Raw genomic sequence first — 47,634 nt, 5'->3', positions numbered from 1 at the left:
GAGCGACCGCACCTGTCCTTAAAATACAAAACGCCCGACGCGGTGCATCGGGCGTTGGGGTGAAAAAGGTGTAAACCTATTTCAGGACTAGACACTTTCTTATCGGAAGACTTCGAAAGCGTCGAGGCCGCCGCTGATTTTTTGGCAGGTGATGACTTTTTGTCCTTCAGTTCCTTACTGGCTTTCGAAGCTTCACCTTTGCTTTTCTTCTCGTCTTTAGCCACGTTGATCACCTCTCGGAGAATGCCGGTATTGGCACATTGCCTGTGTGATTATTCACAAGCTAATCATTAGGCGAGCGCGTCCAAGAGCCGTTCCAATTATTTATGCATCGAATAGGCTTTGAGAGGTGCCGCCCTTCATACCATGACACTCAACCCCCACCCCGCCACTCCCGTTCCGACAACAACCAGCCACGCTGGCAACTTCCACACCATCAGCGCAATCAGGGCAACCAGCGCCAGTCCGAAGTCTTGCGGCTTGAGGATCGCACTCGTCCACACGGGTTGATAAAGCGCGGCCAGCAACAGGCCGACGACAGCCGCGTTCACGCCGGCCAACGCGGCTTGTGCACGCACGCTACGCCGTAACTGCTCCCAGAAAGGCAAGGCGCCGACAACCAACAAAAACGCTGGAGCAAAGATCGCCAGCAAGCAGATCATCCCACCTGCCCAACCTGACGGCGGCACGTTCATCGAGGCGCCGAGAAACGCGGCGAACGAAAACAACGGACCCGGCATAGCCTGCGCAGCACCGTACCCCGCCAGGAACGTTTCATTGTTGACCCAACCGGAGGGCACGACCTCGGCTTGCAGCAGCGGCAGAACGACATGGCCGCCGCCAAACACCAGGGAACCGGATCGGTAGAAGGCGTCGACCATGGCCAGGCTTTGATCGGACACCCGCTCGGCCAGCAGCGGCAGCCCCACCAACAACACAAGGAACAGGGCCAGCCACATCGCTCCGACCCGGGGGCTGATTGGTATCGACAGCGCATCGTGCTCGAAACGTTGTACGGGCTTGAACAGCATCAGGCCTGCCAGTCCGGCGACGACTATCACGCTGACCTGCCCCCATGCCGACGGTGCGAGCAACGCAACGCAGGCGGCAATTGCCATGAGGGTAATTCGCGGCATGTCTGTGCACAGGTTTCGTGCCATTCCCCACACCGCTTGAGCAACCACTGCGACAGCCACGACTTTGAGGCCATGCAGAGCGCCGGGCGCAAGAGCCGCGCCATAACGCGACAGGCCCAGCGCAAACAAAATCATCAGCATCGCTGACGGCAGCGTGAACCCGGCCCAGGCAGCCAGCGCGCCGCGATAGCCTGCACGGGACAGGCCCAAGGCGATGCCGACCTGACTGCTAGCCGGTCCTGGCAGAAACTGACAGAGCGCGACCAGATCCGCGTAGCTGCGCTCGGTCAACCACTGCCGTCGCGTAACGAATTCATTGTGGAAGTATCCCAAGTGCGCAATGGGACCACCGAATGAAGTCAATCCGAGCCGCAGAAAGATCAGAAACACCGACCAGGCACTGTTTCGCTCAGCGGTAAAAGAGTCGGCCATGTACCCGCGTTCCTTCTTCAATAGTCGAGCAACGATAGCGTATTTCGGTTTCTTGAGAAGTTACGGGAGTTGGAAGATGGCATCCGGACCCGAAGAGTAAAAAGCGATGCCTTTATATATGGCGGCTGAGGACTGGTAGTTATTGGCCGTTCAGCCGTCTGCGAACATGAGCAGAGGTTAACTATCAGGGTAATTCTGCGTTTGTTCCCATGGAGGGCATGGCGACCATGCGTCTACCAGCTTATCGATGAAAAGACGGATCTTGGGAGAAAGATGTCGCTTGCTGGGATAGATGATCCGGATGGGTTCTGCTACCTCCGCGTGTTCTGAGAGCAGTTGAACGAGCTTGCCGCTGCGTAATTCCTGGCTCAACACGTACGACGGTAGTGTCGCAATGCCCAAGCCCGCCATCGCGCAATGATGCAGCGCCTCAGCGCTGTCCATCTGTAGCCGTCCACCTTGAGTGAAGGCGACCGGCTGACCGTTTACCCGAAAATTCCACGGAAGTAATCTTCCGCCGCTGACGAAATGCAGGCACTCGTGAGCAGACAGCTCTTCTGGCGTTTGAGGCGCTGGATGTTCAACCAAATATTGGGGTGAAGCGCAGGTGATCATTTGCTGGTACGCCACAGTGCGCGTCAGCAATCGAGAATCTTCTTTAGGCGGGCCAATGCGCATGGCCAGGTCAAATCCCTCATCAATGAGGTCTACCAGTCGGTCGGAAAACGTAACGTCGACGCTTAGAGAAGGCCAATCCTTCAGACAACATTCGATGTGATGCAGAACGTGAAGCCTACCCAGCGCAACTGGCAGACTCATGCGCAATCGCCCACTAGGTGTCGAGCGACGAAACGCCAGCGCACTCTCGACATCGTCGAGATCCTGAAGGATGCCAACACAGCGCTCGTAGAGAACCTGACCGTCGTCCGTCATGCTTAGGCTGCGGGTTGTGCGGTTAAGTAAACGCACCTGCAATCGAGCTTCCAGCCTGACAATAGATTTGCCTACCGCCGACCGAGTGAGTCCAAGTTGCTTGGCCGCAGCGGTAAAGCTTCCAGCATTCACCGAGCTCACGAAAGCCGCAATATCGTTCAGGTTATGAATTTCCATACGGTCTCAGTCGCTCAACGTCCGGGCGTTATTGAACCCTTTATAGGGAACCCTATTCCCCAATTACACGAATATTATCTCAATTAGCTAACTCATCAATCACCTTCAATTGAGATCACAAAAATGAACCCGACAGTAAAAGCAGCCGTTCAAATCTGGGCCGACAGCCTGACCGATTTGGTACCCGTCCTGAAGGGTATTGATACCACCACGAAAATGAGCGATATCCGCGACGCCTACGCAAATATGCTCGCGCAGAATCCAGCGCCCACCGGCGTTGAATTCAAAGCTGTCGACATGGGGGGCGTTCCAGGCACTCTGGTGACACCTGATGAGGTCAAGACCGACGCAGTTGTCATGTACATCCATGGGGGGGCGTACATTGTTGGCCGTCCAGATGGCTACCACGGCATTGGCGGCAACTACGCAAAAATGCTTGGTGCTCGTGTGTATATGCCTGACTACCGCCTTGCACCGGAGCACAAGTTTCCTGCATCCATCGACGACACACTGCGCGCCTACGAGTGGTTGCTTGAGCAGAAAATCCCGGCTAACAAGATCGCATTCTCAGGCGAGTCGGCTGGTGGCGCGATGGTTGTGAGCGTGATGGTAGCAGCCAAAGCCAAAGGGCTTCCGCTGCCTGCGGTGGGTTCCTCGATCTCGCCCTGGGCAAACCTTGAACACACCGGCGCATCGATGAGCAACCGTGAAGGCTTGGACCCGCTGAACTCCAAGCCTGTTCTGGATATCCTTGCCAGAGCATTTCTGGGCGACACACTTGCTAACCATCCTTTGGCTTCGCCTGTTTTTGCGGACGTCACCGGCCTCCCCCCAATTCTGATACAGATTGGTGAAAACGAGCTGATGCTGAGTGATGCGATGCGCCTTGCAAACCACTTGGCGGACAACCGTGTCCGAGTCAATCTTGAAGTGTGGCCTGCGATGTTCCACGCTTGGCACTTCTACTCCTCCATGTTGCCGGAAGGCCAGCAAGCGATGGAGAGCTCAGTGCGCTTCATCGAGACCGCTCTGGCCGAGGCCAACCTCTGAGTAGAATCAAGACTGCGGGAGCTTCCCTGCTCCCGCAACTCTGACGCTGATTGATCAGGTTGGCAGAATGAGTTCACCAGTGTGTGGATTTTTGCAATCACGTTAACGAGGCTCACGCCAAATCAAGGACGAGAAATGAACCAAGTCGAGATCCATCAAATCGTGCACCTACCGCCACAGATTCTGACCCTGGAAAAAGAGGCGACTGGAGAAGGTTTCAGGTTTCTCACCCGCCTGATTGCCGAATGGCATTCCAGAACAAATCGCTTCGATGCACCTGGCGAGTGTCTTATGGCAGCTTATTTGAACCGGCAACTGATAGGCATCGGAGGCCTTTCAGTCGATCCATATACTCAGACAAATACAGCCAGGCTGCGACGGGTGTACATCGCAGCTTCTTCAAGAGGGCAGCATGTCGGGCGGACGCTAGTAAAAGCGCTTGTTGCACATGCCGCTCTTCGCTTTCAGAGCGTGCGACTTTCCACCGATACGATAGAAGGAGATGCGTTTTATTTGCACTGTGGCTTCATGCGAACAGAGGATGCCCATGCCACTCATACCATGCTGTTAAGCGCCCCTGATTCGGGCTGATCTCGGCCAAAAGAAGCCCTTCGTGCTGGCGGGTAGACCCTCCGCTCACTGCGATCAATCATTCACATGGAAGGAATTGTTTTAATGGATTGCCTGATTCGAATCGCGATGACAACGGACGCCCTGGCTATTAGTCGAATCATCATAGGCACCCTGCGCGAGTCAAATGCTCAGGACTATTCATCCGAAATCATTAATCAAGTGGAACAAAGCTTTTCACCAGAGGCGATCCTTCACTTGTTTACGCAGCGTCAGATGTTCGTTGCAACAGTCGAAAGTCATATCGTAGCGACAGCCAGTCTTGATCAGGACGTTGTCCGAAGTGTTTTTGTCGATCCGGCGCATCAGCGAAAGGGCATCGGTAGGCAACTGATGAATAGAATTCAATCAATCGCCATAACCGAAGGACGCGATCTGCTGCGCGTCCCCTCTTCAATAACCGCTGAAGGCTTTTACGCTTCGCTTGGCTTTAAAAAAATCCGAGACGAGTTCCACGCTTCGGAGCGAACGATCATCATGGCAAAAAAATTGGAACTGTAACGCTACTGCGGCCCAGGAGGCGCCAGGATCGATAATGGATCTCATCTTTGACATCTTGATCAATCGCCTGGCTTATCGAATTGGCGTTTACGTATCGTTGCCAAGGACTACTGTCGGCGAATAGCGGGCGCATAGACGGAACTCAAGATATCCGTACCTTGCGCCCTTCCCTTCACGCCTGATCCAGCGCCTCGACCAACCCCTTGTCCTCACCCAGAAATCCGCCGCTTTGATGCTGCCAAAGCCGCGCATACACGCCGTTCTTTTCCAGCAATTCGCTGTGGGTGCCCTGTTCGATAATGCGTCCGTCATCCATGACGATCAGCCGGTCCATGGCCGCAATCGTCGACAGCCGATGGGCAATCGCGATCACGGTTTTGCCCTGCATCATGTCATCGAGGCTTTCCTGAATGGCCACTTCAACTTCCGAGTCCAGCGCGCTGGTGGCTTCATCAAGCAGCAGGATCGGCGCGTTCTTGAGCATCACCCGGGCGATCGCGACGCGTTGCCGTTGGCCGCCCGACAGCTTGATGCCCCGCTCACCCACCAGCGTGTCGTAGCCGCTATGACCTTGCCGGTCGCTGAGTTGGCTGATGAACTCATGGGCCTGGGCGCTGGCGGCGGCGCTGCGAATTTGCGCGTCGGTTGCATCGGGACGGCCGTAGGCGATGTTGTCGCGGATCGAACGGTGTAGCAACGAGGTGTCCTGGGTAACCATGCCGATGGCGCTGCGCAGACTGTCTTGGGTCACGTGCGCAATGTTTTGGCCATCGATGCGAATCTCACCGCTGTTGACGTCGTAGAAGCGCAGCAGCAAGTTGATCAGCGTGGATTTGCCGGCGCCGGAGCGGCCGACCAGGCCGATTTTTTCGCCCGGCCGGATGCTCAGATTGAGGCCATCGAGCACTTGGCGTTCGCCGTTGTAATTGAAGCTCACGTTATCGAAAGTCACCGCGCCGCCGGTGGTGACGAGCTCGCCAGCACCCGGCGCGTCCTGCACTTTAGTGCCTTGAGTCAGGGTCGCCATGCCGTCCTGCACGGTGCCAATGCTCTCGAACAGCGAGGTCAATTGCCACATGATCCAGTTCGACATGCCATTGATCCGCAACGCCATGGCGGTGATTGCCGCCACCGCACCTGCGCCGACTTCACCCTGATGCCAAAGCCACAGGGCATAGCCACCGGCCGACATGATCAACCCCACCACCAGGGCCTGGTTAACGATCTCGAACTGGCTGACCAGACGCATCTGACGAAAACCGGTTTGCTTGAAATCCTCCATCGCTGCACGCGCGAAGTGCGCTTCACGATTGGAGTGAGAGAACAGTTTCACCGTGGTTATGTTGGTGTAGGCGTCCGAGATACGCCCGGTCATCATCGACCGCGCATTGGCCTGTTCTTGCCCGACTTTGCCCAAGCGCGGCACGAAATACCACATGGCCAGCGCGAACAACACCATCCAGCCAAGGAAAGGCAGCATCAACTTCAAAGCGAAGCCGCCAGCCAGCGCGATGATCGCAATGAAATACACGCCGATCCCTGGGATGATCTCGATCAGGGTAAACAGCACGTCACGCACCGCAAGTGCGGTTTGCATCACCTTGGTCGTGACCCGACCGGAAAACTCGTCGGAAAAAAACGAAAGGCTTTGCCGCAACATCAGCCGATGGAAGTCCCAACGTAGGCGCAACGGAAAATTAATCGCCAATATCTGGTGTTGCACCATCGTGCGCAACGCTACCAGCCCGACACTGGTCACCATGACGATGCCCATGCCCCACAACACGCGACTTTCCTGCGCGGCCGCTTCGCCGCCTGCCTGCCAGGTCGAGAGCAAATCCACGACCTGCCCAAGGAAGGAAAACAGCCAGGCTTCGTAAATCGAAACAGCGGCACTCACCAGTGCAAGCAGCAGGATGTAACCGCGAGCGCCCCGCGTACAAGCCCACAGAAAACGCGCCAGGCCGGCGGGTGGCGGCGGTACCTCGTCAGGGGGAAAAGGGTCGAGTCTTCGTTCAAACGCACGAAGCATGGTGATCTCCAAAACAGTCAGTTGGGGAGATTCTGCCATTGAATGGTTGCCAGGAGGTCTTTGTGAAAAAGTGTGCGTTTATCAAGGCCGCTTTAAGCCAGAAGCAACCCTCTCGACAGGCGCTTATGAACATCAAGTCGCAGCTTGCGTTGATATAGAGGTACTTTGATCATTAGCCACGACATGACCTTGCGCTTTGAGCTTGGCAGTCAGGAAACGTAATGCTCGACGGAAGACAGGGTGACAGTCGGCATACGGCAAATCATCAAGCGGGGCCCAAAAAAAGCTGAAGATATGACCATGGTCATCGAGCGTTTGATGAGTCCATTGCTCACGCAAAAGCGCCTGCGTGTGACACAGCTGAAATGACCATATCTGGTCGAGATGCCCTGCGTCCCAGCAGCCCAAATCGCTGACGACCACTGCGGCTTCTATGCCTGATTCTTCGCCCAATTCACGCAGAGCGGTCTGAGCTGGAGTTTCACCCTTTTCGACTGTCCCTTTGACCAGTTGGACGCCTGCTATTGGGTGGCGGAACAACAGGATCTGGGTGCGAGGAGTACTGGAGAGGATGACGGGGCAAGCCTTGTTCGGTGACACGGCGATTTCCTTATCGGCAATGTCGATGATTATTACTGGATGCCCTTCGGTGAGCACACCGGCTGCCAGGCCACCAACAAAAGTAAACGCTGCCTGGTTCACACCATTAAGTGATCTCCACTGCATAGTCCCTCCTGCGCCGTGACCGCGAACAGAATAGTGATGTGACCAGAAACAGTTCAATTGGGGGAGCGCCCTGCCACGGGATTGCCAGAAAGCAAGTGACTTGATTCGCCTGTAAATATCTGCATTTGGGTTTTGATTCGCCGTAAAACTTCATCCGCTGCAATCGACAATGGGCGCCCTCGCTTTACCAAGAGCCGAGCGTTGACGTTCTGACACAGTGGATGATCAATCTCCAATGCCACCAACTCACCGGATTCGACTTCGTTAAGCGCCGAAAAAATAGCGGTCAAGGTGGCGCCCTTACCGCGAAGGACAAACCGTCGAAGTGCGGCCAATGAGTTCGTTACTAAGGTGGGTTTTACTTCAATATTCTCAGAATGCACCAACAGCTCAAAAATATGACCCAATCCGAATTCGGGGGGCATTACCGCCAGTGGGTAGCTAAGCATTTCCCTGACACTGACCGGATGTTTTAGATGCGCAAGAGGATGCTGGGCACTGACGAGCAGCTTTACGGGTTGATGCGAAGAGGCCCTGTACTCAATATCAGCGTGTGCCGAGGGATTATAGGCGAGCCCGATATGAGCCCTGCTCTCTGCAACTTCTGTCAGCACATAGTTGTTAGGTAAAACGTCCATGAACACATTCAGCCCAGGGTAATCGCTACAAAAACCGGCCAGGACATCATCCATCACACGGTCGATGAACCCCTCGCTGCAGACGATCCTAACCTCTCCTCTTTGCAGCCCCTGCAGCGCTCGCAGTCGGTCCTCCAGTTGTTCTTGCTGGGATTGGCAACCTCTCCAGAACTCAAGCAGGTATTTCGCCGACTCAGTGGGCTCTACGCCACGAGATTGTCGATTGAATAACTGCACTCCGACCTCGTCTTCGAGCAGCTTTATTTGCCGGGTGATGACAGAGGGCGCAGTGTTAAGGCTTTCTGCTGCTCCTCTGATTGATCCGTGTGACAACACCGCGAAGAAATAGCGCAATCTCCTCTGATTTATCTCCCTCATAGTCGATCATTCTCCGTGGTCATTACGTTGCTCAAAAAGCAACACTAGTGACTAAAAGTTGCTATTGCAACAAAAGCTTTTGTTATCCACGATGAAGCGTCCCTCCTGATTCATGCAGTCAATACGTTCTCGGAGGTCGGAATTAATCTGATTGAATATGAATAAAAACAATGTCGAGTTAAAAGCAGCGCTATATAACAAAATAAGCTGGCGCATCCTGCCATTTCTGTTGATCTGCTACATTTTTGCCTACCTTGATCGCATCAACATTGGCTTCGCCAAACTGCAAATGCAAAGCGACTTGGGCTTCTCAGACGCGGTCTATGGTCTGGGTGCGGGTATTTTCTTCATCGGTTATGCGCTGTTTGAAATACCCAGCAACTTACTGCTCCCTAAGATCGGGGCCAGGAAGACGTTTAGCCGAATACTGATTCTTTGGGGTTTAACCTCCGCTTGCATGTTTCTCGTCAAAAGCGAAACGTCGTTTTATATCTTGCGCTTTTTGCTGGGCGTGTTTGAGGCCGGCTTCGCGCCGGGCATGATCTTTTATCTCACCTATTGGTACGGACAGGATCGCATGGCACGTGTCATGGCTATTGTCATGCTCGCAGCCCCACTTGCCGGCATTTTCGGCGGACCTCTTTCCGCATGGATCATGAGTTCATTTCACGCCACAGCGTCGATGGCCGGTTGGCAATGGATGTTCCTGATCGAAGGCGTGCCTTGTGTGCTGCTGGGGATCATGGCGCTGTGGTTCCTTCCTGATCGTCCGTCAGATGCCAAATGGCTGACGCTCGAAGAAAAACAGCTGGTCACTGAAAATCTAGCTCCGGCGGGTGCTCAGCACCATTCGTTCAAGCAAGTCGCAAAAGACCCACGGGTTTACCTGATGGCGGCGGCTTATTTCTGCCTGATTTGCGGCATCTACACCTTGGGGTTCTGGCTCCCCACGATCATTCGCGAAGCCGGCGTCACCGACCTGCTGCAGATAGGCCTTTATTCAGCGATACCCTACATTCTCGCTGCCATCGCCATGCAGGTCTTCAGTCGTCGGTCTGACCGACTCAATGAACGTCGCTGGCACACCGCTGTTCCCGCACTGCTCGCCGCGCTGTTTTTGGCCGCATCTACGATTTTCAGCACACATCTGGTTATTTCCATGATTTGTCTGACCATCGCAACAGCAACGGTCTGGGTTGCTTACACGATCTTCTGGACCCTCCCATCCCAGTACCTCAAGGGCGACTCGGCAGCAGGTGGCATTGCACTGATCAACACCATTGGATTGATGGGTGGCTTCTTCAGCCCAACGATCATGGGATACGCCAAAACCTTAACCAGCAGCACACAAGCAGGACTACTCGTCATGGCTGCGCTGTTGTTGCTCGGCTCGATATTACTGGCCGCCAACCGCCTGCCTGTCCGCAAGCTAAACACCATCCCGGCGCACTGAATTAAAACGGCAGGAAAGGACTAGGTCTTATGAAAGTTCGAATCTTGATCGCTGGTTTCCAGCACGAAACCAACACGTTCGCTCCCTCCAAAGCTCACTACAGTAACTTCGAGCGCGGCGAAGGGTTCCCACAAATGGCACGAGGGGTGGAGGTTCTTGCTATGCGGGACATTAACCTCCCCATTGGCGGTTTTATCCTCGAAGCAGAAAAACTCGCTTACGAACTCGTACCCATTATTTGGGCAGGCGCAAGTCCGTCGGCACATGTTACCGAGGATGCATTCGAGCGCATCAGTGAAGAAATCCTGATAGCGGCACGTCGCGAGCAGATCGATGCGGTATATCTGGATCTGCACGGTGCCATGGTTGCAGAACATGTCGACGACGGTGAGGGTACGCTCTTGAAACGGCTGAGAGACATCGTCGGCAACGACGTCCCAATCGTTGCTTCCCTTGACCTGCATGCGAACGTTACTGAGCTCATGTTTGCCAACAGCAATGCATTGGTCGCCTTCCGAACCTACCCCCATGTCGATATGGCTGCCACCGGCGCCAAAGCGGCCGATCTCCTCTCCTGGCTACTCGAAGATAAGCGTGAGTTGAAGCGGGTTTCGAAACGGTTACCCTTCCTGATCCCGATCAATTCGATGTGCACCCTGCTTGAACCTGCCATTGGTTTGTATGAGCAACTGAAGTCACTGGAAAGCAGTCAGGTCCAATCCTTGTCGTTCGCACCAGGTTTTCCTGCAGCCGACTTCCCGGAGTGTGGTCCCGTGGTGTGGGGATATGGGGCTGACGAAGCAGCGGTTGAGCACGCAGTTCAGCAGCTATATCAAAAAATGGTCAATGAAGAGTCGAATTGGAAAGTTCAGTTTCTTTCACCTGATGATGCGGTGATCGAGGCGATGCGTTTATCGGCGTCTGCCGATTGCCCCGTGGTGATTGCCGACACCCAGGACAATCCCGGCGCAGGGGGAGACTCCAACACCATGGGCATGCTTCGGGCGCTGTTGAAGCATGGTGCCACGCAAGCAGCGATAGGGCTGATTTTCGATCCGGCGGCTGTGGCCAAGGCCCATCGTGCAGGTGTAGGCGCCTTTGTAGAGATGGAATTGGGAGGGCAATCGATGACTCCAGGCGACGCACCATTGGCCGGTCGCTTTGAGGTCGTATCCATGTCCGCCGGATGTTGCCAATTCGACGGCCCAATGATGAACGGCATGCGGGTGGATGTAGGGCCTGCGGCGTGCCTGAAAATTGAGGGTATCCTGGTAGGTGTGAGTTCCGGAAAAACCCAGATGCTGGATAGAAACCTGTACCGGATGGTGGGTATAGAACCGGAAAAAATGAAAATTCTGGTCAACAAAAGTTCAGTCCATTTCCGCGCCGACTTTCAACCGATGGCGCACGCGGTGCTCGTCGCGAAAGCACCTGGACCGATGATTGCCGACCCAGCGGATTTACCTTGGAAAAACCTTGCCATAGGCCTTCGTACCAGCCCCATGGGCAAACCGTTCGATAACCAAACCTGAGCACTTACCCAATCGTTTTTTTTCAAAGAGCAATAAGATGGGCAGCCACTGCGTCCGAGCGTGGGTTTACACATCAAAGCCTCACTGAAAGTTCACTACCTCGATGAAAACCTCATAAGTACCACGGCACAGCCTACCTAGCCGTACGGACGCGGGTGATCAATGACACACTGATGTGACAAACTTGCGAAGCAATAACGCAATTGTGCGGCTTTATTTTCTTCATGACTGAACGTTCTCCGTAGTGGTTCCGTTGCTCAAAAAGCAACACTATTGGCTACAAGTTACTGTTGCAACAAATCCTTTTGCCATCCACCATAAAGCAGCCTTATCAACCTAGGCAGTCAATGCTTTCTCTTGGATCGAAATTAGACATTACCTGGATCTGAATCGGAAAAATGAACACCTACATAAATGACTTTTGCATGAGTCTTTATGTGCGGCGTTATTTCTGAATATTGCAAAGTAAAATAGTAATAAGTCTTTTAGGCTTATATGCCGTTGCACGTACAGGGCCAGAAAAACTGTATGAATCGCCTAACACGAAACCCCAGATTTACGATAGTTTTAGCTGTTTTTTGTGCCCTCGTCATGGTACTTGTGGCGAGAATTACGTATCTTACGGTTTTTTCTCATGAGTTCTTGAATAACGAAGGCCGTAAACGCTCAACGCGACTAATTGAAACAATTCCCGTCCGCGGCACCATATTTGACCGATTTAATGAGCCCTTGGCGGTATCCACACCTGTGAGCACCTTGTGGGTGAACCCTAAACAGTTCGCCCCAACTCAACAGCAGGTAGCAATATTGAGTGAAAATCTTGATGTTGATGCTTCACTGATCAGCCATTTGGCATTAAACACCCAAGGCAAATCGTTCGCTTACTTAGCCAGAAAGGTGGGTCCAGAGGTCGCAAGCGGAGTAATGGAATTATCTATTCCCGGTTTGTATGAGCGCCAGGAATACAAGCGATTCTATCCGCAATCTTCGATGATGGCTCAGACATTAGGCTTCACCAACATTGATCAGGCAGGCATTGAAGGCATCGAGTTAATGTATGACCATCAACTTTCCGGAACGTCTGGGCTTGAAGAACTTACCTTGAATTTGCGCAAGCGTGTCACCAACGAAATACTGGTACATAAACCTGTAACCCCAGGAGATGATCTGTACCTGACAATTGACTCCACCCTTCAATACTACGTCGAAAAAGCATTGTGGAAAGCACTTAAAGACAACGCAGCCAAATCGGTAAGCGCCATTCTTATAGAAGCCAAAACAGGGGAAATACTAGCATTATCAACGGTGCCTTCCTTCAACCCCAACGCACGTAAAAGCTTTAACGCAAGCGTCATTCGAAATCGTGTATTTACTGACGTGTATGAGCCGGGATCAGTCATTAAACCATTCAGCATGGCCGCCGTTTTAACGGCAGGTATCGTGGATAAAAACGCTATTATTCAGATAGCGCCAGGTTTCGTTAAGATTAATGGTTATACCATTCGTGATGTGGGAAGGGATAACCAATTAGATTTAGCAGGTATCATTCGTCGCTCTTCAAATGTTGGTATGAGCAAGGTTGCAATACCGACGGGTGGCGCAGTCATTTCGCGATTGCTCCTGGATCTGGGATTCGGAAATAACACCTCGGTCTACTTTCCTGGCGAAAGTGTTGGGTCTATTCCAACCAGGGGAGTATGGTCAGATATCGCCACAGCGAGCCTTTCATACGGGTACAGTTTGTCTGTCAATTTGGCACAATTGGCTCAGGCCTATACCGTGTTTGCTAATGATGGAAACCTGATTCTATTATCGATAATTAAAGGCAAGACTCATCCATCGCGTAAAGTCATTAGCTCGGACGTCGCCAACAGTATTCTGGATATGCTAGTGCTCGCAGTAGATGGACCTGGAGCAGGCGGAAAGCGCGCGGCAATCAAAGGTTATGCAATAGCGGGCAAAAGCGGGACTTCACGCAAGGCCTCCAGTGGTGGGTATCACAGCAATACATACAGAGCCATGTTCGTGGGTATCGCACCCGCCAATGCCCCTGAGTTCATCATGGCAGTTCTAGTGGATGAGCCCACAGCCAAAGGTTACTTTGGGGGAGCGATTGCAGCACCGATTTTCAAGGAAGTACTCGAAGACGTCCTTCGCATCAGAAATGTACCGAGTGATCAAAGTCAAGTTCTGCCAGCAATACAGGGCTGAGCCGGCATTCTAAGCAAGCCCTGGATGCTGCCATAAAGATCTAAGACCTTGAGAGCTGCAAAGTCGGCCTGGCATTAAAGTTGTTTCTTCCTCTCGAAAATGCACTTCAAAGGATAGCTAAAAATGAAAAAACTGATTTCTGTGGTCGCTGTGGCGACTTCATTTGCCATGGGTACGGCATTCGCTCAAGCACCCGCGAAAGCTGACGTGAATCCCATCACAAGTGGCGCGCTCAATACGGCAGTTACGCCGACTACCACCGCAGCAAGAATGGCAGTGACCAGCGATGCTCATGCGGGTGCATTGGACGAATGCTACAACACCATTGGCGATCAGCCCCGGGCAGCGTTGCAGCCTTGCCTTGAAGGTAAGACTCGCGAAGCCACATCACAAATGAATAGCGCCTACAAAAAACTCGAAGCTCAGACAAAGGAAGTCGATTCGAGTGCGACGGCCAAAGCCCTTTCCTCGCTGCTCGCCTCTCAGAAAGCATTCGAGAAGTTCAAGGATGCGCAGTGTCAGTGGGAAGTTGACGCCGCGATGGGGGGCTCTGGCTCTGGAGATATTTTAAGTTCCTGCAAAGTCGATTTGATCCGCTGGAGAACGAAGCAACTTTCCGATTGAAATTATCGACATAGGCTGCTGGCTATCTCACCGGGGAGAGCCAGTTGGCCATTGAAACCGTCATGGAGCCATAGCGCTGAATCGAAGTCTGTGGCTCCGCCGAATTCGCCGACAACGTCAAAGGCCCGCCGCTAATCAGCAAACCTGAAATTTGCGCAGGAACGCGATTTTAGTTCTGGTGCTGATCAACAATTTCAAACCAAGTGTTCAATTTAATTTCTTAAATACTTATCCAGACATCCGAGAATTAAGGGGTATTGTGAAGTCGATACTTACGCTTTTTTGTTATATTACTTTTGTTGTATCTCCCTGGGCTTCAGCCACCCTCAGTGCGCCTCGCATGCCCTCTATCGAAGCAAGAAGTTATATTCTAATAGACGTCGACTCCGGACAAATTCTCGCCGCCCGCGATCCGAATGTCCGCGTCGAGCCCGCTTCAACCACCAAGTTGATGACCGCCTACCTGGTGTTCCAGGCTCTCAAAGAGAACAGGATTGCTCTGGACCAGCGAATCACGGTTAGCGATACGTCCTGGAGGAAGCCAGGCTCGAGTATGTACATCGACACCCGAATGCATGTGCCGGTGGACGACCTCATCAAGGGCATGCTTGTGCAATCCGGCAATGACGCTACCAATCTTCTAGCGGAAACGTTAGGTGGCACTACAGGTGGATTTGTATCCACGATGAACGCCCAAGCGCGCTTACTGGGGATGAGCAGCACGACGTTCAAAAATCCGGAAGGGTTGCCGACACCTGGACACCTGACCACGGCACACGACCTGGCCATACTGGGCATCAGAATCCTTGAGGATTTTCCTGAGTATTCTCACTACTTCTCTATCAAACACTATTACTACCCCGGCACTCCACCTTCCAACGGCACCAATCGTAACCAACTGCTGTTCCGTGATTCCTCCGTTGAGGGTTTGAAGACCGGCCACACGGACGCCGCTGGTTATTGCCTCGTGGCATCGGCCGCGAGGAGCTTTGGTCATTACGGCAAGCGGCGAATCGTTGCCGTGGTACTTGGCGCGAAGAGTGAAAGGAAAAGAGCTGATGAGACCCAGAAGTTAATAAACTGGGGCTTTCGTACTTACACTGCTGTCAAGCTCGATATAAAGGGCACCACGTATGAAACTATAAAAATATGGAAAGGTGAAAAGACCTTCATCAAACTTGGCATTGCTCCGTCTGCTATTGCTGTACCTGCAAAATCAGTGGCAGATATCGACACGCAGTTTGATATCCCTCAACCGCTATCCGCCCCAATCGTCGAGGGTCAACAGGTGGGACTCATGAAGGTGAGCCTGAATGGTCAACTATTGCGAGAGATTCCGGTTACAGCGCTCGAGGAAATTAAAGAAGCGAATTTCTTCGTGCGGCTTTGGGACAGCCTGGTTCTTCTTTTCAAAAGCCTGTTTTGAATACCTGATGTAGGCAAACGACTACTCGCTCCTCTCACACCATGGATAACGCAGATGGCCGATAACCTCGCGCATCTGGACGCTTTGAGCGCCATAACCCTTGGATTTCCACACGACGTGGTTGCGGCTTCAGGACCCTCGCTTGCCGGGGGCAAGGCGGACCTCATTGACGCAACGAACCGGGTTGTTCGATGAGTCAACGCGACGAACGTTATGGCGCGGCCCAGCCAATGCGCACCGATTGGCTGGGCGATGGGGGCGTCGGCAACGTGTAGAACACAAAGATGCTCTCGCGTTGTTGGCCTCGCCCCGCTCTCGAATGTTTCAGACGTATCTACAGCGGCAACTCAACCCGCGCAACCAACCCGCCACCGCTGCGATTGCTCAACGTCAGTTCCCCGCCCTGCTCACGCACGATCGCCCGTGCCGCCGAGAGTCCGAGGCCGACGCCACCGGTGTGGCGATTGCGCGAGGCTTCGAGGCGGAAGAATGGATCGAACACCCGCTGTAGCGATTCTTCGGGAATGCCCGGCCCTTCGTCGCTGACGTCGATGCAAATCGTGTAGCAATCACCACTCAACGCGATGCGCGGGTGTTGCGCGTATTTCTCGGCGTTTTCCAGCAGGTTGACGATGACCCGTTTGATGCCAAGCGGTCGGCCTTCATAAACACAATGTGCCGGGCCGCTGTAGTCGACAGCGATATCCTGGTCACGGTAGTCATCGATGATGGTTTGCAGCAATTCAGCGATGTCGAACGCCGTGGTGGACTCACGATGAGTGTCTTCACTGAAGAACCCCAACGCCGCATTGATCATCGACTGCATCTCCTCGATGTCGCGAATCAGTTTGCCCTGGTGGTCGAGGTCTTCCATGAATTCGCTGCGCAGGCGCATGCGGGTCAGCGGTGCGCGCAAGTCGTGGGAGATGGACGCGAGCATGTGCGTGCGTTCGCCGATGAAATGCTGAATCTGTGCCTGCATGGTGTTGAAGGCGATGATGACCTGGCGTATTTCGCCAGGGCCTTCGATCTTGATCGGGGGTGCGCGCAGATCGCCGCCGAAACGTCTGGCAGCGTTGGCGAAGCGTTGCAGCGGGTTGGCCAGTTGGCGGGTGGCAATCCAGGCCACCAGCAACGTTGCGATCAGACCCAGCCCGATGATCACGGCAATGCGCGTGTTTGCCTCCAACCCCCAGCTTCTTTCTGGCGGGGTGAATGACAACCAACTGCCATCGAGCAGTTGCACGAGTGCGACGTAGTGCGCTTGCGGACTTTGGGTTGGCCAGTCGCTGGGGTTGAACGCTTCTATGGTGCGTTCATCGCCCAATAACTGTTGCAGCACTGGCGCCCTGCCTGCTTCGACAGGCACGCCGCCCGCCGGCAATCCGAAGTCGGCTCGCTGCGCCTTCCACACAACCTTCAACATGGGGCTGCTTGCGGCGTCGGCCAATTGCGCGCGCAACGGTGCCGGCGCTGCCTCGATCACGCGCACGGTCGCGGCAATCTGTTCCAGCAGGCCGGTCCGCTCGATGGGCGGACGCGCCCAAATGCCGGCGACCTGAACGAACAGTGCATTGAGCACCAGTGACGTCAGCATCGCCGCGACGATGGTCAGGGCAATCCGCCGACTGAGGGTGTCGCGGCGCAGGATTCGGCGGATCATCAGCGGCTTACCTTTGCGGTGAACATATAGCCGCCGTTGCGTACCGTGCGGATCAGGTCCGGGCGTTTGCAGTCGGGCTCGATCTTGCGCCGAAGCCGGCTGACCTGCACATCGATGCTGCGGTCGAACGCGTCGTGGCCCTGGCCGTGGGTCAGGTCGATCAATTGCTCGCGAGTAAGAATGCGTTGCGGATGCTCAAGAAACACCACCAGCAAATCAAACTCGCCACCGGACAGCGGAATCATCACGTTTTGCGGTGAGCGCAGTTCGCGGCAGGTGATATCCAGATGCCAACCGGCGAAGGCAATCACCGGCCGCGACGGTTCGCTCGGCGGACTGACTGGCTCGCCTGCGCGGCGTTGCACGGCACGCAAGCGAGCCAGCAGTTCGCGCGGCGCAAACGGCTTGGTGACGTAGTCGTCCGCGCCCAACTCCAGGCCGACAATGCGGTCGCTCAACTCACCCATGGCGGTGAGCATGATGATCGGAATGGCCATCTGCGCCCGCACCTTCTGGCACAGACTCAAGCCACCTTCACCGGGCAGCATCAGGTCGAGAATGATCGTGTCCGGTCGCTGCTGCGCAATCGCCGCCCACATCGCCTCGCCGTCCGCCGCTACATCGACCTCATAGGCGTGCTGGACGAAGAACTTCTTCAGCAGCGACAGAATTTCCACGTCGTCGTCGACGATCAGCAGTCTGCTCACGGGCGCAGGATCCTCAGGCCAAAAAAGAGTGCATCTAAAACCATTCTGGCGTCCGGGTCATTTATTTCAATCGAGCAACATTCCTTCGCCAGCGACATCAACCGGACATCGTCCGGCAAAAACCCTCGTGCACCCTGCACACCTTTCCAAACCAGGGGGTTGTTCATGAAGGCCTTGCACAGCAGGTATACCGCCGAGGGGCATAACGCCAAATATCCGTTGATCCTCAGCCAGCGCACCACGGCACCGACAGACGATACGCCGATCCTGTTCCAGGAGTTTTGCCTGGGGCTGGCCAGCGATCAGAGCCGGATTGTCCTGCGCCGTTACTTCGAACAGTTCAGCCCGGCCAACGCCCAGTGGGTGGAGTCCACCCATTCGATCCCCACCCCGGACCTCATCCACTGGATCAGGAACCACGTCCAGTTGCACATCGAGTGCTCGGAAAACGCCCCGAAAAACAACAAGGATTCACATTAATGAGAAGCCATTGCCTGATGTCGCTGCTATGTACAGCGTCCCTGAGCCTGTCGGCCTGCACCAGTACCAACGTCGAACACACCGGTTTTCTACATGATTACAGTGTTTTGCAGGAACACACATCGCCGTCGGGTCAGGACGTTTTGGGTTGGGTCAGCCCGGCCCTGGCCAGGGGTCGTTACACCCAGGCCTATCTGGCGCCGAGTCAGTTTTTCCCGAGCACCGAGCCCACCGTAAGGATTCCCCTCAGCACACTGGCAGGCGTCACCGATTATTACGACGCGGCCCTCAGGCATGAGCTGGGCAAAGTCATGCAACTGGTGTCGACACCCGGTCCGAATACGCTGATCGTCAGGCCCGCGATTACCCGAGTCGCCGCCAGCACTCAGGGTTTGCGCTTTTATGAATGGTTGCCGGTCACGCTGCTCGCAGCCGGTGTGAGCACCGCCACTGGCATTCGTGATCAAGACAGCGAAATCGCCACCGAGGTGTCGTTCGAGGACGGTTCGACCGGCGAAGTGATTGCAGAAGTCATGCGCAAGGGCACCGGCGTGCCGCTGGACAACAACAAACAGGTGCTGACGGCTGACGACGTCAAAGTGGTACTGGATGGTTGGGCCAGTGATCTGGGTAAATCATACGTGGCGCTTCGTCGTTAGGACGTGTAGCGGCCGTCTACGGCGGGATCGGTCGCGTTTCACTGAAAAAAAACCACAAGCGGTGAATTATTTCGTGTCCTCATGTATCAGACCCATTAAGCACGCGCCATCAAATAGATGGCATCGACGCGACAAGATGGATCAGTAAAGAGAATACTCGGATGAAATCACGTAAAAGCAGCGTCAAACCGATTGGTCTGAAAGACATCACCATCGTCGACGACGTTAAGATGCGCAAAGCCATCACGGCCGCTGCGCTCGGCAATGCCATGGAATGGTTTGACTTTGGTGTCTACGGCTTTGTCGCCTATGCGCTCGGCAAGATCTTCTTCCCCGGCGCCGATCCTGGCGTGCAGATGATCGCGGCATTGGCGACGTTCTCCGTCCCTTTCCTTATCAGGCCGCTGGGCGGTCTGTTTTTCGGCGCGTTGGGCGACAAGTACGGACGACAGAAAGTCCTCGCCGCGACCATCGTCATCATGTCCCTCAGCACCTTCGCCATCGGCCTCATACCCTCGTATGACTCGATCGGGATATGGGCGCCGATCCTGCTGTTACTGGCGAAAATGGCCCAGGGTTTTTCCGTCGGTGGCGAGTACACCGGCGCCTCGATCTTCGTCGCCGAATACGCGCCGGACCGCAAGCGCGGCTTCCTCGGCAGTTGGCTGGACTTCGGCTCGATTGCCGGTTTCGTCCTTGGCGCCGGTGTGGTGGTGATGATCTCGACGATTATCGGTGAAGAGAAATTTCTTGAGTGGGGCTGGCGTCTGCCGTTCTTCCTCGCCCTGCCGCTGGGCATGATCGGTCTGTATCTGCGTCACGCTCTGGAAGAGACTCCGGCGTTCCAACAACACGTCGAGAAACTCGAACAAGGCGACCGCGAAGGCCTGGCCCGTGGCCCGAAAGTGTCGTTCAAGGAAATCGCCACCCAACACTGGCGCAGCCTGATGACCTGCGTCGGCGTCGTCGCGGTGACCAACGTCACCTACTACATGCTGCTCACCTACATGCCGAGTTACCTGTCGCACAACCTGCACTACAGCGAAAACCGTGGCGTGTTGATCATCATCGCGATCATGGTCGGTATGTTGTTCGTGCAGCCGCTGATTGGTTTTGTCAGCGACAAGATCGGCCGCAAACCCTTCATCGTCATCGGCAGCATTGGCCTGTTCATCCTCGCCATCCCAGCATTCATACTGATCAACAGCGGCAAGATCGGCCTGATCTTCGCCGGGCTGCTGATGCTGGCGGTGTTGCTGAACTTCTTCATCGGCGTGATGGCTTCCACCCTGCCGGCGATGTTCCCCACGCACATTCGTTACAGCGCACTGGCTGCATCTTTCAACATTTCGGTGTTGATTGCCGGTCTGACGCCGACCGTCGTGGCCTGGCTGGTGGAAAGCACGAACGACCTATACATGCCGGCGTACTACCTGATGGTGGTTGCCGTGGTCGGTCTGATCACCGGCCTGACCATGAAAGAGACCGCCAACAAACCCCTGCGTGGGGCTGCCCCGGCGGCCTCTGACCTCGAAGAAGCGAAAGAGCTGCTGCAAGAGCATCACGACAACATCGAGCAGAAGATCGAGGACATTGATGCCGAGATCGCGGAGCTGGAAGCCAAGCGCAAGAACCTGGTGCAACAGCATCCACGGATCGACTAAAGCAACGTGACTGCTCGATGAGCTGATCAGGTTGGCGGGTAGTCAGGTCTGACGCCTTCGCGAGCAAGCTCGCTCCCACAGGTTCTGTGGTGTTCGCAAGATTGGTGCGCACCACCGAACAATGTAGGAGTAAGCCTGCTCGCGAATCAGCTTCGCGCTGAGTCATCGGCGGACAAAGAACCATCCCGCCGATTACTCCGCGCCCGGCATGGTGTTAAATAGGCGCCAGTCTTAACCTTGTCGCGAAAGCCGTGCCACGAGAACCGATATGAACGCCCCTTTTAGAAAAAATGATGCCCCACTGCAAACGGCGGTGACCGCATGATCGAAGTCACCGAAGTTTCCATTGCCCAACTGCGCGCCGCGCTTGAGTCCGGCCAGACCACGTCGGTTGAACTGGTACAGGCCTATCTCGCCCGCATCGATGCCTACGACGGCGCCGACACCGCGACAACGCTCAACGCAGTTGTCGTACGCAATCCCGAAGCACTCAACGAAGCCCGGGGCGCCGATGCCCGCCGCGCCAAAGGCGAAACCCTCAGCCCGCTCGACGGCATTCCTTACACCGCCAAGGACAGTTATCTGGTCAAGGGCCTGACCGCAGCGTCCGGCAGCCCGGCCTTCGCTGATCTGGTTGCCTACCGCGACGCCTTCACCATCGAGCGCCTACGCGGTGCCGGGGCGATTTGCCTGGGCAAGACCAACATGCCGCCGATGGCCAATGGCGGCATGCAGCGCGGGGTTTACGGCCGCGCCGAGAGCCCGTACAACGCCGACTTCCTCACCGCACCGTTTGCCTCCGGCTCGTCCAATGGCGCCGGTACCGCCACTGCTGCGAGTTTTGCCGCATTCGGTCTGGCGGAAGAAACCTGGTCGAGCGGGCGCGGCCCTGCTTCGAACAATGGCCTGTGCGCCTACACCCCGTCGCGTGGCGTGATCTCGGTGCGCGGCAACTGGCCGCTGACTCCGACCATGGACGTCGTGGTGCCGTACGCGCGCACCATGGCCGACCTGCTGGAAGTCCTCGATATCGTCGTCGCCGAAGACCCGGACACCCGGGGCGATCTGTGGCGCCTGCAACCCTGGGTGCCGATCCCGAGCGTCAGTTCCGTGCGCCCCGCCGCCTACGCCGAACTGGCTGCTGACCGCGCGGCGCTGGCCGGCAAGCGTTTCGCCGTGCCACGCATGTTCATCAACGCGGACCCTGAAGCGGGCACCAGCGAAGCGCCGGGCATCGGCGGCCCGACCGGCCAACGCATCAACACCCGCGCATCGGTGATCGATCTGTGGAAACAGGCGCGTCAGGCACTGGAAGCCGCCGGTGCCGAAGTGATCGAAACCGACTTCCCGCTGGTCTCCAACTGCGAAGGCGATCGCCCCGGCGCGCCGACCGTGTTCACCCGTGGCTTGGTGTCCAAAGAGTTCCTCCACCATGAACTGTGGGATCTGACTGCCTGGGCATTCGACGATTTCCTGCAAGCCAACGGCGACCCGAAGCTCAATCGACTGGTCGACGTCGATGGCGCGAAAATCTTCCCCCACGAGCCGGGCACCCTGCCCAACCGTGAGGGCGATCTCGTCGCAGGCATGGACGAATACGTGCGCATGGCCGAGCGCGGCATCACGCCCTGGAATGAAATATCCACCGTGCCCGATGGCTTGCGTGGCCTGGAACAAACCCGGCGCATCGACCTTGAAGACTGGATGGACCAACTTGGCCTCGACGCGGTGCTGTTCCCGACCGTCGCCGACGTCGGCCCGGCAGATGCGGATGTGAACCCTGAGTCCGCCGACATCGCCTGGAGCAACGGCATCTGGGTCGCCAACGGCAACCTCGCGATCCGCCACCTGGGCGTGCCAACCGTCACCGTGCCAATGGGCGTCATGGCCGACATCGGCATGCCGGTCGGCCTGACCTTCGCCGGCCGCGCCTACGACGACTCGAGCCTGCTGCGCCTGGCAGCGGCGTTCGAATCCACGGGCAGCAAACGCCTGATCCCGCCACGCACCCCGCCATTGTCATAACGCGGTCAAACTGTGGGAGCGAGCCTGCTCGCGATATCGGTGTGTCAGTCGACAGAAATGTTGCCTGACACACCGCTATCGCTGGCAAGCCAGCTCCCACAGGTTTTTGTGTGATGCCAGAAATCGTAGCCCCACCCCGCATCCCTGTGGGAGCTGGCTTGCCAGCGATAGCGCCGGGTCAGTCAACATCATTGCTGATTGATCCACCGCATTCGCGAGCAGGCTCACTCCCACAGGTTTTTGGGTGTTGCTGCCAAATTCAGCACATCGGTCCAATCCCTGACTGCCGAATATATTGATCATCAGTGCCATCTTCTTTGCTATTGGCCACTGACCATGATCGACTGCGCTCCATCGCGCCTCTCCCTGCTTGCGTTGCTCTGCGGTCTGAACTCAGCGGCCAATGCGGGCGGTTTTCTGGACGATTCCAAATCTGAAGTGCTCAGCCGCAACTTCTACCTGAACAACGACTACCGCTCGCCTTCACCCGCCGGTAAAAACTATAAACAAGAGTGGGCACAAGGGTTTATCGGTACTTTCTCATCGGGTTTCACATCCGGCACGGTCGGGTTCGGCGTCGACACGCATGCCTTTTTCGGGCTGAAACTGGATGGCGGTAGAGGCCATTCCGGCACCGGGTTGCTGCCGGTCGACAGCGATGGCCGCAGCGAGAACGACTACTCCAGCGCCGGCGGCGCATTGAAACTAAAGGCGTCGCGCACCACCATCGCCTTCGGTGAAATGACCGTCGAAACGCCGGTGTTCGATACTTCCGACAAACGCCTCCAGCCGGAATACGCCACCGGTTTTCTGCTCAGCAGCCGGGAACTCGACAACATCAATCTACAAGCCGGGCATTTCACGGCATTCAAGAATCAGGACAGCTCTTCCGGAAAAGGTGATTTCTACGGTTACGGCGCCAACACCGAGCACAGCTCAATCAGTTTTCTCGGCGCCGACCTGTTCAACCACAGCCCGTGGGGCGGCGCGCTGTATGCCTCCGACCTGACTGACACCTGGCACCAGTACTACGGCAACCTGCATTTCAAGCAACCCGGCCTGTTGCTCGACGCCAACCTCTACCACACCCGCGACACCGGGCAGGCGCTGGCCGGGACAATCGACAACACCGCGTTCAGCCTCTCGGGCAAATACACCCTCGGCCCGCATGCAGTAATGCTCGGCTGGCAGCGCATCAATGGCAACACACCGTTCGATTTCTTCGGCGGCGACTCGATCTACCTCGCCAACTCGATCAAGTACGCCGACTTCAACGGGGCCGGTGAACGCTCGTGGCAAGCACGCTACGACCTCGACCTCGGTGCCTTCGGCATCCCCGGCCTCAAGTTCATGACCCGCTACGTCACCGGCAACCACATCGACGGCACCCATGCGCCGAAGGGCGGCGCCTACAATCCGTTTGATGTCGATAGCGGTGATTACCGACCACAGCAAGGCGATGGCGGCAAACACTGGGAGCGCGACATTGATTTGAAGTACATCGTGCAGTCCGGTGCGTCGAAGGATTTGTCGGTGCAGGTATCGCATGTTTCACACCGGGCCAATGAAGCTCAAGCGGGGGATGATATTGACCGGATTTACGTGGTGATCCAGTACCCGCTGGGCTTCTGACGAAATACAGTCAATTGTAGGAGCGAGCCTGCTCGCGATGGCGCAGTGTCATTCAATATTTGCAGGACTGACCGACTGCCATAGCGAGCAGGCTAACACCAACGCGTGCTGCGATCTTTTGCTTTAAAAGTGTCGGGGTCAGTAGACTGGCTTAAAGGATCCATACTCGTTAGCGCACCAATAGTATGATAACTTGCGCACAATCGACCACCCACCGGAGGCCAAGCCATGGGAACCGTACGAAAAACCATCACCGTAACTGACCAGCAAGACAACTGGATCAAAGCCCAGATAGAAGCAGGTCATTACACCAACGACAGCGAATACATCCGCGATCTTATCCGGCGAGAACAGGAGCGCAGCGCCGAGTTGGAGACGGTCCGAGCCGCCCTCAGGGAAGGCGAATCCAGCGGCAAGCCTCGCCCATTCGATCCAGTCGCATTCAAGCAAAGAATGTTGACTACGCATGGCTGAATATCGTCTTACACCTGCCGCCGAGGGCGACCTTGAGGCAATCTGGAGTTATACCGCGCGACAGTGGAGCCCGGATCAAGCCAATCGCTACATTGACATCATTATCGCAGCATGTGCGCAGTTGGCAGAGCGCCCGAAAACAGCGCCGGCGTGTGACGCCATCCGCCCCGGATATCGACGCTGTAACGTGGAACGGCACATCATCTACTTTCGAATCACGGCGTACGGAGTTGCCATTATTCGAATTTTGCATGACCGGATGGCAGCGCAGCGTAACCTCTGACGATCCGTCACTCCGGCATTTCACCGATAATCTCGATCAGATCTTCCCGGGTAATGTCATTGGCCTTGACCGCCGCGGCGACATCGTTCCTGGATAAAGGAAAACGCTTGAAGATGTCCTTCAACGTAACGGCGTCAATGCTTTCCAACCACAGCGGATCAATCAGAGAGCCGCCATACTTCGGCTCCATCGTCACCGTTTCGTGATCAATCGGGCCTTTGTGGTTGAAGTAGACCAGGTAACGTGTGAACCCTTCCGGGTAGCTTTTATCTTCATAAAGCGTGGTGCCGATCGGCAGTACATAGCTGTTTTCATCACCATTACGCCCTCCAATCAGCAGCGGCTCCGTGGTTCTGATCATTGGCATTCCACGTGTCACTGTGCCGTGCGTGATCACGTAGTAAAGCCATCCCGCAGCGTTCGCACACACCAACAGGGTGAAGAAAAGCACGGTGCTTCTGGTGAGATTTTTCAAGCGGATCTCCGGCAGTCCATTGTCAGGATTGGCGGATGGTACAGGGTCGGCGCTGGCGAAGGCTGCGATCTTTTGCTTTAAGAAAACTGGCGGAAGGCAGCCGGAGTCGAACCTGCCCGGGAACGGATGCCGTCCCCAACCGGGTTTGAAGCCCGGCCGCGCCACCGGGCGCGATTGCCTTCCTTGAACTCAGTGCACGTCGGCGGTGGCCAACGCGTTGTCGTAACGGATTTGCCGTGATTCGCCGCTGCGCCGGGTCAGGCCGAGGCGGTCGAAGTATTCGAGGTATTGAATTGAGCGCTTGCGCCCCAAGCCTAGCGCATCGCGGAAGGTTGTCACCTGGATCTGCGGATTTTCCTTGGCCAGTTGCAGCAACACCGCCACCATCTGCCGCAGCATCGCGTCGCTGAGAAACAGGTCGCGCACCACTTGATGCATCAGGCCCAGGCGCGCGAGTTTGCGCAGCAGCAAGCGGACGACGGCGTCGTCCTGCTCGACCGCTTTGGCGATGTCGCGCACCCACGGCGGGTCGAATCCGGCCTCTTCGAACAGCGGTTGCAGTTGTTGCCACAAGGTTTCGTCTTCGGCATTCAAGCGCACCTGATGATCTGGCAGATGCAGCCACGGCCCGCTGGCGTTGATCGAACCGGCGTCGCGCAATTCGTCGAGCAAACTGGCAAAGGTCGAACGTTCCAGAGCCAAACCGCTGAAGCGTCGCAGACGATCCCGATCCGGGCCCATCTGGTCGGGCTCCAGTTCATGAAACTTCGCCAGTTGTTCCAGCAGGATGAATTTCAACTGTCCCCAACGCTGCACATTGAACAGCACCGGCCCCTGACGCGTATCGATAAGCCGCACGTTCTGCGGCAATGCCCAGCTATCGCGGGGGCGATTGAACTGGCGTTCCAGCCGCTGTGGATCGAGGCCGCCGGAACTGTGATTGAGCAACACCGGCAGCGCTTGCTCAAAACTTTCACTGCGCGCCAAGGCTTCAAGTTGCGCCAACCGTTCTGAGCTACGACGTTGTCGGGCCGGGGCAAATGGGTCGAGCACCTGACCGCCGCCAAGGGTACGTTGCGCACTGTGGTCGCGCAGGATCAGCCGATCACCCTGCACCGCGTGCACCGGCGCGTTGATCAGCAGTTGCGCGAACATGCGCTCGCCGGGGTTCAGACACGGGCCTTCGAGCAAGGCGACGCGGGCAATCACGTCGTGTGTGCCGAGGTGCAGATGCACCGGGTGGAAGTGTTCGAAGGGGCGTTCACCGGGCAACAGTTTAAAGTCGATGTCGACCCGTTGCGTCGGCGCGAACAGCCACTCGCTCAGCAGCCATTGGCCCCGATGGATTTGCTCCAGTGCCAGGCGATCACCGCTGATATTCAATGCCACGCGCTGCCCGGCAAAGGCTTGTTCGGCGGGCTGATTCTGCGCATGCAAACCACGAACCCTTACGGCTTTACCGGCAGGCCCCAAAACCAGTTTATCCGCCACCGCGACCACGCCCGACAGCGCGGTGCCGGTCACCACAATCCCCGCACCGGCAACACTGAAGGCGCGGTCGATGGCCAGACGAAAACCGCCGTCACGACTGCGTTCAAGCACTTCACGTTGGGTCTGCAACAACGTCTGGCGCAATTCATCAATGCCCTGCCCGCTGACGCTCGACACCGCCAGGATCGGCGCCTCGGCAAACGGCCCGGCTTCGAGCAAGTCCAGCGTCTGGCGCTGCACTTCTTCCACCCGGCCCGCCTCGACCCGGTCGCACTTGGTGATCGCCACCACTGCGCGGGGAATGCCGAGTAGCTGGACAATCGCCAGATGCTCGCGGGTTTGCGGCATCACGCCGTCGTCCGCAGCGATCACCAGCAACACCAAGTCGATGCCCTGCGCGCCGGCGAGCATGTTGTGGGTGAATTTTTCATGGCCGGGCACATCGATAAAACCACTCAGCCCGGCACCCGGTTCCAGTTCGGCATACAGATAACCGAGATCAATGGTCATACCGCGTTCGCGCTCCTGCGGGCGACGGTCGCCGGTTTGCCCGGTCAGCGCTTGCAGCAACGACGTCTTGCCGTGGTCGATGTGCCCCGCCGTGCCGACGATCACCGCTCGACCTGCAAGTGCGGCAACTGCGCCAGCCACGCGGGTTCGTCGTCGAGTTGGCGCAAGTCCAGCCACAACGCGTCGTCGTCAATGCGCCCGAGCACCGGGATCGGCAAGGCGCGCAGCGCGGCTTCAAGATTCAGCAGAAAACGGCCGCGCAAACGCTTGGACACTTGCGGGCGCAAACACAGCGCTGCACTGGGCAGCCGCGCCACCGGTTGGCTGCCGCTGCCGATCATGCCCAGTGCCTGCACAGCGCCAACACTCCAGACCTCGCCCAAGGCGTCAGCCATGATTGGTTGCAATCGTGACGCCTGCGCAAGAATGTCAGCCTGAGGACGGGTCAACAGGCGCAGACTCGGCAATCGCTCGGCCAGTCGATCCGGATCGCGATACAAACCGAGTACCGCTTCCAGCGCCGCCAGGGTCAGTTTGTCGACCCGCAATGCGCGTTTCAGCGGGTTCTTCTTGATCTTCGCGATCAGTGCTTTGCTCCCGACAATCAACCCGGCCTGTGGGCCGCCAAGCAATTTGTCGCCGCTGAAAGTCACGATATCGGCGCCATCGAGCAGCGCCTGGCGCACCGTCGGTTCGGCCGGCAAACCCCAGCGCGTCAGATCGAGCAGACTGCCGCTGCCCAGATCCTCCAACAGCGGCAGCCCGTGACGATGCGCCAACTCGGCCAACTCGGCGGTCGGCACGCGAGCGGTGAAACCCTCGATACTGTAATTGCTCGCATGCACGCGCATGATCAAACCACTGCGCGGGTTGATCGCCGCTTCGTAATCACGGGCATGGGTGCGATTGGTGGTGCCGACTTCGTGTAGACGCACGCCGGCGCGGGCCATGATGTCAGGGATGCGAAACGCGCCGCCGATTTCGATCAGTTCGCCACGCGAGATGATGCCTTCCTTGCGCGCGCCGAGGCTGTTCAGCGTCAGCAGCACCGCAGCGGCATTGTTGTTGACCACGGTGACGGCTTCGGCGCCGGTCAGTTCGCGGATCAGGCCTTCGATCAGATCATCACGATCGCCGCGTTTACCGCTGGCCAGATCAAATTCCAGATTGAGTGGATAGCGCGCCGCCATCTGCACCGCTTCAATGGCTTCTTCAGGCAACAGCGCCCGGCCAAGATTGGTGTGCAGCACCGTGCCGGTCAGGTTGAACACCCTTCGAACCTGGCTGCGGTGTTGCTGGACAAGGCGTTCGCCAACCCGGCCGGCGAGCACATCGGGGCTGATTTCAACCGCCGACAACTGCCCGTTCAACACGCTCAGACGCAACTCATCCAGCAACTGCCGCAAACTCGCCAGCAACGCCTCACGCCCGTAACGCTCGGCCAGGGGCAGACACGCCGGGTGACTCAACAAACCATCAATGGAAGGTAAACGCAGTGGAACGCTTGCAGACATCTGCCACTCCCCAAACAAAAGACTGTCCGGCGAGTGTAGACGCTGCGCTCATTCGTCTCCCGGAGCCAGCAACAGATTCGGTGCCAGCCGCTGATAGCCGTCCTGCGCCAGACGCATATCGAGCAGCAGACTGTTGAGGTCCGCCGACAACGCTTCGGCGTCGGCATCGTTCTCCAGATAGAGCAATTTCAGATAGCTGTTGCAGCCCGGACAGACTTCGGCGCGCAACGGCGCTTGATTGGCGGCGTGGCGATCATCCTCAAAGCTCAGATAATCGAGGCCTTTGCTCGACTCGCAATACACGCATTTGACCCGCACCACGTGCCATTCACAGGCGCACAGCGAACACACCAGATAGCGTAAACCGTTGTGTTTGCCGCGATGACGAATCACGCCGATCATGGCTGGTGAACCGCACGCCGGGCATTGGCTGAGGCTGTCGCCGGGTTTGAGTTGCAGGTTGGGTGCGCTGAGCAGCCAGTGGCTCCACGCCGCTTGCAGCGCCGAGCCGAGAAACGGCACCAGTTGCGCCGGCACCATCGAGTATTGACCGCTGACCAACGCCACCGCCCAACTGCGCAGCTGCCCGGGACTGGCGCTGCGCAACGTGGTAATTGCATCGATCACGGCGGGTTGCTCGGGTGCTGTGTAGCGCTGCAATAAAGCCTCCAGCCAGACTTGCCAGTCATCTTCGCGGATCAAGGTGTCGGCGCCGAACGGCGGCAAACCGTGTTGCTGACACAGCGCAAGCCGCTGCTGATCGACCGGTTCGGTCGATGGCGGATCATCCAGCACCTGCTGCTGAGCCCGGCACAAACCGGCGATCAAGCGCAGATATTCGGCCAACGGATGCCCTTCGGCCAATCGCTCCAGGCGTTGCGCACGCAGGGTGAAAAGGTTGTGCGGTGGCAGGTACAGAAACGGCGGCGAACTGGCCACCGCTTCGATTTCTCCGGGTTCAAGAATGCTTGGCAAAGGTCAGCCCTTTTTGGTGATCGGTCGCTCCGGCGCGTCCGGTTGACGCTCATCGCGGGTGATGTCGCGATACCAGAGTTCGTGGTGTTTTTTCGCCCAGGCGCGGCTGACCCAACCATGCAGCATCGCGTCGACCGAGCCCTTGATCCACAGCCCGGCGTAGATGTGAATGATGATGCTGAGGATCAGCAAAAACCCGGCCAGCGCATGCAGCAACATCGACCAGCGGATCAGGGTGATGCCGAAAAACGCGCTGAAATACGCACGCCAGATCACCAGCCCAGTGAACAGCAACGCAAGCATGCACAGCAGTAAAGTCCAGAACAGCAGCTTTTGCCCGGCGTTGTACTTGCCCACGGGTGGCACGCTTTCTTCGTCGTTGACCATTACCCGATCAATGCGCCGCAGCCACTGCCTGTCGTTGGCGATGAAGAAATTGGCGCGCCAGAAATTGAACACCAGGCCAAGGAACAACACGAACATCGCCACACCCATGAACGGATGCAGAATTCGTGTCCATGGCCCGCCGCCGAACAGGTGGGTCAGCCAGAACATCGATGGATGAAACAGCGCCAGCCCGGACAGCCCGGCCATGAAAAACAGGATCGCTACCAGCCAGTGATTGGTGCGCTGGTTGGCGGTGTAACGCAGGATCGTCTTGTTGCTCATGGCCGGTCCTCCCCGCGTGGATCGAAGGTGTGCACCGCCGGGTCGACGATATGCACCGAGGTGTCGGGCGGGGTCGGATGGTCATCCTCTTCAACCCGGTTCGGCCCGATGCGTACGTAGTGGAAGAACCCGGCCAGCACCGCCGCGCCCATCGCCAGCAGGCCCAGCGGTTTGCTGATGCCTTTCCACAACCCCACCAGCGGACTGATCGCCGGCGCGTCTGGCAAACCGGAGTAAATCCTCGGCGTGTCGGCGTGGTGCAGCACGTACATGACATGGGTGCCGCCGACGCCGGCAGGGTCATACAAGCCGGCGTTTTCAAAGCCGCGACTTTTCAGGTCGACGATGCGTTCGGCGGCGTGCTCCTTCATGTCTTCCTTGGTGCCGAAGACGATGGCGCCGGTCGGGCAGGTTTTCACGCAGGCCGGCTCCAGGCCTACCGCGACCCGATCCGAACACAAGGTGCACTTGTAGGCTTTGTGATCTTTTTGCGAAATGCGCGGAATGTTGAACGGGCACCCGGTGATGCAATAACCACAGCCGATGCAGTGATCCTGATCGAAGTCGACGATGCCGTTGGCGTGCTTGATGATCGCGCCGGGGCTCGGACACGCCGCGAGGCATCCCGGCTCGGCGCAGTGCATGCAACCATCCTTGCGGATCAGCCATTCGAGATTGCCGGCGTCGGTTTCATGCTCGGTGAAGCGCATCAGCGTCCAGGATTCTGCGCTCAGATCCTGCGGGTTGTCGTAGGTGCCGTGGTTGTGGCCGACCTCGTCGCGCAGCTCGTTCCATTCCGAACAGGCGACCTGGCAGGCCTTGCAGCCGATGCATTTGGTGGTGTCGATCAGCTTGGCCACGGCCTCCTGATTGCGCACCGAGGGTGGCACAGTGGTGGTGGCCGAGCGGGCAATGATGTCTTGGCTGGCCATTTATAGTTTCTCCACGTTGACCAGGAATGACTTGGATTCCGGGGTCTGTGTGTTGCCATCGCCGAGGAACGGCACCAGGGTGTTAGTCAGGTAACCGTGACGCGTCAGGCCGGTGAAACCCCAGTGCAACGGGATGCCGATCTGATGCACGACCTGGCCGTTGACCTGCAGCGGCCGGATCCTTTTGGTCACCACTGCGACCGCTTCAATGAACCCGCGCATGCAACTCACACGCACCCGATCACCGGCAGCGATGCCCTTCTCTTTCGCCAGCACCTCACCGATTTCGACGAACTGCTCAGGCTGGGCAATTGCGTTCAACTTGCAGTGCTTGCTCCAGAAGTGGAAATGCTCGGTCAAGCGATAGCTGGTGCCGGCGTACGGAAAGTCCTTGGCCTCGCCGAGGGTTTCCCAGACCGAATCGAAAATCCGCGCCGCCGGGTTGCTGGTGGCTTTCTTGTTGTTGGGGTGCAGCGGGTTGATGCCGATGGGGGTTTCGAACGGCTCGTAATGCTCGGGGAATGGCCCTTCGTTCATCTTGTCGACGGCAAAGAATCGCGCCACGCCTTCGGGGTTCATGATGAACGGGTTCATCCCGGCTTCCGGCGGCACGTCAGCCTTGAAGTCCGGCACATCGGTGCCGCCCCAGTTTTTGCCGTTCCACCACACCAGACGCTTTTTCGGGTCCCACGGTTTGCCAGCGACGTCCGCTGAAGCGCGGTTGTAGAGAATCCGCCGATTGGCCGGCCAGGCCCACGCCCAGCCGAGATGCTGGTGCATGCCATACGGATCGGCGTTGTCGCGCCGGGCCATCTGGTTGCCCGCCTCCGTCCAACTGCCGGCGAAAATCCAGCAGCCGGACGCGGTGCTGCCGTCATCCTTGAGCAAGCCGAACCCAGCCAGTTGCGTGCCGGCCTTGACCGTGGCGCCAGTGGCATCGGTAAAGTCGGCGACAGCGCTGCCGTTGATTTCCTTGGCCAACTCTTCCGGGGACGGTTCGTCGGCAATCTTGTACGGCCACGACAGTTTCAGCAGCGGATCGGGAAACTTGCCGCCCTCGGCCTGATAACGCTTGCGCAGGCGCAGGAACAGTTCGCTCATGATGCGGATGTCGGTCTGCGCTTCGCCCGGGCCATCGGCGCCTTTCCAGTGCCATTGCAGCCAGCGACTGCTATTGACCAGCGAGCCGTCCTCTTCAGCGAAACACGTTGTCGGCAGGCGAATGACTTCAGTCTGAATCTCGTCGCTTTTCACGTCGTTATACGGGCCGACGTTGTGCCAGAACTCCGAAGTCTCGGTGGCCAGCGGGTCCATCACCACCAGCCATTTGAGTTTGGCCAACGCGCCCATCACGCGGTTTTTGTCGGGCAACGCGGCGATCGGATTGAAGCCCTGGCAGAAGTAGCCGTTGACCTTGCCCTGGCTCATCAGGTCGAACATCTTCAACACGTCGTAGTTCGGGATGTCGAGTTTCGGCAGATGGTCGTAGAGCCAATTGTTCTCGGCTGTGGCGTGGGCGCCGTACCACGACTTCATCAGGCTGACGTGGAATTTGCTGTAGTTCTGCCAATACGACAGTTGCCCCGGGCGCAACGGCACTTGCGTGCGTTTGTGGATGTAAGCGGCGTAGTCCTGCTCGGTGTCTGTGCCCAGCGACAGATAGCCCGGCAGCGCATTGGAGAGCAATCCAAGGTCGGTCAGACCTTGAATGTTCGAGTGTCCGCGCAAGGCATTCACGCCACCGCCCGGCATGCCGACGTTGCCCAACAACAGTTGCACCATCGCCGCGCTGCGGATGATCTGCGCGCCAATCGAGTGCTGGGTCCAGCCGAGCGCGTAGAGAATCGTCATGGTTTTGCCCGGTATCGAGCACGTGGCGATTTCGTCCCAGATTTTCTGCATGGCATCGACCGGCATCCCGCAGATCTGGCTCGCGAGGTCGATGTTGTAGCGGCTGTAATGCTGCTTCATCAATTGATAGACACAGCGCGGGTCTTGCAGGGTCGGATCGACGCTGACGAAGCCGTCCTCGCCCATTTCGTAGCCCCAGCCGGATTTGTCGGTATAGCTGCGTTTGGCCACGTCGTAGCCACTGAAGATGCCGTCCTCGAAGCCATAACCGGCTTTGAAGATGAACGACACGTCGGTGTAGTTGCGCACGTATTCGTGCTGGATCTTGTCCTCGGTCAGCAGATAATTGATCAAACCGCCCATGAAGGCGATGTCGGTGCCGGTGCGGATCGGCGCGTAATAGTCGGCCACCGAAGCGGTCCGGGTAAAACGCGGGTCGACCACAATCAGCCGCGCGGCGTTATGCGCCTTGGCCTCGGTCACCCATTTGAAGCCGCACGGATGCGCTTCTGCTGCGTTGCCGCCCATCACCAGGATCAGATTCGCGTTGGCGATATCGGTCCAGGTATTGGTCATGGCACCACGGCCGTACGTCGGGGCAAGACTTGCCACCGTCGGACCGTGTCAGACACGCGCCTGGTTATCGAACCCCAGCAGGCCGAGACTGCGAATCACCTTCTGGGTGATGTAGCCCGCTTCGTTGGACGCCGCCGAAGCGGCGAGGAATCCGGTGGTCAGCCAGCGATTCACCGTTTGCCCGTTGGCATTTTTCTCGATGAAGTTGGCGTCGCGGTCGATTTTCATCAGGTCGACGATGCGATCCAGCGCTTCGTCCCAACTGATTCGCGTCCATTCGCTGCTGCCGGGCTTGCGCGTTTGCGGATACAGCAAACGGCCCGGGCTGTGAATGAAGTCCAGCAGGCCCGCGCCTTTTGGACAGAGGGTGCCGCGGTTGACCGGGTGGTCGGCGTCGCCCTCGATGTGGATGATATTTTGCGCGACATTCTTCCCGGCATCGCCCTGGCTGTACATGATCAAGCCGCAACCGACCGAGCAATACGGGCAGGTGTTGCGGGTTTCATGGGTGTGGGCAAGCTTGAAGTGACGCACCTGCTCGGCGAAGGCAGACGTGGGGGCCATGCCCAACGCGCCCAGGCTTGAGCCTGCAAGGCCGATACCGGCGACCTTGAAGAACTGACGACGGCTGAGATCCATCGTGCACTCCTGATCAGGTGGAACCCGGTACTGGTGCCGGGTTTTATCTGGACAAACACGGTTGCGGCAACGAGTGCCAGCCTTTTCACTGTAGACAATGACCACACAGACTGTGTGAAAACCGACCGTCGGCCGTTTGTCGGCATTCTCCCTGACAACCCCAATCCTCTGTGGGAGCTGGCTTGCCAGCGATGACGTCGGCACATCCAACAATGATGGTGACTGACCCACCGCTATCGCTGGCAAGTCGAATCGTCGCACCGCAGCTCCCACAGGTTTTGTGTGCTCCGACAAGGTCATGGGCTTATCATGGCGGACAGAACTCACCCGCCTTCACGAGACCGCGCATGACTTTCGATTTTGATCAGGTATTCGACCGCCACAACACCGGCAGCACCAAGTGGAGCCGCTATTCGGCCGACGTGCTGCCGATGTGGGTCGCTGATATGGATTTCGCCGCGCCGCCGGTGGTCATTGAGGCGTTGCAACAGCGCTTGCTGCACCCGCTGGTGGGTTACAGCGTTGCGCAGGACGCCTTGCGTGAAGCCATCGTTGCCGACCTCTGGAACAAGTTCGCCTGGAAGGTCCAGCCGCAAGAGCTGATCTTCCTGCCGGGCGTCGAGTCCGGTTTCAACATGGCGCTCAAGGCGCTGGTGCAGCCGCAGCAGAACGTCGTGGTGCAGGTGCCGAACTATCCGCCGCTGCGCCATGCGCCGGGGCATTGGGGTTTGAACAAGGTTGAACTGGAATTCGTGCCGCAGGCTGATGGCACCTATGCCACGCCGCTGGACACTTTGCGTGATTCGTTGAACGGTGGCGGCGCGCTGCTGCTGAGCAACCCGCACAACCCGATCGGCAAGGTGTTCGGCCGTGAAGAACTGCAAGCAGTAGCTGACATCTGCGTGGCACAGGATGCGTGGATCATCTCCGACGAAATCCACGCCGAGCTGTGCTTCGATGGTCGCGTGCACATTCCGACCGCCTCGCTGAGCCCGCAAATCGCCCAGCGCACGATCACCCTGATGTCGGCGAGCAAGGCTTACAACATCGCCGGCCTCAAGACCTCGTTCATGATCATCCAGGACGCCGCCCTGCGCGAACGCGTCAATCACGCCCGTTGCGGCATGGTCGACAGCGTCAATCCGCTGGGCATGGAAGCTACTCGCGTGGCGTACAGCGAAGGTGGGCCGTGGCTTGCCGAGATGAAGGCTTATCTTCAGGCCAACCGTGATTACCTGGTTGAAGCGGTGCGCAGCCGTTTGCCGGGCGTGACCATTAATGTGCCGCAGGGGACTTATCTGGCGTGGCTTGATTGCTCGGCGCTGGATCTGGAAAACCCGCAGCAGTTCTTCCTTGAACAGGCCAAGGTAGGTTTGAGCGCCGGGCTGGACTTTGGCGATCAGAACCAGCAGTTCGTGCGGTTGAACTTCGGTTGCCCACGGTCGTTGTTGGAAGAAGGGATTACGCGGATGGAACGCGCGCTGGCTCGCCGCAACACTTGGAAATGAGTAACATGGCAGCCCTTCCCCGCAGCCCCGATCTGCGCCCCAGCCGAATAAGTCGACTCCATGCCTTTTGAACTCAGCGTTGACCTCACTACCCTGGCCATTCTGGCCGTTGTCGCTTTCGTTGCCGGTTTCATCGATGCCATCGCCGGCGGTGGCGGTCTGTTGACCACGCCTGCGCTGCTGACCGCTGGCTTGCCGCCGCATCTGGTGCTGGGCACCAACAAACTGAGTTCGACCTTCGGTTCGGCGACCGCGAGTTTCACCTTCTACCGGCGCAAGCTGTTTCATCCGCGCCAATGGGTGCATGCAATTGTCGGCACCTTGGTCGGTGCGTTGACCGGCGCCGTCGTCGCCCATTACCTGCCGGCAGAATGGCTGAACAAAATGCTCCCGGTGATCGTCTTCGCCTGCGGCCTGTATCTGTTGTTCGGCGGCACGCCAAAAGCGCCGCTGGACAGCGACGCGCCGATCAAGAAGAAATGGCAATCGACCCAAGGCTTCAGCCTCGGTTTCTACGACGGCGTGGCCGGTCCCGGCACGGGGGCGTTCTGGACCGTCAGCAGCCTGCTGCTGTACCCGATCGACCTGGTCAAGGCCAGCGGCGTGGCGCGCAGTATGAACTTCGTCAGCAACATTGCGGCGCTGTCGGTGTTCATATTTTCGGGGCAAGTGGACTGGATTATCGGCCTGAGCATGGGCCTGTCGGTGATGGTCGGCGCTTTCTTCGGTGCGCGCACCGCGATCAGCGGTGGCGCCAAGTTCATTCGTCCGGTGTTCATCACCGTGGTGCTGGGGTTGACTGTGCGCCTAGCTTGGCAGCACTGGTTCAGCGTGGCCTAAGCGCCGCGCCACATAGACATCGATCAGATAACGGGCAATCGATTTTGCCGCCGGCAACGGTGGCAGATCGTGCACGTTGAACCACTGGGCGTCTTCGATCTCGTCTTCCTGACAGACAATCTCGCCGCCGGCATATTCGGCATGGAACCCCAGCATCATCGAATGCGGGAACGGCCAGCACTGGCTGCCCAGATACTGAATGTTCTTCACCTCGATCTGCACTTCTTCGCGCACCTCGCGAATCAGGCACTCCTCCGCCGACTCGCCAGGTTCGGCGAAACCGGCCAGCGTGCTGTAGACCCCACTGACAAAACGCGGTGAGCGTGCCAGCAGAATCTCGTCGCCACGGGTGATGAGCACGATCATGCTCGGCGAAATTCGCGGATAACTGCGCAGATCGCACGGCTGGCAATACATCGCCCGCTCGCGCGGCACTTGCGTCATGGCTTGCCCGCAATTACCACAGAAGCGATGTTCAAGGGCCCAGGTGCCGATCTGCGCGGCATAACCCAGCACTTTGTAGATCGTGTGCTCGCCGTCGAGCATGAACGCCCGCAGCCCTTTCCAGCTGCAACCCATGACCTCGCTGGCACTGCGCAACTCCAGCAAGTACACCGGCTCGCCATCGAGGTGGCCGATGCCATGTTCAGCCAGCACCGACAAGTCCTGACGCTTGAGCCACTCACGCGGGAACAGCGCGCCGTTGTCGTCGAACAGAAAGCCTTCGGGGCTACGCGCCACGGCCCAGCCGCCGGGTTGATCGGTGTCCAGTACTGCAGTGGTCCAGCGAGATGTCATGGTTCTCAATCCACAAATTCGGGTTTCTGTTTGCTCATATGGGCGGCCATGGCCACGCGCAAGTCAGTGGATTGCAGCATGGCGGCGTTCCAGGTGGCAACGTATTCGAGGCCATCGTCGATGCGATGGTCACGCATGTAGCTGATCATTTCCTTGGTACCGACAATTGCGATTGGCGATTTGGACGCGATGTCGCGAGCGATGTCCAGCACGCCTTCGAGCAGCGCGTCCTTGTCACTGTAAACGCGATTGACCAGACCGATGCTGCGCGCTTCTTCAGCGCCAAAGTGGCGACCGGTGTAAGCCAGTTCACGCAGCATGCCGTCACCGATGATCCGTGGCAACCGTTGCAAAGTGCCAACATCGGCCGCCATGCCGATATCGATTTCCTTGATCGAGAATTGTGCGTCTTCGGCTGCGTAACGCATGTCGCAGGCGGCGATCAGATCGATGGCACCGCCCAGGCAATAACCTTGAATCGCCGCGATTACCGGCTTGCGGCAATTGTCGACGGCGTTGAACGAGGCTTGCAGGGTCAGAATCTTGCGGCGCAGCAGGCGCGCGTTACGGCCAACGTCCTTGCCCAGTTCGTTGGCGACGCCGGCGAGCATCATCAGGTCGATGCCGGAGGAAAAGTGTTTGCCGTTACCACTGAGCACCACCACGCGCACTTCGTCGGTATCGTCGATCCACTGGAAAATCTCGACGATCTCGCTCCAGAACGCGGCGTTCATCGAGTTGATCTTTTCCGGACGATTGATCTGCACATGGGCGATGTTATAGGCCAGTTCGACGCTGAAGGCGGTGTATTGAGACATGGTAGTGATCCTTTACCGGGCTGAAAATGAGGCCCGAACTATAACAAGGCATCACGGTGGCGGTTCGGCCAAAAGCGGGACTGACCAGAATTCTGCGTTGTCTGTGCCGACGCCTTCGCGAGCAAGCTCGCTCCCACATTTTGAATGCACTCCCCTGTGGAAGTGAGCCTGCTCCCACATTTTGAATGCACTCTCCTGTGGAAGTGAGCCTGCTCATACATTTTGAAATGCGTTCCCCTGTGGGAGCGAGCTTGCTCGCGAAGGCGTCCGATCAATCAACGACGATTATTTGGCCAAACGCCGTAGCCCAAACAACATCCCCCCCGCCCCCAACAACATTGCCGCCAGAAACAGCGGATACGACACCCACCACGGTGTCCCCGCCGTCATCATGCTGAATTCCGACATCCCGCCAATGCTCGCAATCAGGTTCAACGGCAGAAACACCACGTTGATCAACGTCAGTTTGCGCAACAGGTTGTTCATGCTGTTGTTCATCAAGTTGCCGCGCGCGTCGATCAGCCCGGAGAATACCGTGGAGTAAATCTCCGCCTGTTTGTAGCACTGGTTGTTTTCGATGATCAGGTCGTCGATCAGGCCGATCGCTTCGCTGTTGAAATGCAGTTTTTCGGCATGGTTGCGCAGCCGCGTCAGCACCGCGCCGTTGCTGTGCAGGGCGTTGATGTAATAAATCAGGCTTTCACTGAGGTTAAACATCTGCACCAGATGCTGGTTCTGCATCGAGGCGTTGAATTTGTGCTGCAACTCGCGGGCGACCAGTTTGATCACCTTCAAGTGCCCGAGGTAGTGATGAATGTTGTTGAACAGCAGGTCGAGCAGCACATCCAGTGGGGTGTTCAACGGCTGGCGAGTGCCGAGGCCGTGTAACGGCGTGTCGTCGGTGGCGATCACCAGCAATTGCCCGGGCGAGAACAGCAAACCGCACGAAGACACCTCGAACGCCAGACTGCCGCCGCCGGAATAGTTTTCCGGGCGCTTCCAGATCAGGAACAGATGATCGGGGTGAAATTCGATGCGCGACACTTCGTCCGGGTCCAGTGCCGAGGCCAGTGCGTGTGGATCGACTTTGAAATGACTGTGCAGCAGGTCGCGCTCGGCGGCGTCAGGATCGCTAAACAGCATCACCTCGGCGTCCAGTCGTTCGACCCGCTGCAAGGCGCCGTGGCTCAATGCAAAACTGTTGATCATCGGCGCCTCACCAGGCCTGACCGCGACGCTTGAGTTCCAGCCGCCGCACGAACTCTTCCAGTACCAGTGAATACAGATCGTCCTGCAAATAAGCGTCTTCGGTACCGGCGTCCAGGTTCGGGTTGTCGTTGACTTCGATCACCACCACCTTGTCGCCAGCCTGTTTCAGGTCCACGCCATAGAGGCCGTCGCCGATCAGGTTGGCCGTCTTCACCGCCAGTTCCACCACTGCGCGGGGAGCCTCGTGGATCGCCATTGTCCGGCATTCGCCGTTGACGTCCTGGCCCTTGGCTTTGTGGTTGTAGATCTGCCAGTGGCCCTTGGACATGAAGTACTGACACGCGAAGATCGGTTTGCGGTTGAGCACGCCAATGCGCCAGTCGTACTCGGTGTAGAAAAACTCCTGGGCCAGCAACAGCACCGAATGTTCGAACAGTTCAGCCGTGGCTTCGAGCAGCGCCTGCTGGCTTTCGACCTTGATCACACCCCGCGAGAAACAGCCGTCGGGAATCTTCAACACCAACGGAAAACCAAGCCGTTCCCCTACCCGCTCGAAATCTTCGGGTCGCTCCTTATACAGAATCTCCGTCGCCGGCATGCCCAGTTGATGGCTGTTGAGCAGGTCGGTAAGGTAGACCTTGTTGGTGCAGCGCAGAATCGAGGCCGGATCGTCCATCACCACCAGCCCCTCGCTTTCGGCCTTCTTGGCGAAACGGTAAGTGTGGTTGTCAACGCTGGTGGTTTCGCGAATCAACAAGCCGTCGTACTCGGCCAATCGCGCGTAGTCCTTGCGCTCGATCAGTTCGACGTCGATGCCCATGGTCTTGCCGACCCGAACGAAGTTAGCCAAGGCCTTGCTGTTGGACGGCGGCAACGCTTCTTGCGGATCGTGCAAGATCGCCAGGTCGTAGCGCGCCACTTGTTTGGAGCGCGGCACCCGCCAGACTTTACGGCTGAAGCCATCAAGCGCATTGGCGAACTGATCTTCCTGATCGTCGCGCAACTTATGCAAAGTGCCAGACTTTATGCCCTCGATGTGCCAGCCGTTAGTTCGACGAAACTCAACTAACAGAATCGGACAGGGAAACACTTCAAACAATTGTCGAGCCAAGTCCTGCAGCGGCTCGATATGCGTTTTGCCAAAGTACAGCGTCAGGGTAAATCCTTCGGTGTCGCTGTAAAGATGATGACTGAGGGCTTTTTCCAGGGTTTTATCGAGGTCGTCGAGCGCCAGGCCGTAGAGTGATTTTTTGGTCAGCTCGCTGATCGTGCGAACCGAAGGGATCACCTTGTGCCCACGGGCTTCGGCCAGCAGCGAGCAGTAATAGCCATGGCCCAGGTACTTGTAGCTGCGGCACAGATTGATCACCTGCACGCGTTTGCCCTGCTCGCTGTCACGGGTTTGCTCGAGGTATTCCTGCGCGGTGATGATGTCCTCGCTGGGGAAGTATGAAGCCCAGTCTTCCTTGCGCTCGACAATGATCAACACTCGACTGGAAGTACCAGCCGCTGAATTTAAATAAGTTGCCGCCGGCAAACTTTGCTCGGATACTTCGCGCCAATGACCCTGTACCGCTGACATAGAGATTGATCCGTTGGAGAACAAGACCTTTTCTATTAAGCACGAAGTTTTTCGAAAGTCTCGTTTCGTTACGCAACTTTTACGGTGGTCATATGAGTACTGTTTTTCGTTTGGCGGTAGTTGAAGATCTGCCGGCGTTGCTGGCATTGGAAATGCAATGTTTCACCAACGACGGGCTCAGCCGTCGCAGTTTTCACTGGATGATTACCCGCGCCCACGCACAACTGCTGGTGGCCGACCTCGACGGCCAATTACGCGGTTACGCACTGGCGTTGTTTCATCGCGGCACGTCACTGGCGCGACTGTATTCCATCGCGATTGCCGCCGAGGCGCGCGGTAGCGGATTGGGCAAGCAACTGCTGCAACGGATCGAGACTTGCGCACTGGAACATGATTGCGCGTACCTGCGCCTGGAAGTACGCACCGACAACCCCACCGCCATTGCCCTGTATGAACGCAACGGCTACCGGCGTTTTGCGCTGATTCACGATTACTACGAAGACCATGCCGACGCGTTGCGCCTGGAGAAACGCATTCTCCAGCATCGAGACTCGCGCAGCATAAAAGTGCCTTGGTACGGGCAAACCACCGATTTCACCTGTGGCCCGGCGTGCCTGTTGATGGCCATGGGGGCGCTGCAGTCAGAACGCTTGTTGGAGCGCCGTGAGGAACTGCAGATCTGGCGCGAGGCGACCACCGTTTTCATGACGTCGGGGCACGGTGGTTGCAGCCCTCAGGGCTTGGCGCTTGCGGCGTGGCGACGGGGGTTTCGCGTGCGCCTGGAGTTGAGCCTCGCCGGGCCACTGTTCCTCGATGGAGTTCGCGATGAGCATAAAAAAGACGTCATGCGCCTGGTCCATGAAGAGTTCACCGCGCAGTTGGCGCAGACCGACGTCGAGCGGGTGATCGGGGCTGCGCTGGAATTGCCGCGTTTATTGGAGGCCGGAGGACAGCCGTTGGTGCTGATCAGCAGCTATCGACTGACTCGATCCAAATCGCCACATTGGGTCGTGGTGACCGATTGCGATGAGGATTTTGTTTATCTGCATGACCCCGACGTCGATCACAGCCAGCATCGCCAGCCCATGGACTGCCAGCATGTGCCGGTGAGCCATGGTGAGTTCGAGAAAATGTGTCGGTTTGGTCGGGGGAAGCTGCGGGCAGTGGTGGTGGTTTACGCCAGGGATTGATGAATCACAAAGGCGTTTGTGGTGAGGGGATTTATCCCCGATGGGCTGCGAAGCGGACCCGGCTTTTGATTCAAAAGCGAGGACTGCTGCGCAGCCCATCGGGGATAAATCCCCTCACCACAGGTTTCCAATTGCCTGAATTGAAGTTACTTCAAGCCAATCTTATAGAGCGAACCCTTCTCCTCATCCGTCAGCACATACAAATACCCATCCGGTCCCTGCCGCACGTCGCGAATGCGCTGCTTAAGCTCACCCAGCAAGCGCTCCTCATGCACGACCTTGTCGCCATCGAACTGCAAGCGGATCAACTCCTGGGTCACCAGCGCACCGATAAACAGGTTGTGTTGCCATGGTTTGAAGCGGTCGTTATCGTAGAACGCCATCCCCGTTACGCCCGGTGATTGCTCCCACACATGGCGGGGATCGACGCCCCCTTCAACACTTTTGCCCTGCGCTTCGGGGATCGGCAGCAGCGAATAATTGATGCCATGGGTCGCCAGCGGCCAGCCGTAATTTTTCCCGCGCTCGATGATATTCACCTCATCACCACCGCGCGGGCCGTGTTCGTTTTCCCAGATTATGCCGTTCCACGGGTTGAGCGTTGCACCCTGTGGGTTGCGGATGCCGTAAGCCCATATTTCCGGGCGCACGCCTGATTGCCCAACGAAAGGGTTGTCGTCCGGTACTTTGCCGTCGGGGTAGATCCGTACGATCTTGCCTTGCAGCTTGTCGAGATCCTGCGCGGTCGGCCGGTCGTTGTTTTCACCCAGGGTGATGAACAGATAACCATCGCGATCAAACACCAGCCGTGAACCGAAATGGTTGCCGCTGGAGAGTTTTGGTTCCTGACGGAAGATCACTTTGAAATCCTTCAGCGTCTTCAAGTCATCCGACAGGTAACCGCGCCCCACCGCCGTACCGGCCTTGTCTCCCGCACCGCCACCTTCAGCGTAGGACAGGTAAACCAGTCGGTCCTGTTTAAAGTCCGGTGCCAACACGACGTCCAGCAAACCGCCCTGCCCTTTGGCCCAGACTTTCGGCACTCCGCTAATGGGGGCCGATAGCTTGCCGTCCGCACCGACCAACCGCAGATTCCCCGGCCGTTCGGTCACCAGCATGCCTTGGCGATCCGGTAAAAAGGCAAGCGCCCACGGATGCTCAAGCCCTTGGGCAATTGTGGTGACTTCGAGTGTGCCTTGCTCACTTTGCAACTCTTTGGGGGCGGCGGCGAACACCGGAGCACTGATCAGAGCGCCGGCGCACAGGCTGGCCAGGAGGGTTTTACGCAACATGCACGATTCCTTTTGTCGTTTCAAAGACTGACAGACCGTCTGATCTGCGGTTCAACGTTGAGTGCCGGTGCTTCGCGAAGGTGGATTGGGAATGAAGGTGGGCGGCTTGCTCGGCACCGAACGAATCGGCTGGCCATTGCCAATGCCCCGGTTATCGAGGGTTGGCGGGCGCGGCGTGGGAACGGTGTTCGGCCCGCGGATGGGCGGCGCACTGGGTTGGGTGCCCTGCATGCTGTTGGGGTTGGCCCGGCGAATCGGGCTGTTATAGGGGTTATTGCTGTTGCCGGTCGGGCTTTGCGCCAGCAGTAGCGCAGAAGGAGGCGCCGCGCGGTCTGCATGAACCAGACCGCCACTGAGCATGAGGATGGCGACGCCAAGCAGGATTCGGTTCATGGTATGGCGCCTCTCTGTCCGGTGAATAGAACGTCTGAGTCCACGCTACGCTCAGGGTTCGGATTTGTTAACCCACAAGCCTTAAACAACATGTAACACGACTTGACCGAGCAGAACTGAAACCGCGCATTTTCTGGAAACTTTCGAGACGGGCCTCAGGTCACCTGATCATCACTCGGAGGACTCACCATGGCTCGGGCAATCTGGAAAGGCGCGATCAGTTTCGGACTGGTTCATATCCCTGTCGCGCTGGTTTCAGCGACCTCGTCCCAAGGCGTGGACTTCGACTGGCTCGACAGTCGCAGCATGGACCCGGTGGGCTACAAGCGCGTCAACAAGGTGACCGGCAAGGAAGTCACCAAGGAGAACATCGTCAAAGGTGTGGCCTATGAAAAGGGCCGATATGTGGTGCTCAGCGAAGAGGAAATCCGCTCGGCGCACCCGGTTTCGACCCAGACCATCGACATCTTTTCCTTCGTCGACGCGGATCAGATTCCGTTGCAGAACATCGATACGCCCTATTACCTGGCGCCGGACAAGCGCGGTGGCAAGGTTTACGCGCTGCTACGTGAAACATTGAGCAAAACCAACAAGGTTGCCCTCGCCCGCGTGGTCTTGCATACGCGCCAGTATCTGGCGGCGTTGATGCCGCTCGAATCGGCACTGGTGCTGGTGAAATTGCGCTGGCCACAGGAAGTACGCGGCCTCGATCAGTTGGAACTGGGCAGCGAAGTCACCCAGCCGCAGTTGGCCAAGGGTGAACTGGACATGGCCAAACGACTGGTCGAAGACATGAGCGGGGACTGGAAACCCGAGGATTACAACGACGAATTCGAAGACAAGATCATGGCGCTGGTGGAGAAAAAAGCCCACGAAGGCAAGATCGAGGATGTCGAAACGGTGGGCGGCGAGGAACAGCGCAAAACGGCCGATGTTATCGACCTGACCGAACTGCTTAAACGCAGCCTGGGTGGCAAGGCGCCGGCCAAGCCTAAGGCCAAAGCGGCCGCGAAAGCAGCGCCGGCGAAGAAGACCAAAAAAGCGTCCGGGGCATGACAACTGAAGGATTGTCAGCTAACTGACAGGTCGCTTTTGAGAGAGTCATCGCTAGCAAGCTAGCTGCCACAGGGTTTGACGGTGTGAATCTGATTAGGGTATCACACCAACCATTGTGGGAGCTGGCTTGCCAGCGAAGGCGTCAGCCCAGGCACTACAATGTTCAGATCAGAATGAAGACCGCCAGTAAACCACCAAAGATCGCCCACTTTTCCATGTAGTACCGAGCACGATTACGCTTTTTCAGCTCTTTGCCACGTAACCGAACCTTGTAGATTTTGGTAAACAAACGGTTGATCCCACCGGTACGGTCGCCCGCATCGTTGGGCGCACCGGCGGCAGACATTACCGTACGGCTGAACCAGCGATTGAGCGCTGAAGCCCAGCGATACTTAAGCGGTCGCTCAATGTCACAGAACAGGATGATCCGGTTCTTGTCGGTGGTGTTTTCCGCGTAATGGATGAAGGTTTCATCGAACATCACCGCTTCGCCGTCGCGCCAGTGATAATTCTCACCGTCGACGTTGATGTAGCAACCCGCGTCGTTAGGGGTGTCCAGGCCCAAGTGGTAGCGATAGGAGCCGGCGTACGGGTCGCGATGGCGCACCAGTTTCGAACCTGGCGGCAGCTCGGCGAACATCGCTGCCTTGATCGAGCCGATGCTCTGCACCAGTTCCGTGGTGCGTGGGCACAACTTCATGGCCGACGGATGGCTCTCGCCGTACCACTTGAGGTAGAAACGCTTCCAGCCGCTTTTGAAGAAGGAGTTGAAACCGACATCGTCGTATTGGTTCGAGCGCTTGATTTCCCCCGCGCGAAGCAGATTCTGGCCTTCTTCGCGGATTTCTTCCCAGTGCGCCTGCAACGGGCTCAGGTCGGGAAATTCAGTCGGATCAAGGTAAGGTTTGTTCGGCTTTTTCGAGAACAGGTAGAGAAAGCAGTTGATCGGCGCCAGAAACGTCGAATGGTCGCTCAGTTGCCGACCCAGTTTGTGACGCACACGGCCACGCAAGTGAACGTATGCAATGGAAATGACATAAATAGCAGCAATGATGAGTTTCACGGAATTCGTCACACGTCAGAAGTGAACAAACTGCGCGCCTGTCGGCCCGAGGCCCAGCGTCTTATGCAGTGGTCTGAGTAAAAAAGGCACGTCCTTGAGTCCGCGCCGCTGTAGGGCGGTGGGTGAATGGATGGCATTTTAGCCACACTTTGTAACCGATAGTGAACCTTCATCTGTGAAAAACTGTCCCGTGATTGCGCCAATCGGCACTCGCGGTGTCTTCGCCCTATCGTTTAAAGAGCCAGACCAGTACAATCGCCGCCAAACTTTACGCGCCCCCCTTGGTTGATGCCGGGAACTCCCCGCTTCAGCGCACTTTGACTCGGGCCAAGCGCTCTAGCCGCACCCTCGCTACTCAGAATGCTTCGCAGGAATAACTCTTGATCTCTACAGCTAACATCACGATGCAGTATGAATAGCTGTTTCATGTTGGGGGTGCCCCTATGAAACAAGGGGGTTGAGGCAACCTTAGACAACATCAGCTCACGCAAAACTACGTCGATTGGTATCAAAATTGGTATCCGAAATTCGACTCGGCAGCTCTCAAATATCATTTTTGATTTCCCTCAATTCGTGCGCTGAAGCATAAACACGCGCCGGCACGTGGCCGGCTTTCATGCGCATGAAAAAAGGAAAGATGTATGAGTACCATTAAATTGAAGAATGAAGGCACCGGGCAGTTCAAGGAAGTACCAGTGGGTTTCTCATGGACCACATTCTTTTTCGGTTTCTTCCCGGCATTGTTCCGCGGTGATTTCAAGCATTTCTTTATTCTGTTCTTCCTCAC

General features: G+C 57.2%; 41 protein-coding genes, 1 tRNA gene and 1 pseudogene. 19 read left to right on the top strand and 24 right to left on the bottom strand.

Features of this window, described 5'->3' with window-relative positions; genetic code table 11:
- The 3 genes and pseudogenes from ACIQVE_RS22310 to ACIQVE_RS22300 form a co-directional block, all read right to left on the bottom strand.
- Positions 1-233, bottom strand: a pseudogene (locus ACIQVE_RS22310) (hypothetical protein); the annotation flags it as partial.
- Between the two features lie 126 nt (positions 234-359).
- Positions 360-1,568, bottom strand: a complete 1,209-nt coding sequence (gene chrA / locus ACIQVE_RS22305) for a chromate efflux transporter (RefSeq protein WP_402812254.1) — start codon at positions 1,566-1,568, stop codon at positions 360-362.
- Positions 1,569-1,745: 177 nt separating this feature from the next.
- Positions 1,746-2,678, bottom strand: a complete 933-nt coding sequence (locus tag ACIQVE_RS22300) for a LysR family transcriptional regulator (RefSeq protein ID WP_402812252.1) — start codon at positions 2,676-2,678, stop codon at positions 1,746-1,748.
- A 123-nt stretch (positions 2,679-2,801) separates the two neighbouring features.
- Between ACIQVE_RS22300 and ACIQVE_RS22295 the strand changes: the two genes are divergently transcribed.
- The 3 genes from ACIQVE_RS22295 (at position 2,802) to ACIQVE_RS22285 (ending at position 4,859) form a co-directional block, all read left to right on the top strand.
- The gene (locus ACIQVE_RS22295) at positions 2,802-3,728 is read left to right on the top strand and encodes an alpha/beta hydrolase (RefSeq protein WP_402812249.1); all 927 of its coding nucleotides are present in this window, start codon (positions 2,802-2,804) and stop codon (positions 3,726-3,728) included.
- A 135-nt stretch (positions 3,729-3,863) separates the two neighbouring features.
- Complete coding sequence (locus ACIQVE_RS22290) at positions 3,864-4,319, top strand: GNAT family N-acetyltransferase (protein WP_402812246.1); 456 nt, start codon at positions 3,864-3,866, stop codon at positions 4,317-4,319.
- Positions 4,320-4,403: 84 nt separating this feature from the next.
- Complete coding sequence (locus ACIQVE_RS22285; protein ID WP_402812243.1) at positions 4,404-4,859, top strand: GNAT family N-acetyltransferase; 456 nt, start codon at positions 4,404-4,406, stop codon at positions 4,857-4,859.
- A 172-nt stretch (positions 4,860-5,031) separates the two neighbouring features.
- On the opposite strand, the gene ACIQVE_RS22280 is transcribed toward ACIQVE_RS22285, so the two are convergent.
- From ACIQVE_RS22280 to ACIQVE_RS22270, 3 genes are all read right to left on the bottom strand, one after another.
- Positions 5,032-6,891 (bottom strand): ABC transporter ATP-binding protein, encoded by a 1,860-nt coding sequence (locus ACIQVE_RS22280; protein ID WP_402812241.1) that lies wholly within the window; start codon positions 6,889-6,891, stop codon positions 5,032-5,034.
- A 132-nt stretch (positions 6,892-7,023) separates the two neighbouring features.
- Positions 7,024-7,491, bottom strand: coding sequence for an NUDIX domain-containing protein (locus tag ACIQVE_RS22275; protein ID WP_402812261.1), 468 nt, complete (start codon positions 7,489-7,491; stop codon positions 7,024-7,026).
- 179 nt (positions 7,492-7,670) lie between these two features.
- Entirely contained in the window at positions 7,671-8,633 is a 963-nt protein-coding gene (locus ACIQVE_RS22270; protein WP_402812239.1) for a LysR family transcriptional regulator, read from the bottom strand.
- Positions 8,634-8,790: 157 nt separating this feature from the next.
- Here ACIQVE_RS22270 and ACIQVE_RS22265 point away from each other — a divergent pair, with 157 nt between their 5' ends.
- The 5 genes from ACIQVE_RS22265 to ACIQVE_RS22245 all read left to right on the top strand — a co-directional run bounded on the left by ACIQVE_RS22265 (position 8,791) and on the right by ACIQVE_RS22245 (position 15,879).
- Positions 8,791-10,086, top strand: coding sequence for an MFS transporter (locus tag ACIQVE_RS22265; protein WP_402812258.1), 1,296 nt, complete (start codon positions 8,791-8,793; stop codon positions 10,084-10,086).
- 29 nt (positions 10,087-10,115) lie between these two features.
- Entirely contained in the window at positions 10,116-11,618 is a 1,503-nt protein-coding gene (locus tag ACIQVE_RS22260; RefSeq protein ID WP_402812236.1) for a M81 family metallopeptidase, read from the top strand.
- 528 nt (positions 11,619-12,146) lie between these two features.
- Positions 12,147-13,829: a peptidoglycan D,D-transpeptidase FtsI family protein gene (locus ACIQVE_RS22255; protein ID WP_402812234.1), complete on the top strand. Its 1,683-nt coding sequence runs from the start codon at positions 12,147-12,149 to the stop codon at positions 13,827-13,829.
- Positions 13,830-13,952: 123 nt separating this feature from the next.
- Complete coding sequence (gene umoC, locus ACIQVE_RS22250; RefSeq protein ID WP_402812231.1) at positions 13,953-14,453, top strand: UmoC family flagellar biogenesis regulator; 501 nt, start codon at positions 13,953-13,955, stop codon at positions 14,451-14,453.
- Positions 14,454-14,631: 178 nt separating this feature from the next.
- On the top strand, positions 14,632-15,879 hold the full coding sequence (locus tag ACIQVE_RS22245; protein WP_402812229.1) for a D-alanyl-D-alanine carboxypeptidase family protein: 1,248 nt from the start codon (positions 14,632-14,634) through the stop codon (positions 15,877-15,879).
- Positions 15,880-16,213: 334 nt separating this feature from the next.
- On the opposite strand, the gene ACIQVE_RS22240 is transcribed toward ACIQVE_RS22245, so the two are convergent.
- Genes ACIQVE_RS22240 through ACIQVE_RS22230 form a run of 3 tightly spaced genes read right to left on the bottom strand, consistent with a single transcriptional unit; the run spans position 16,214 to position 18,416 of the window.
- Positions 16,214-17,542 carry an ATP-binding protein gene (locus tag ACIQVE_RS22240; protein WP_402812226.1) on the bottom strand — a complete coding sequence of 443 codons (1,329 nt, stop codon included), beginning with the start codon at positions 17,540-17,542 and terminating at the stop codon, positions 16,214-16,216.
- Complete coding sequence (locus tag ACIQVE_RS22235) at positions 17,542-18,249, bottom strand: response regulator (RefSeq protein WP_402812223.1); 708 nt, start codon at positions 18,247-18,249, stop codon at positions 17,542-17,544. The genes ACIQVE_RS22240 and ACIQVE_RS22235 overlap by 1 nt, the downstream gene beginning before the upstream one ends.
- Positions 18,246-18,416: a hypothetical protein gene (locus ACIQVE_RS22230; RefSeq protein WP_402812220.1), complete on the bottom strand. Its 171-nt coding sequence runs from the start codon at positions 18,414-18,416 to the stop codon at positions 18,246-18,248. Before ACIQVE_RS22230 ends, ACIQVE_RS22235 begins: the two co-directional genes overlap by 4 nt.
- Here ACIQVE_RS22230 and ACIQVE_RS22225 point away from each other — a divergent pair.
- The 7 genes from ACIQVE_RS22225 to ACIQVE_RS22195 all read left to right on the top strand — a co-directional run bounded on the left by ACIQVE_RS22225 (position 18,415) and on the right by ACIQVE_RS22195 (position 25,466).
- Complete coding sequence (locus tag ACIQVE_RS22225; protein ID WP_402812217.1) at positions 18,415-18,729, top strand: hypothetical protein; 315 nt, start codon at positions 18,415-18,417, stop codon at positions 18,727-18,729. The two genes, ACIQVE_RS22230 and ACIQVE_RS22225, sit on opposite strands and share 2 nt — an antisense overlap.
- Entirely contained in the window at positions 18,729-19,388 is a 660-nt protein-coding gene (locus ACIQVE_RS22220) for a DUF3313 domain-containing protein (protein WP_402812215.1), read from the top strand. The genes ACIQVE_RS22225 and ACIQVE_RS22220 overlap by 1 nt, the downstream gene beginning before the upstream one ends.
- Before the next feature lie 161 nt (positions 19,389-19,549).
- Positions 19,550-21,052 carry a glycine betaine/L-proline transporter ProP gene (proP, locus tag ACIQVE_RS22215; RefSeq protein WP_402812212.1) on the top strand — a complete coding sequence of 501 codons (1,503 nt, stop codon included), beginning with the start codon at positions 19,550-19,552 and terminating at the stop codon, positions 21,050-21,052.
- Between the two features lie 321 nt (positions 21,053-21,373).
- Positions 21,374-23,077, top strand: coding sequence for an amidase (locus ACIQVE_RS22210; RefSeq protein ID WP_402812209.1), 1,704 nt, complete (start codon positions 21,374-21,376; stop codon positions 23,075-23,077).
- 336 nt (positions 23,078-23,413) lie between these two features.
- Positions 23,414-24,709, top strand: a complete 1,296-nt coding sequence (locus ACIQVE_RS22205) for an OprD family porin (RefSeq protein WP_402812206.1) — start codon at positions 23,414-23,416, stop codon at positions 24,707-24,709.
- Between the two features lie 228 nt (positions 24,710-24,937).
- Positions 24,938-25,183 (top strand): type II toxin-antitoxin system ParD family antitoxin, encoded by a 246-nt coding sequence (locus tag ACIQVE_RS22200; protein ID WP_402812204.1) that lies wholly within the window; start codon positions 24,938-24,940, stop codon positions 25,181-25,183.
- Positions 25,176-25,466 carry a type II toxin-antitoxin system RelE/ParE family toxin gene (locus ACIQVE_RS22195; RefSeq protein ID WP_402812201.1) on the top strand — a complete coding sequence of 97 codons (291 nt, stop codon included), beginning with the start codon at positions 25,176-25,178 and terminating at the stop codon, positions 25,464-25,466. Before ACIQVE_RS22200 ends, ACIQVE_RS22195 begins: the two co-directional genes overlap by 8 nt.
- Before the next feature lie 7 nt (positions 25,467-25,473).
- On the opposite strand, the gene ACIQVE_RS22190 is transcribed toward ACIQVE_RS22195, so the two are convergent.
- The 8 genes from ACIQVE_RS22190 to fdnG all read right to left on the bottom strand — a co-directional run bounded on the left by ACIQVE_RS22190 (position 25,474) and on the right by fdnG (position 35,098).
- On the bottom strand, positions 25,474-25,941 hold the full coding sequence (locus ACIQVE_RS22190) for a hypothetical protein (RefSeq protein WP_402812198.1): 468 nt from the start codon (positions 25,939-25,941) through the stop codon (positions 25,474-25,476).
- 87 nt (positions 25,942-26,028) lie between these two features.
- Positions 26,029-26,124, bottom strand: a tRNA-Sec gene (locus ACIQVE_RS22185).
- A 6-nt stretch (positions 26,125-26,130) separates the two neighbouring features.
- Positions 26,131-28,047: a selenocysteine-specific translation elongation factor gene (gene selB / locus ACIQVE_RS22180; protein WP_402812256.1), complete on the bottom strand. Its 1,917-nt coding sequence runs from the start codon at positions 28,045-28,047 to the stop codon at positions 26,131-26,133.
- A complete protein-coding gene (selA, locus tag ACIQVE_RS22175; protein ID WP_402812196.1) occupies positions 28,044-29,456 on the bottom strand; it encodes an L-seryl-tRNA(Sec) selenium transferase in 1,413 nt (470 codons plus the stop codon). Before selA ends, selB begins: the two co-directional genes overlap by 4 nt.
- Positions 29,457-29,504: 48 nt before the next feature.
- Positions 29,505-30,431 carry a formate dehydrogenase accessory protein FdhE gene (gene fdhE, locus ACIQVE_RS22170; protein ID WP_402812194.1) on the bottom strand — a complete coding sequence of 309 codons (927 nt, stop codon included), beginning with the start codon at positions 30,429-30,431 and terminating at the stop codon, positions 29,505-29,507.
- 3 nt (positions 30,432-30,434) lie between these two features.
- Positions 30,435-31,100, bottom strand: a complete 666-nt coding sequence (locus ACIQVE_RS22165; RefSeq protein ID WP_402812193.1) for a formate dehydrogenase subunit gamma — start codon at positions 31,098-31,100, stop codon at positions 30,435-30,437.
- Complete coding sequence (fdxH, locus tag ACIQVE_RS22160; protein WP_402812189.1) at positions 31,097-32,032, bottom strand: formate dehydrogenase subunit beta; 936 nt, start codon at positions 32,030-32,032, stop codon at positions 31,097-31,099. Before fdxH ends, ACIQVE_RS22165 begins: the two co-directional genes overlap by 4 nt.
- A complete protein-coding gene (gene fdnG / locus ACIQVE_RS22155; RefSeq protein ID WP_402812186.1) occupies positions 32,033-35,098 on the bottom strand; it encodes a formate dehydrogenase-N subunit alpha in 3,066 nt (1,021 codons plus the stop codon).
- A gap of 347 nt (positions 35,099-35,445) precedes the next feature.
- On the opposite strand from fdnG, the gene ACIQVE_RS22150 reads away from it, so the two are divergent.
- Positions 35,446-36,606 carry a MalY/PatB family protein gene (locus ACIQVE_RS22150; protein WP_402812183.1) on the top strand — a complete coding sequence of 387 codons (1,161 nt, stop codon included), beginning with the start codon at positions 35,446-35,448 and terminating at the stop codon, positions 36,604-36,606.
- A 60-nt stretch (positions 36,607-36,666) separates the two neighbouring features.
- The gene (locus ACIQVE_RS22145) at positions 36,667-37,446 is read left to right on the top strand and encodes a TSUP family transporter (RefSeq protein ID WP_402812180.1); all 780 of its coding nucleotides are present in this window, start codon (positions 36,667-36,669) and stop codon (positions 37,444-37,446) included.
- On the opposite strand, the gene nudC is transcribed toward ACIQVE_RS22145, so the two are convergent.
- From nudC to ACIQVE_RS22125, 4 genes are all read right to left on the bottom strand, one after another.
- Positions 37,414-38,244 (bottom strand): NAD(+) diphosphatase, encoded by an 831-nt coding sequence (gene nudC, locus ACIQVE_RS22140; protein WP_402812178.1) that lies wholly within the window; start codon positions 38,242-38,244, stop codon positions 37,414-37,416. The genes ACIQVE_RS22145 and nudC overlap by 33 nt on opposite strands.
- 5 nt (positions 38,245-38,249) lie before the next feature.
- On the bottom strand, positions 38,250-39,062 hold the full coding sequence (locus ACIQVE_RS22135) for a crotonase/enoyl-CoA hydratase family protein (protein WP_402812175.1): 813 nt from the start codon (positions 39,060-39,062) through the stop codon (positions 38,250-38,252).
- Positions 39,063-39,347: 285 nt separating this feature from the next.
- Positions 39,348-40,271, bottom strand: coding sequence for a magnesium transporter CorA family protein (locus ACIQVE_RS22130; RefSeq protein ID WP_402812173.1), 924 nt, complete (start codon positions 40,269-40,271; stop codon positions 39,348-39,350).
- A gap of 7 nt (positions 40,272-40,278) precedes the next feature.
- A complete protein-coding gene (locus ACIQVE_RS22125; protein WP_402812170.1) occupies positions 40,279-41,853 on the bottom strand; it encodes a RimK family protein in 1,575 nt (524 codons plus the stop codon).
- 92 nt (positions 41,854-41,945) lie between these two features.
- Here ACIQVE_RS22125 and ACIQVE_RS22120 point away from each other — a divergent pair, with 92 nt between their 5' ends.
- The gene (locus tag ACIQVE_RS22120) at positions 41,946-43,043 is read left to right on the top strand and encodes a GNAT family N-acetyltransferase/peptidase C39 family protein (RefSeq protein ID WP_402812167.1); all 1,098 of its coding nucleotides are present in this window, start codon (positions 41,946-41,948) and stop codon (positions 43,041-43,043) included.
- Positions 43,044-43,189: 146 nt separating this feature from the next.
- Here ACIQVE_RS22120 and ACIQVE_RS22115 read toward each other — a convergent pair whose 3' ends face one another.
- Together ACIQVE_RS22115 and ACIQVE_RS22110 are read right to left on the bottom strand one after the other, a co-directional pair.
- A complete protein-coding gene (locus tag ACIQVE_RS22115; protein ID WP_402812165.1) occupies positions 43,190-44,335 on the bottom strand; it encodes a PQQ-dependent sugar dehydrogenase in 1,146 nt (381 codons plus the stop codon).
- A gap of 51 nt (positions 44,336-44,386) precedes the next feature.
- A complete protein-coding gene (locus ACIQVE_RS22110; RefSeq protein ID WP_402812162.1) occupies positions 44,387-44,728 on the bottom strand; it encodes a hypothetical protein in 342 nt (113 codons plus the stop codon).
- 189 nt (positions 44,729-44,917) lie between these two features.
- Between ACIQVE_RS22110 and ACIQVE_RS22105 the strand changes: the two genes are divergently transcribed.
- Positions 44,918-45,784, top strand: coding sequence for a Ku protein (locus ACIQVE_RS22105; RefSeq protein ID WP_402812159.1), 867 nt, complete (start codon positions 44,918-44,920; stop codon positions 45,782-45,784).
- A 163-nt stretch (positions 45,785-45,947) separates the two neighbouring features.
- Here the strand turns inward: ACIQVE_RS22105 and lpxO are convergent, their stop codons facing one another.
- The gene (lpxO, locus tag ACIQVE_RS22100) at positions 45,948-46,847 is read right to left on the bottom strand and encodes a lipid A hydroxylase LpxO (RefSeq protein ID WP_402812157.1); all 900 of its coding nucleotides are present in this window, start codon (positions 46,845-46,847) and stop codon (positions 45,948-45,950) included.
- Positions 46,848-47,634 lie beyond the last annotated feature (787 nt).

This window comes from Pseudomonas sp. NPDC098747 (assembly GCF_044760045.1).
GTDB lineage: Bacteria > Pseudomonadota > Gammaproteobacteria > Pseudomonadales > Pseudomonadaceae > Aquipseudomonas.
The sequence above is the reverse complement of the archived record's forward strand: the minus strand, read 5'-3'. Positions and strand labels throughout refer to the sequence as shown.

Bases quoted from the DNA above. Each gene is read 5' to 3' on its own strand.
- chrA (WP_402812254.1), bottom strand. From the start codon at position 1,568: ATGGCCGACTCTTTTACCGCTGAGCGAAACAGTGCCTGGTCGGTGTTT.
- ACIQVE_RS22240 (WP_402812226.1), bottom strand. From the start codon at position 17,542: ATGATCCGCCGAATCCTGCGCCGCGACACCCTCAGTCGGCGGATTGCC.
- nudC (WP_402812178.1), bottom strand. From the start codon at position 38,244: ATGACATCTCGCTGGACCACTGCAGTACTGGACACCGATCAACCCGGC.
- ACIQVE_RS22115 (WP_402812165.1), bottom strand. From the start codon at position 44,335: ATGTTGCGTAAAACCCTCCTGGCCAGCCTGTGCGCCGGCGCTCTGATC.
- ACIQVE_RS22195 (WP_402812201.1), top strand. From the start codon at position 25,176: ATGGCTGAATATCGTCTTACACCTGCCGCCGAGGGCGACCTTGAGGCA.
- ACIQVE_RS22200 (WP_402812204.1), top strand. From the start codon at position 24,938: ATGGGAACCGTACGAAAAACCATCACCGTAACTGACCAGCAAGACAAC.
- ACIQVE_RS22230 (WP_402812220.1), bottom strand. From the start codon at position 18,416: ATGAACAACCCCCTGGTTTGGAAAGGTGTGCAGGGTGCACGAGGGTTT.
- ACIQVE_RS22105 (WP_402812159.1), top strand. From the start codon at position 44,918: ATGGCTCGGGCAATCTGGAAAGGCGCGATCAGTTTCGGACTGGTTCAT.
- ACIQVE_RS22125 (WP_402812170.1), bottom strand. From the start codon at position 41,853: ATGTCAGCGGTACAGGGTCATTGGCGCGAAGTATCCGAGCAAAGTTTG.
- proP (WP_402812212.1), top strand. From the start codon at position 19,550: ATGAAATCACGTAAAAGCAGCGTCAAACCGATTGGTCTGAAAGACATC.
- umoC (WP_402812231.1), top strand. From the start codon at position 13,953: ATGAAAAAACTGATTTCTGTGGTCGCTGTGGCGACTTCATTTGCCATG.
- ACIQVE_RS22145 (WP_402812180.1), top strand. From the start codon at position 36,667: ATGCCTTTTGAACTCAGCGTTGACCTCACTACCCTGGCCATTCTGGCC.
- ACIQVE_RS22120 (WP_402812167.1), top strand. From the start codon at position 41,946: ATGAGTACTGTTTTTCGTTTGGCGGTAGTTGAAGATCTGCCGGCGTTG.
- ACIQVE_RS22110 (WP_402812162.1), bottom strand. From the start codon at position 44,728: ATGAACCGAATCCTGCTTGGCGTCGCCATCCTCATGCTCAGTGGCGGT.
- selA (WP_402812196.1), bottom strand. From the start codon at position 29,456: ATGTCTGCAAGCGTTCCACTGCGTTTACCTTCCATTGATGGTTTGTTG.
- ACIQVE_RS22285 (WP_402812243.1), top strand. From the start codon at position 4,404: ATGGATTGCCTGATTCGAATCGCGATGACAACGGACGCCCTGGCTATT.
- ACIQVE_RS22255 (WP_402812234.1), top strand. From the start codon at position 12,147: ATGAATCGCCTAACACGAAACCCCAGATTTACGATAGTTTTAGCTGTT.
- ACIQVE_RS22205 (WP_402812206.1), top strand. From the start codon at position 23,414: ATGATCGACTGCGCTCCATCGCGCCTCTCCCTGCTTGCGTTGCTCTGC.
- ACIQVE_RS22280 (WP_402812241.1), bottom strand. From the start codon at position 6,891: ATGCTTCGTGCGTTTGAACGAAGACTCGACCCTTTTCCCCCTGACGAG.
- ACIQVE_RS22150 (WP_402812183.1), top strand. From the start codon at position 35,446: ATGACTTTCGATTTTGATCAGGTATTCGACCGCCACAACACCGGCAGC.
- ACIQVE_RS22270 (WP_402812239.1), bottom strand. From the start codon at position 8,633: ATGAGGGAGATAAATCAGAGGAGATTGCGCTATTTCTTCGCGGTGTTG.
- ACIQVE_RS22210 (WP_402812209.1), top strand. From the start codon at position 21,374: ATGATCGAAGTCACCGAAGTTTCCATTGCCCAACTGCGCGCCGCGCTT.
- fdxH (WP_402812189.1), bottom strand. From the start codon at position 32,032: ATGGCCAGCCAAGACATCATTGCCCGCTCGGCCACCACCACTGTGCCA.
- ACIQVE_RS22265 (WP_402812258.1), top strand. From the start codon at position 8,791: ATGAATAAAAACAATGTCGAGTTAAAAGCAGCGCTATATAACAAAATA.
- ACIQVE_RS22225 (WP_402812217.1), top strand. From the start codon at position 18,415: ATGAAGGCCTTGCACAGCAGGTATACCGCCGAGGGGCATAACGCCAAA.
- ACIQVE_RS22260 (WP_402812236.1), top strand. From the start codon at position 10,116: ATGAAAGTTCGAATCTTGATCGCTGGTTTCCAGCACGAAACCAACACG.
- ACIQVE_RS22220 (WP_402812215.1), top strand. From the start codon at position 18,729: ATGAGAAGCCATTGCCTGATGTCGCTGCTATGTACAGCGTCCCTGAGC.
- ACIQVE_RS22295 (WP_402812249.1), top strand. From the start codon at position 2,802: ATGAACCCGACAGTAAAAGCAGCCGTTCAAATCTGGGCCGACAGCCTG.
- ACIQVE_RS22300 (WP_402812252.1), bottom strand. From the start codon at position 2,678: ATGGAAATTCATAACCTGAACGATATTGCGGCTTTCGTGAGCTCGGTG.
- ACIQVE_RS22135 (WP_402812175.1), bottom strand. From the start codon at position 39,062: ATGTCTCAATACACCGCCTTCAGCGTCGAACTGGCCTATAACATCGCC.
- ACIQVE_RS22290 (WP_402812246.1), top strand. From the start codon at position 3,864: ATGAACCAAGTCGAGATCCATCAAATCGTGCACCTACCGCCACAGATT.
- ACIQVE_RS22165 (WP_402812193.1), bottom strand. From the start codon at position 31,100: ATGAGCAACAAGACGATCCTGCGTTACACCGCCAACCAGCGCACCAAT.
- ACIQVE_RS22130 (WP_402812173.1), bottom strand. From the start codon at position 40,271: ATGATCAACAGTTTTGCATTGAGCCACGGCGCCTTGCAGCGGGTCGAA.